General features: G+C 68.9%; 46 protein-coding genes and 4 pseudogenes (2 of these 50 cut by a window edge). 35 read left to right on the top strand and 15 right to left on the bottom strand.

What is annotated here, in order from left to right:
* Nucleotides 1-372, bottom strand: the start of a protein-coding gene (locus tag FB600_RS16145; protein WP_096752139.1) for an alpha/beta fold hydrolase. It extends 525 nt beyond the left edge of the window; only the first 372 of its 897 coding nucleotides appear in the window; its start codon is at nt 370-372; its stop codon lies beyond the left edge, outside the window.
* A 349-nt stretch (nt 373-721) separates the two neighbouring features.
* Here FB600_RS16145 and FB600_RS16140 point away from each other — a divergent pair, with 349 nt between their 5' ends.
* The 7 genes and pseudogenes from FB600_RS16140 to FB600_RS16110 all read left to right on the top strand — a co-directional run bounded on the left by FB600_RS16140 (nt 722) and on the right by FB600_RS16110 (nt 8,224).
* Nucleotides 722-1,054 (top strand): hypothetical protein, encoded by a 333-nt coding sequence (locus FB600_RS16140; RefSeq protein WP_013691729.1) that lies wholly within the window; start codon nt 722-724, stop codon nt 1,052-1,054.
* Nucleotides 1,055-1,243: 189 nt separating this feature from the next.
* Nucleotides 1,244-2,092 (top strand): presqualene diphosphate synthase HpnD, encoded by an 849-nt coding sequence (gene hpnD, locus FB600_RS16135; protein ID WP_036028459.1) that lies wholly within the window; start codon nt 1,244-1,246, stop codon nt 2,090-2,092.
* 330 nt (nt 2,093-2,422) lie between these two features.
* Complete coding sequence (shc, locus tag FB600_RS16130) at nt 2,423-4,723, top strand: squalene--hopene cyclase (protein ID WP_145756960.1); 2,301 nt, start codon at nt 2,423-2,425, stop codon at nt 4,721-4,723.
* Nucleotides 4,724-4,725: 2 nt separating this feature from the next.
* Entirely contained in the window at nt 4,726-5,427 is a 702-nt protein-coding gene (locus FB600_RS16125; protein WP_025100235.1) for a phosphorylase, read from the top strand.
* Between the two features lie 314 nt (nt 5,428-5,741).
* Nucleotides 5,742-6,140 (top strand): annotated as a pseudogene (locus tag FB600_RS16120) (carcinine hydrolase/isopenicillin-N N-acyltransferase family protein); the annotation flags it as partial.
* An 87-nt stretch (nt 6,141-6,227) separates the two neighbouring features.
* Nucleotides 6,228-7,568, top strand: coding sequence for an aspartate aminotransferase family protein (locus FB600_RS16115; protein WP_145756961.1), 1,341 nt, complete (start codon nt 6,228-6,230; stop codon nt 7,566-7,568).
* A 101-nt stretch (nt 7,569-7,669) separates the two neighbouring features.
* A complete protein-coding gene (locus FB600_RS16110; RefSeq protein ID WP_036055186.1) occupies nt 7,670-8,224 on the top strand; it encodes a carboxymuconolactone decarboxylase family protein in 555 nt (184 codons plus the stop codon).
* A 165-nt stretch (nt 8,225-8,389) separates the two neighbouring features.
* On the opposite strand, the gene FB600_RS16105 is transcribed toward FB600_RS16110, so the two are convergent.
* Both FB600_RS16105 and FB600_RS16100 read right to left on the bottom strand, forming a co-directional pair.
* Entirely contained in the window at nt 8,390-9,337 is a 948-nt protein-coding gene (locus tag FB600_RS16105; RefSeq protein ID WP_145756962.1) for a VacJ family lipoprotein, read from the bottom strand.
* Nucleotides 9,330-11,960: an MMPL family transporter gene (locus FB600_RS16100; protein WP_145756963.1), complete on the bottom strand. Its 2,631-nt coding sequence runs from the start codon at nt 11,958-11,960 to the stop codon at nt 9,330-9,332. Before FB600_RS16100 ends, FB600_RS16105 begins: the two co-directional genes overlap by 8 nt.
* A 295-nt stretch (nt 11,961-12,255) precedes the next feature.
* Between FB600_RS16100 and FB600_RS16095 the strand changes: the two genes are divergently transcribed.
* Both FB600_RS16095 and FB600_RS16090 read left to right on the top strand, forming a co-directional pair.
* Nucleotides 12,256-12,852: a phospholipid-binding protein MlaC gene (locus tag FB600_RS16095; RefSeq protein WP_145756964.1), complete on the top strand. Its 597-nt coding sequence runs from the start codon at nt 12,256-12,258 to the stop codon at nt 12,850-12,852.
* Nucleotides 12,853-13,130: 278 nt separating this feature from the next.
* On the top strand, nt 13,131-13,637 hold the full coding sequence (locus tag FB600_RS16090; protein WP_096752134.1) for a cupin domain-containing protein: 507 nt from the start codon (nt 13,131-13,133) through the stop codon (nt 13,635-13,637).
* 66 nt (nt 13,638-13,703) lie between these two features.
* Here the strand turns inward: FB600_RS16090 and FB600_RS16085 are convergent, their stop codons facing one another.
* Together FB600_RS16085 and FB600_RS16080 are read right to left on the bottom strand one after the other, a co-directional pair.
* On the bottom strand, nt 13,704-14,351 hold the full coding sequence (locus FB600_RS16085; RefSeq protein ID WP_145756965.1) for a response regulator: 648 nt from the start codon (nt 14,349-14,351) through the stop codon (nt 13,704-13,706).
* 6 nt (nt 14,352-14,357) lie between these two features.
* Nucleotides 14,358-15,752, bottom strand: coding sequence for a cache domain-containing protein (locus FB600_RS16080; protein WP_096752133.1), 1,395 nt, complete (start codon nt 15,750-15,752; stop codon nt 14,358-14,360).
* 242 nt (nt 15,753-15,994) lie between these two features.
* Here FB600_RS16080 and FB600_RS16075 point away from each other — a divergent pair, with 242 nt between their 5' ends.
* A complete protein-coding gene (locus FB600_RS16075; protein WP_013691716.1) occupies nt 15,995-16,684 on the top strand; it encodes a response regulator transcription factor in 690 nt (229 codons plus the stop codon).
* 162 nt (nt 16,685-16,846) lie between these two features.
* On the opposite strand, the gene FB600_RS16070 is transcribed toward FB600_RS16075, so the two are convergent.
* From FB600_RS16070 to FB600_RS16030, 9 genes are all read right to left on the bottom strand, one after another.
* Complete coding sequence (locus tag FB600_RS16070) at nt 16,847-17,893, bottom strand: glycosyltransferase family 2 protein (protein WP_036057058.1); 1,047 nt, start codon at nt 17,891-17,893, stop codon at nt 16,847-16,849.
* Between the two features lie 37 nt (nt 17,894-17,930).
* Nucleotides 17,931-18,947: a glycosyltransferase gene (locus tag FB600_RS16065; protein WP_145756966.1), complete on the bottom strand. Its 1,017-nt coding sequence runs from the start codon at nt 18,945-18,947 to the stop codon at nt 17,931-17,933.
* On the bottom strand, nt 18,944-19,159 hold the full coding sequence (locus tag FB600_RS16060) for a hypothetical protein (RefSeq protein WP_145756967.1): 216 nt from the start codon (nt 19,157-19,159) through the stop codon (nt 18,944-18,946). The genes FB600_RS16065 and FB600_RS16060 overlap by 4 nt, the downstream gene beginning before the upstream one ends.
* 219 nt (nt 19,160-19,378) lie before the next feature.
* Complete coding sequence (locus FB600_RS16055; protein WP_098151441.1) at nt 19,379-22,414, bottom strand: SpoIIE family protein phosphatase; 3,036 nt, start codon at nt 22,412-22,414, stop codon at nt 19,379-19,381.
* Entirely contained in the window at nt 22,411-23,313 is a 903-nt protein-coding gene (locus FB600_RS16050; RefSeq protein WP_145756968.1) for a substrate-binding periplasmic protein, read from the bottom strand. The genes FB600_RS16055 and FB600_RS16050 overlap by 4 nt, the downstream gene beginning before the upstream one ends.
* A 189-nt stretch (nt 23,314-23,502) precedes the next feature.
* Nucleotides 23,503-23,841 carry an STAS domain-containing protein gene (locus FB600_RS16045; protein WP_013691711.1) on the bottom strand — a complete coding sequence of 113 codons (339 nt, stop codon included), beginning with the start codon at nt 23,839-23,841 and terminating at the stop codon, nt 23,503-23,505.
* Between the two features lie 82 nt (nt 23,842-23,923).
* Nucleotides 23,924-24,319, bottom strand: coding sequence for a hypothetical protein (locus tag FB600_RS16040; protein WP_060001013.1), 396 nt, complete (start codon nt 24,317-24,319; stop codon nt 23,924-23,926).
* Nucleotides 24,291-24,701: a response regulator gene (locus FB600_RS16035; RefSeq protein WP_013691709.1), complete on the bottom strand. Its 411-nt coding sequence runs from the start codon at nt 24,699-24,701 to the stop codon at nt 24,291-24,293. The genes FB600_RS16040 and FB600_RS16035 overlap by 29 nt, the downstream gene beginning before the upstream one ends.
* A complete protein-coding gene (locus FB600_RS16030; RefSeq protein WP_098183266.1) occupies nt 24,698-26,527 on the bottom strand; it encodes an ATP-binding protein in 1,830 nt (609 codons plus the stop codon). Before FB600_RS16030 ends, FB600_RS16035 begins: the two co-directional genes overlap by 4 nt.
* Nucleotides 26,528-27,376: 849 nt before the next feature.
* Here FB600_RS16030 and FB600_RS16025 point away from each other — a divergent pair.
* From FB600_RS16025 to FB600_RS15920, 24 genes and pseudogenes are all read left to right on the top strand, one after another.
* A complete protein-coding gene (locus FB600_RS16025) occupies nt 27,377-28,072 on the top strand; it encodes an energy transducer TonB (RefSeq protein WP_025100483.1) in 696 nt (231 codons plus the stop codon).
* A gap of 93 nt (nt 28,073-28,165) precedes the next feature.
* Nucleotides 28,166-29,077: a MotA/TolQ/ExbB proton channel family protein gene (locus FB600_RS16020; protein ID WP_013691706.1), complete on the top strand. Its 912-nt coding sequence runs from the start codon at nt 28,166-28,168 to the stop codon at nt 29,075-29,077.
* A gap of 13 nt (nt 29,078-29,090) precedes the next feature.
* Nucleotides 29,091-29,513 carry an ExbD/TolR family protein gene (locus tag FB600_RS16015; protein ID WP_025100481.1) on the top strand — a complete coding sequence of 141 codons (423 nt, stop codon included), beginning with the start codon at nt 29,091-29,093 and terminating at the stop codon, nt 29,511-29,513.
* A gap of 9 nt (nt 29,514-29,522) precedes the next feature.
* Nucleotides 29,523-29,948, top strand: coding sequence for an ExbD/TolR family protein (locus FB600_RS16010; protein WP_013691704.1), 426 nt, complete (start codon nt 29,523-29,525; stop codon nt 29,946-29,948).
* A 16-nt stretch (nt 29,949-29,964) separates the two neighbouring features.
* On the top strand, nt 29,965-31,158 hold the full coding sequence (locus tag FB600_RS16005) for a tetratricopeptide repeat protein (RefSeq protein WP_096752128.1): 1,194 nt from the start codon (nt 29,965-29,967) through the stop codon (nt 31,156-31,158).
* Nucleotides 31,159-31,171: 13 nt separating this feature from the next.
* Complete coding sequence (locus FB600_RS16000; protein ID WP_013691702.1) at nt 31,172-31,747, top strand: helix-turn-helix domain-containing protein; 576 nt, start codon at nt 31,172-31,174, stop codon at nt 31,745-31,747.
* 383 nt (nt 31,748-32,130) lie between these two features.
* Nucleotides 32,131-34,911: a TonB-dependent receptor gene (locus FB600_RS15995; RefSeq protein ID WP_096752948.1), complete on the top strand. Its 2,781-nt coding sequence runs from the start codon at nt 32,131-32,133 to the stop codon at nt 34,909-34,911.
* A 151-nt stretch (nt 34,912-35,062) separates the two neighbouring features.
* Entirely contained in the window at nt 35,063-36,985 is a 1,923-nt protein-coding gene (locus FB600_RS15990; protein ID WP_145756969.1) for an extracellular solute-binding protein, read from the top strand.
* Nucleotides 36,986-36,989: 4 nt separating this feature from the next.
* Nucleotides 36,990-38,042: a microcin C ABC transporter permease YejB gene (locus FB600_RS15985; RefSeq protein ID WP_096752127.1), complete on the top strand. Its 1,053-nt coding sequence runs from the start codon at nt 36,990-36,992 to the stop codon at nt 38,040-38,042.
* Nucleotides 37,996-39,105, top strand: coding sequence for an ABC transporter permease (locus FB600_RS15980; protein WP_105820472.1), 1,110 nt, complete (start codon nt 37,996-37,998; stop codon nt 39,103-39,105). Before FB600_RS15985 ends, FB600_RS15980 begins: the two co-directional genes overlap by 47 nt.
* Before the next feature lies 1 nt (nt 39,106).
* On the top strand, nt 39,107-40,768 hold the full coding sequence (locus tag FB600_RS15975; protein WP_096752125.1) for an ABC transporter ATP-binding protein: 1,662 nt from the start codon (nt 39,107-39,109) through the stop codon (nt 40,766-40,768).
* Nucleotides 40,761-42,197, top strand: coding sequence for a TldD/PmbA family protein (locus FB600_RS15970; RefSeq protein WP_105820470.1), 1,437 nt, complete (start codon nt 40,761-40,763; stop codon nt 42,195-42,197). The genes FB600_RS15975 and FB600_RS15970 overlap by 8 nt, the downstream gene beginning before the upstream one ends.
* Nucleotides 42,197-43,561: a TldD/PmbA family protein gene (locus tag FB600_RS15965; protein WP_145756970.1), complete on the top strand. Its 1,365-nt coding sequence runs from the start codon at nt 42,197-42,199 to the stop codon at nt 43,559-43,561. The genes FB600_RS15970 and FB600_RS15965 overlap by 1 nt, the downstream gene beginning before the upstream one ends.
* Nucleotides 43,562-43,584: 23 nt before the next feature.
* Entirely contained in the window at nt 43,585-44,112 is a 528-nt protein-coding gene (locus FB600_RS15960) for a GNAT family N-acetyltransferase (protein ID WP_261383400.1), read from the top strand.
* Nucleotides 44,109-44,684 (top strand): GNAT family N-acetyltransferase, encoded by a 576-nt coding sequence (locus FB600_RS15955; protein ID WP_105820469.1) that lies wholly within the window; start codon nt 44,109-44,111, stop codon nt 44,682-44,684. Before FB600_RS15960 ends, FB600_RS15955 begins: the two co-directional genes overlap by 4 nt.
* Nucleotides 44,685-44,694: 10 nt before the next feature.
* Nucleotides 44,695-47,994 (top strand): multidrug efflux RND transporter permease subunit, encoded by a 3,300-nt coding sequence (locus FB600_RS15950; RefSeq protein ID WP_145756972.1) that lies wholly within the window; start codon nt 44,695-44,697, stop codon nt 47,992-47,994.
* Between the two features lie 92 nt (nt 47,995-48,086).
* Nucleotides 48,087-50,693 (top strand): penicillin-binding protein 1A, encoded by a 2,607-nt coding sequence (locus tag FB600_RS15945; protein ID WP_186467861.1) that lies wholly within the window; start codon nt 48,087-48,089, stop codon nt 50,691-50,693.
* A 233-nt stretch (nt 50,694-50,926) separates the two neighbouring features.
* A pseudogene (locus tag FB600_RS15940) lies at nt 50,927-51,505 on the top strand (filamentous hemagglutinin N-terminal domain-containing protein); the annotation flags it as partial.
* A pseudogene (locus tag FB600_RS37510) lies at nt 51,502-52,566 on the top strand (cell surface protein); the annotation flags it as partial. The pseudogenes FB600_RS15940 and FB600_RS37510, both read left to right, overlap by 4 nt.
* The gene (locus FB600_RS38170) at nt 52,546-52,872 is read left to right on the top strand and encodes a polymorphic toxin type 50 domain-containing protein (RefSeq protein WP_408580166.1); all 327 of its coding nucleotides are present in this window, start codon (nt 52,546-52,548) and stop codon (nt 52,870-52,872) included. The pseudogene FB600_RS37510 and the gene FB600_RS38170, both read left to right, overlap by 21 nt.
* The gene (locus FB600_RS15930) at nt 52,869-53,165 is read left to right on the top strand and encodes a hypothetical protein (RefSeq protein ID WP_098182320.1); all 297 of its coding nucleotides are present in this window, start codon (nt 52,869-52,871) and stop codon (nt 53,163-53,165) included. The genes FB600_RS38170 and FB600_RS15930 overlap by 4 nt, the downstream gene beginning before the upstream one ends.
* A gap of 176 nt (nt 53,166-53,341) precedes the next feature.
* The gene (locus FB600_RS38165; RefSeq protein WP_208453032.1) at nt 53,342-53,482 is read left to right on the top strand and encodes an HNH/endonuclease VII fold putative polymorphic toxin; all 141 of its coding nucleotides are present in this window, start codon (nt 53,342-53,344) and stop codon (nt 53,480-53,482) included.
* A 49-nt stretch (nt 53,483-53,531) separates the two neighbouring features.
* Nucleotides 53,532-54,098, top strand: coding sequence for a hypothetical protein (locus tag FB600_RS37225; protein ID WP_186029672.1), 567 nt, complete (start codon nt 53,532-53,534; stop codon nt 54,096-54,098).
* Between the two features lie 268 nt (nt 54,099-54,366).
* A pseudogene (locus tag FB600_RS15920) lies at nt 54,367-55,485 on the top strand (IS3 family transposase).
* Nucleotides 55,486-55,625: 140 nt separating this feature from the next.
* Here FB600_RS15920 and FB600_RS15915 read toward each other — a convergent pair.
* Nucleotides 55,626-56,474 carry a FadR/GntR family transcriptional regulator gene (locus FB600_RS15915; RefSeq protein ID WP_013691687.1) on the bottom strand — a complete coding sequence of 283 codons (849 nt, stop codon included), beginning with the start codon at nt 56,472-56,474 and terminating at the stop codon, nt 55,626-55,628.
* Between the two features lie 236 nt (nt 56,475-56,710).
* Here FB600_RS15915 and FB600_RS15910 point away from each other — a divergent pair, with 236 nt between their 5' ends.
* Nucleotides 56,711-57,671 carry the 5' portion of an ABC transporter substrate-binding protein gene (locus FB600_RS15910; RefSeq protein WP_145756973.1) on the top strand. Its footprint extends 248 nt past the window's final position, so only the first 961 of its 1,209 coding nucleotides appear in the window; the start codon lies at nt 56,711-56,713; its stop codon lies off the right edge, out of view.

The raw sequence follows: 57,671 nt of genomic DNA, 5'->3' as shown, positions 1-57,671 counted from the left end.
CCGCTCGGCCGCGGCCGTGATCGCCACGCCGCCCATGCTGTGGCCGACCAGCACCACGCGCGGGTGGCCGAGCGCGCAAGCGGCATCGATCGCGCGCAGCACCTGCCCGGTGTAATCGTCGAGCGTGGTGGCGGCGACCGGCGATGGCTCCTGGGCCAGCGCCTGCGCATCGCCCTGCCAGAACGCGGCCGGGTAGCGCGCGTTGATGCCATGCGCGGGCAGGTCGCACGCGACGCTCGCATGGCCGCGCGCCGCGAGCGCCGCGCCCAGGCGCTCGTAGGCCCAGGCGCCATGCCAGGCGCCGTGGACCAGCACGAAGGGCAGCGGCGCGGCGGCGTTGCGCGAATGGGTGTCGATGTCGGGATGGCTCACGGCTGTCTCCTGATCCGGTTTCTGTTGTTTTGCCCGGACGGCCTGCCCGGATGGGATGCACGGCGATGATCGCCGCGCAACGATGGTGCCAGAGAGCGGGCTGCTTTGTCGCGACACGCTCGCCTGGCGATGTGAGCGCCCGCTGACCCGCTCCGCGCCGATTTCAGACCAATCCGATATGCGACGCGGCGATCGGCCCTCCAACGCCGCTAAACGGGATGCTTCGCATGACAAACGGCTTTCATCGTGCGCAATCTGTTACGGCGGCGCCACAGCCGGAACCGTTCCCTATTCCATTCGACCGGGTTCTCGGGCTAATTTCCAGGATGCTCCTTCATGACCGCGCCTCATGAATACCGACTACCTGTTCTATCGCCGCCCCGCGACGCCCGGCCCCTACTCGCTCGACGACCTCGGTGACGTCGCGCCGTCGATCGCGCCGGGCGACACGATCCGCGACGCGATCGGCCGCGTGATCGACGGGTTGGCCTGGCGCGAATCCGAATTGGTGCCGGGTGCCTGGTTCGGTGAGGGCGGCGCGCTGTTCCAGTTCACCGTGGAGAGCGACGGCCAGGTCACCAGCTTCATGGGCTCGCGGCTGGACCGCCGCCAGGTGCTGCAACTGGCCCGCGCGATGGGGCTGATCGCCCTCGATCTGCAACGCGACGTGGTGTTCGCCTAGGCTGTCGCGCCTGCGGGGCCCGCGAGCGGCAGCGGGTGTCAAACATTGCTATACTTGCCGCCATTTCCGGCCAAGCATCGGCCAATCAAGCCTGTCTGCGCGTATCGTTCGCGCATCTCGCAAGCCTCTCCATCCCCGCCGGGCATGGCTGTTTTCATCGCCCGCGAGGGTGTCTTAGCGGAGCTCGTCTTGGCCGTTTCCAATCTAGTCGTGGACGACACCCAAACCGACGTCGCTGCCGTCTCATCGGGCAGTTCCTTCTATCGCGCGATGCGGATCCTGCCGGCGGCGCAGCGCGACGCGATGTTCCAGGTCTATGCGTTCTGCCGCGCCGTCGACGATATCGCCGATGACGGCGGCTCGCGCGAGGAACGCGCGGCCGGGCTCGACCGCTGGCGCGTCGACATCGACGCCTGCTACGCCGGCAAGCCGCGCGCCTCGCTGGTGCCGCTCACCGAGGAAATCCGCAAGTTCGGGCTCAAGCGCGAGGATTTCCACGACATGATCGACGGCATGGCGATGGATGCCGCCGAGGACATCTGCGCGCCCGACGACGCCACGCTCGATCTCTATTGCGATCGCGTGGCGAGCTCGGCGGGCCGCTTGTCGGTGCGGATCTTCGGCATGCAGGAAGCGCCCGGCATCGAGCTGGCGCATCACCTCGGCCGCGCGCTGCAGCTGACCAACATCCTGCGCGACATCGACGAGGACGCCGACATCAACCGCTGCTATCTGTCGCGCGAGTTGCTCGAACGCGAGGGCATTCCCGTGACCGATCCGCTCACGATCGCCGCGCATCCGGCGCTACCGGGCGTCTGCGCGACGCTGGCGGAGCGCGCGCTGGCGCATTTCGCGCGCGCCGACGCGATCATGGACGGCGCGCCGCGCGCGCAGGTCAAGGCGCCGCGCATCATGTCCGGCGCCTATCGCTGCATACTCGAGGCCGCGATGGCACGTGGCTTTGCCGCGCCGCGCGCGCCGCTGCGCAAGCCGCGCCTGCGGATGATGCTGATCGCATTGCGCTACGCGTTCTTCTGATCGAATGTCGATGCATGCCTGGGCGATCGGCGGATCGCCCGTCACGCCGCATGGCTGTCCGCCGTGCGCGTGCGCGGAGCACTGTGAGGTAAGTGCCCGCTATCACCGGATGTTGCGCCGTGCCGATGCCGCCGGCCACGCATCCGACGTTCCGACCGGCGGGCTGGCTGCCTTGGTGCGCGCCCTGCCGGAACCTGAAACGTTCGGCCCCGCCTTCGCGCCGGCCGGATTCGCTGTTCGCGGGCGCGCCGGCCGCCGCCCTGCCCGCGTCGATCGACGGGGCGTGCCTTCGGGTAACAACGCACGCGCCGCATGACAAGAGAGGGACCGATGAACGATCTCACCGACTCGACCACACCCGACGGCGCGACACCGAACGCCGCGCCGTCGCCTGCCGCCGGGGCGGCGAACCTGCCTGCCACGTCGGCCGTCACGGCTGCGCAGGACGCGACGCCGACCGTTGCCGATCATGCACCTGCGGCACCTGCAGCACCTGCAGCACCTGCAGCACCTGCAGCAACGGCAGCAACGGCAGCAACGGCAGCAACGGCAGCAACGGCAGCAACGGCAGCAACGGCAGCAACGGCAGCAACGGCAGCAACGGCAGCAACGCCTACGCCGGTCGCCGCCGAGGCAACCACGCAAGCCGCCGCAGCAACTCCCGTCGCGCCCGTCGCCGCCAAGCTTCCCTCCCCCGCCGAACTCGACGCCGCCGTCACGCGCGCGACCGACGCGCTGCTGGCCGCGCAGCAGGCCGATGGCCACTGGGTCTACGAGCTCGAGGCCGATGCGACGATCCCGGCCGAATACGTGTTGCTGGTCCACTACCTCGGCGAGACGCCGAACGCCGAACTCGAGCGCCGGATCGGCCGCTACCTGCGGCGCATCCAGCTGCCCGGCGGCGGCTGGCCGCTGTTCACGGACGGTGCGCCCGACGTCAGCGCGAGCGTGAAGGCCTACTTCGCGCTGAAGATGATCGGCGACGACGTCGAGGCCGAGCACATGGTGCGCGCGCGCCAGGCGATCCACGCGATGGGCGGCGCCGAGATGTCGAACGTCTTCACGCGGATCCAGCTCGCGCTGTTCGGCGTGGTGCCCTGGTTCGCGGTGCCGATGATGCCGGTCGAGATCATGCTGCTGCCGCAGTGGTTCCCGTTCCACCTGTCGAAGGTCTCGTACTGGGCGCGCACGGTGATCGTGCCGCTGCTGGTGCTGAACGCGAAACGCCCGCTGGCGAAGAACCCGCTGGGCGTGCGCGTCGACGAGCTGTTCGTCAATCCGCCCGTCAACACCGGGCTGCTGCCCAAGCAGGGCCACCAGAGCGCCGGCTGGTTCCTGCTGTTCCGCGGCGTCGACGGCCTGCTGCGCCTGACCGACGGGCTGTTTCCGCGCTACTCGCGCGAACGCGCGATCCGTCAGGCCGTGCAGTTCGTCGACGAGCGCCTGAACGGCGAGGATGGCCTCGGCGCGATCTACCCGGCGATGGCGAACTCCGTGATGATGTACGCCGCGCTCGGTTATCCCGAGGACCACCCGAATCGCGCGATCGCGCGCCGCTCGCTCGACAAGCTGCTGGTGATCAAGGACGACGAGAGCGACGAGGCCTATTGCCAGCCCTGCCTGTCACCGGTCTGGGACACCACGCTGGCCGCGCACGCCCTGCTCGAGACCGGCGAGCCGCGTGCCGAGGCAGCCGCGCTGCGCGGTCTCGAATGGCTGCGCCCGTTGCAGATCCTCGACGTGCGCGGCGACTGGATCTCGCGCCGCCCGCACGTGCGCCCCGGCGGCTGGGCCTTCCAGTACGCGAACCCGCATTACCCCGACGTCGACGACACCGCCGTGGTGGTGCTGGCGATGGACCGCGCGGCGCGCCTCACGCAATCGGACGTCGACCGCGACGCGATCGCGCGGGCCCGCGAATGGGTGGTCGGCATGCAGAGCAGCGATGGCGGCTGGGGTGCGTTCGAGCCCGAGAACACCCATCACTACCTGAACAACATTCCCTTCTCCGATCACGGCGCCCTGCTCGACCCGCCCACCGCCGACGTCTCGGGGCGCTGCCTGTCGATGCTCGCGCAGCTCGGCGAGACCGGCCTCAACAGCCAGCCCGCCCAGCGCGCGCTCGACTACCTGCTCGCCGAGCAGGAAGCCGACGGCAGCTGGTATGGCCGCTGGGGCATGAACTACATCTACGGCACCTGGAGCGCGCTCGGCGCGCTGAACGCGGCGGGCCTTGGCCATGACGATCCGCGCGTGAAGCGCGCCGCGCAGTGGCTGCTGTCGATCCAGAATCCCGACGGCGGCTGGGGCGAGGACGGCACCAGCTACAAGCTCGACTATCGCGGCTACGAGCCGGCCACCAGCACCGCCTCGCAGACCGCCTGGGCCCTGCTCGGCCTGATGGCGGCCGGCGAGGTCGATCACGCGGCGGTCGCGCGCGGCATCGACTGGCTGATCGCCGAACAGAAGACGCACGGGCTGTGGGACGAGACGCGCTTCACCGCGACCGGCTTCCCGCGCGTGTTCTACCTGCGCTACCACGGCTATCGCAAGTTCTTCCCGCTGTGGGCGCTGGCGCGCTATCGCGGCCTCAAGCGCGCCGGCACCACGCGCGTGACGGTCGGGATGTGAGGATGGCGACCCAGACCACCCTGGCGCCGGTGATCGCCGTCACCGGCATGGCCTTCGAGGCGAGGATCGCGCGTGGCGAAGGCGTCGAGACCGTCTACGCGGCGCGCGCCGACCGGCTCGAGCGCGCCTTGTCGGAAGCGGTCGAGGGCGGCTGCTCGGGCATCATCAGCTTCGGTACGGCGGGCGGCCTCGCGCCCGATCTGGCGCCAGGCGCGCTGGTCATCGCCGAGGCGATCGACGGCCCGTTCGGCGAGGTGCTCACCGATGCCGGCTGGAACCGCCGGCTGGTGGCCGCGTTGCGCGGCACGCCGGTGGTGCCGAACCTGCGGCTCGGGCGGATCGCGGCGGTCGGCGCGCCGGTCGTCGACGCGCAGCAGAAGGCCGCGCTGCACGCGCGCCACGGCGCGCTCGCCGTCGACATGGAATCGCATATCGCCGGCGCCTTCGCGGCGGCGCGCGGCGTGCCCTTCGCGGTGTGCCGGGCGATCGTCGATCCGTCCTGGCGCACCCTGCCGAGCGCGGCCACCGCCGGCCTGCGCGACGACGGCACCACCACCATCCTGCCGATCCTGCGCGAACTCGCGAAACAACCCTCGCAACTGGGCGCGCTGCTGAAGCTGGCCGGCGACGCGCGCGCGGCCAAGACCACGCTGATCCAGGCGCGTCACGCCTTCGAGCGCGAAGGCGCCTGGCGAGGCGTCTGAGTCGAGCCACGGCGATTCCTGCCGATAACGCCCTCGCCTTGCGAGGGCGTTTTTTCTTCCTCGCTCGTTCCCCTCTTCCGTATCGACACAGCCCGAGTGCCGGCGCCACGGCCGTGTTGTCGTCTCGTTCGTCGTGACAACATTTGTTGTTGATGCGTATAATTTCGGCCCATGTGTTGTCGATCTGTTGCATTGGCCCGCCCTCGCCTTCGATCGACATCCGCCCCCGAATTTCCAGCGACCGAAGCGCATCGATGAAAGCACTCCACCCCGTCGTGATCGCCGGCACGCCGCGCGAGATCGGCCGCCGGCTCGCCGGCGATGCCCGCATTGCCAGCGTCGAGACCAGCGCGGCCCGTACCTCGGTGACGAGCGTCGAGGCGCGCTACGGCCACGCCAACCACCTCGTGCGTCCCGGGCCGAACGCCGATGCCGACGCGCAGATCGTCACCGCTTCGTCGCGCGATCGGCAGGCGCGGCTCGACGCGTTGCTGCCCGCGCTTGCCGCGACGGACCTCGACGCGCTGGCCGGCGTGCTCGCCGATCGCGGTGGCGCGGGCCTGCCGATCTTCCGTGACGATCCGGCCGATCCCGACGACGAAAACACGCTCGCGACCGCCCTCTTCGAGATCGACCGGCACAGCGTCGATTGCTCGGTGAGACGCGATGGCGTGACGGGTTTCGCGCTGCGCGTGACGCGCGAGGCCGCCTGACCCGAACCGCGGCCGGCAACCGCATCGCGCGGCGCCGATGGCATTCACGAACCCGTCTTCCAGCAGCCAGCAGGAGCAAACACGATCATGACCAAGGTATTTCATCGCGCCCCGCGCGCGACCCTTCCCGTCGCGGTGGCCGGCGACGGCATCGAGCTCATCGACTCGACGGGCAAGCGCTACATCGACGCCTGCGGCGGCGCGGCCGTTTCCTGCCTCGGCCACAGCAACACGCGCGTGATCGAGGCGATCAAGCGGCAAGCCGAGCGTCTGCCTTACGCGCATAGCTCGTTCTTCACCACCGAGCCCGTCGAGGAACTGGCCGATCGCCTGATCGAGGCGGCACCGGCCGGGCTCGGCCACGTGTATTTCACGTCGGGCGGCTCGGAATCGATCGAGGCGGCGCTGAAGCTGGCGCGCCAGTATTTCGTCGAGATCGGCCAGCCGGCACGCCGCCACTTCATCGCGCGGCGCCAGAGCTATCACGGCAATACGCTCGGCGCGCTGGCGATCGGCGGCAACCCGTGGCGCCGTGAGCCCTTCCTGCCGCTGCTGATCGACGCGCATCACGTGAGCCCCTGCTACGCCTATCGCGAGCAGCGCGCCGACGAAAGCGAGGAAGCCTTCGCCCAGCGGCTCGCCGATGAACTCGAGAACCGGATCCTGGAACTGGGTTCGGATACGGTCGCGGCCTTCGTCGCGGAGACCGTGGTGGGCGCGACGGCCGGCGCGGTGCCGCCGGTGCGCGCATATTTCCGCAAGGTCCGCGCCGTCTGCGATAAATACGGTGTCCTGCTGATCCTCGACGAGATCATGTCGGGCATGGGCCGCACCGGGCATCTGTTCGCCTGCGAGGAGGACGGCATCGCGCCCGACATCCTGACCATCGCCAAGGGGCTCGGCGCCGGTTATCAGCCGATCGGCGCGACGCTCGCCAGCGACCGGATCTATGACGCGATCGTGGGCGGCACCGGGTTCTTCCAGCACGGGCACACCTATATCGGCCATGCCACCGCCTGCGCGGCCGCGCTCGAGGTGCAGCGCGTGATCGCCGAGGAAGGCCTGCTCGACAACGTGCGCGAGCGCGGCGAACAGTTGCGCGCGCAACTTCATGAGCGTTTCGCCGATCACGAAGCCGTCGGCGACGTGCGCGGGCGCGGCCTGTTCGTCGGCGTCGAATTCGTCGCCGATCGCGGCACCAGGCAGCCCTTCGATCCTTCCCTGCGCCTGCATGCGGCCCTGCGGCGCGAGGCGATGGCGCGCGGCTTGATGGTCTACCCGATGGGCGGCACGGTCGACGGCCGGCAGGGCGACCACGTGCTGCTGGCACCGCCCTTCATCTGCTCGGCCGAGCAAATCGATATCATCGTCGAGCGGCTGGCGCAGTCGCTCGACGCGGCGCTGGCATCGAGCGGCGCCGCGCGCTGAAGCGCCCCGGCGCTTCGAGGGCCGCCGGCAGGCGCCACGATCGACATCGATCGCTGCCTGCCCGCCGCGCCCCGCCTTCCACTCCAATCCGGACTTCCGACATGACGAACCGCCTTCCCCCGTTCGATACCGCGAGCGCCTCCGACGAACAGCGCGCCGTGCTCGACGAAATCCTGGCCGGCCCGCGCGGCAACCTCAACGGACCCTTCCTCGGCTGGATCCACAGCCCGGTGCTGGCCCAGCATGCGCAGCGGCTCGGCGCGTTCTGCCGCTACCAAACGGGCTTGCCGCTGCGCCTGTCCGAGCTGGCGATCCTGGCCACCGCCGCGCGCTGGCGCTCGCAGGCCGAGTGGCACATCCATCTGCCGATCGCCCTGGACGCCGGCGTGCCGGCGGCGGTGGCCGAAGCGATCCGGCGCGGCGAGACGCCCGTCTTCGACGACGCCGACGATGCGCTGGTCCACCGTTTCGCGACCGAGCTCTACGACACGCAGCGCGTGAGCGACGCGACCTACGACGCGGCGCTCGCGCGCTTCGGCCATGAGGTGGTGATCAACCTGGTGGGCTTGCTCGGCTATTACGCGCTGGTGGCGATGACGCTGAACGTGTTCGGGATGCGCGCGAACGGCCAGCAGACATTGCCGTTCGCGGAGTGAGGCGGAAAAACAGGGGAGATGAGACTGGCGCGCGTTCGGGTCGAAGGCGTTCGCCTGCCCGGGATGGCGAGGCTCGGTTGAGCGTCGCCGTGACCGCGTCGAGGCGTGGTCGCAGCGGCCGGCTCGATGCAGCCGGCCCGCTGCACGCTACTCAGTGCGGCACGCTCAACGAGCAGCCGGCGCGCTGGCCGGCGCCGCGGCAGGCACGGCCGGTGCCAGCGGCGAGGACGGCACCGCGGTAGCGGCCGCGCCCGATGCCGCCGCGGCACCCGCCGCCGCGCCCGATGCACCGGCGGCCGGTGCCGCCGTGTTCGCGCCCGGATCCTCGTAGTTCGGCAGGCCCGAGGGTTCGCCGCTCGCGCCGCCGCCGCTCGAGCCCGGATCATCATAGTTCGGCAGCCCGCTCGGCAGCGTGCCCTGCGAGGCCGCGCCCGCGCCGCCGTGATAGGTGGCCGAGCGGCGCTGCTGCGTGTAGGCGTCGCGCACGAACGAATACTTGTCGAGCGCGGCCTGCTGCAGCAGGTCCGAGGCGCCGAGCAGGTCGGCGCGCGCGCTGATGAACTGCGCGATGTACATCGGGTTGCGCACCGCCGGCTCGATGTAGTTGAGCAGGTTGAAGCGCACGTCCACCGCGCGGCCCACGCCGTCGCGGAACGAGCTGGGGCCGAACACCGGCAGCACCAGGTAGGGGCCCGCGGGCACGCCCCAGCGCGCCAGCGTCAGGCCGAAGTCCTGGTGATGCTTGGGCAGGCCGGCCACCGTGGCCACGTCGAACAGGCCCGCCACGCCGAACACCGAATTGATCACCACCCGCATCACGTCCTCGGTGGCGTCGGTCACGCGCAGTTGCAGCAGGTTGTTCGCGGCATTGCCGAGATCGCCGAGGTTCGAGAAGAAGCTGCTGATCGCGGTGCGCAGCGGGCTCGGCGTGATCTTCTGGTAGCCGCGCGCGATCGGCACGGCGATATGCGTGTCGACCGTGTCGTTGAAGGTGAAGATGGCACGGTTCATCGGCTCGAGCGGGTCGCCCGGGGTCCGGTTGGGGCCGGTCGCGCAGCCGCTCAGCAGCGCGCCGGCCAGCGTGGCCGCGGCAGTGATTCGGAGTTTATTCATCGATTTCGGGGGATTGGGGGGCGCGTGGCACGCGCGGTTTGCCCATCAGCACGGGCTGGAACACCACGGCGCCGATCAGCGTACAGGACAGCGCGAGCGCGAGCAGCTTGCCCATGCTCGCCGTCCCCGGATGATGCGATAACCACAGGCTGCCGAAGGCGGTGGCCGTGGTCGCGGCGCTGAACAGCACCGCGTGCGTGAGGCTCGAATGCAGCAGGCCGGTCTGGCCCGCGCGCCATGCCATCACGAAGTACACCTTGAAGGCCACGCCGACGCCCAGCATCAGCGGCAGCGCGATGATGTTGGCGAAGTTCAGCGACATGCCCAGCAGCACGCACAGCTCCAGCGTGACCACGCCCGACACCAGCAGCGGCACCAGCGTGCGCAGCACGTCGCCGAAGCGGCGCAGGGTGATCCACAGCAGGACCGTGATCGACAGGATCGACAGGCCCGCGGCCTGCAGGAAGGCCTTGATGATGGTGTCGGCCGAATGCAGGATCGAGATCGGGCCGCCGATGGTGGCCGGCTCGGCCTGCTTCACGGCCTGCGCGAAGTGGCGCAGCATCACGTCGTCGCCGGGATCGACGCCGGGCGGCACCTTCGGCGAGATCTGCACCAGCGCGCGGCCGTCGGGCGCGACCCAGTCGTTGACCATCTGCGGCGGCAGGTTGGCGCGCGTGATCTCGTAGGGCTGCAGCAGCGAGGCGAGCTGGCCGAGCGCGATCTTCAGCGTGCTGGAGAAGGCGAGTTCGGCGCGATCGCGCGCGGCCGGATCGGCGGCCGCCAGCTTGGCGAGCGATTCCGACAGATGCTTGGCCTCGGCCGCGCCGGGGCCCGGATGATCCTCCACCGCGTAGCCGAGCAGGGCCGAGGCGCGCTTGAGCGCGGCCACGCGCTGCGCGTCGCTGGCGGTCGGCGCGGGCTGCTGGCTCAGCGCCGGCAGCAGGGAATCGGCGGCGGTCTTGATGATGGCGAGCTTCTCGGGCTGCTCGGCGGGCAGGAACGACGACAGCGTGGTGGTGCGGCCCACCTCCGGCAGCTTGGCCAGGCGCGCCGCGGCGGCGTCGGCCGCGGCCAGCGTGGGCGCCAGCATGTGCACGTCGTTGACCGAGGCTTCCGGCGAATCCTTCAGCGCGATCAGGGTGGCCATCGACTCGCTGTGCGGATCCTTCAGGTGCAGCGGGTTGAAGTCGAAGTGCAGGCGCGTGAGCAGCGGCAGGGCGCCGATCACCACCACCAGGGTGCCGATCAGGATCGGCTTGCGGTGGCGGTCGAGGTAGTCGTCGACCGGCGCGAGGCGCGGGAAGCCCGGCGCCTTCGCCTCGCCGGGCGGGTGCATCAGCTTGAGCAGGGCCGGCAGCAGCGTCATGGTGGTGAACAGCGCGACGAACATGCCGACGCCGGCGATCAGGCCCAGCTCCGAGACGCCGCGATAGGCGGTCGGCAGGAACGAGAAGAAGCTCGCGGCCACCGCGGCGGTGGCCAGCGAGAGCGGCACGCCCATCGAATGCGCGGCGCCCAGCAGCGCGTGATCGAGGTTCGGGTCGCGATGGCGTTCCTCGCGGTACTTCACGCCGTACTGGATCGCGAAATCGACGCCGAGCCCGACGAACAGCACCATGAAGGCCACCGAGATCATGTTCAGCGAGCCGACCATCGCCAGGCCCAGCGCGGCCGTCACCACCAGGCCCACCACCAGCGTGATCAGCACCGCGCCGATCATGCGCTTGGAGCGCAGCGCCAGCCACAGGATGATCAGCACCACGATCAGCGTGCCGATGCCGTTGAGCGCCGCGCCGTCCTGCACCGAGGCGAATTCCTCGTCGGCCAGCGGTTGCTCGCCGGTGAGCCGGACCACCGCGCCGAAGCGCTTGTCGAGCTGCAGCGAGGCGGCCGTCTCGCGGATCGTGCGCTCGGTCTGCTCGCCGGCCTTCAGCGCGCCGTAGTTGACCATCGGCTCGACCGTCACGAACGCGAAGGCGGGCTGCCTGGCGGCATCGCTGTCGACCAGCGCGCGCCACGAGAAGGCGGCCGGCCGGCCGGCCAGCACGTCGTCCACCGAGGCGGCGGCGCGGCCGAGCAGGGTCTTCATGCCGGGCAGGGTGACCTGGCCGGTCAGGAGCGGCTGGCCGAGCGTGGTGGACAGCGTGGTGGCCAGGCCGGTGACGCTCGGGTCCTTGGCCAGCGTGTTGACCAGCGGGCGCGCGTCGGCGAGCTTGGAGGTGGTCTTGGCGAGCTCGGCGGGCGACAGGAACAGCAGCGCGTCGCGCTCGAACAGCGGGCCGCCGGCCGGCAGCGAGACCTGGCCGATGCGGCCGGCCCGGGTGTCCTTGTCGAGCGCGGCGGCCAGCGCGTCGGCGGCGGCCGAGGCGAATTCCGGCGCGGGCGCCTCGACCACGGCCAACAGCGTCTGGCTGCGCTGCGGGAAGGCGTCGTCGACGGCCTTTCCAAGTGCCGCCCATTGCGGTTCGTTGTCGATCAGCTTGCTGACATCGGTATTGATCTTGAAATGCTGGACGGTATAGACGCCGGCGAAGGCGGCGATCAGGAGCGACAGCACGACGACCAGGATCGGTCGCCGTACCGACCAGGCAACGAGTCGGACGAGTAGGGTTGTCAGCATTGGGCGGGCTGGCGGGGGCGGGCCTCGGGCAAAAGTGACCAAGTATACCGGCGCGGCGGTTTCGGAGGCGGCTAGGTCCGCGCCCCGTTTTCGACGGCCGGCGTGGTAGAAACGGTGCCGGACCAGATCGCGCCCGGCCGGAACAGGATGTCATCGGGCGGTGACAAACGTAAGCGTGGCGTAACGAAGCTTTCCGGCGCGGTCTCCGGGGGCGCCGCGCGCGGGATTGGCCGCTATACTGTTTCGATCCGGAGCCATTGGCGCCGGCTTCTTTTTTTCGAGAGCAAGAGAACGCATGAAACGTCATCTGATTGCATTCGTCGCGGCGGCGGCCGTCTCCGTCACGGTTTTCGCGCAGAGCGCGCCTGTCGACGTGGTCCGCTCCGCGGTCGAGGGGACCGTCAACGCCATGAAGGCGGATCCCGCCGCGCGCGGTGGCGACATGGCCAAGATCACGCAGGTCGTCGAGACGCGTTTCCTGCCGGTGGCGAACTTCGAGCGCACCACCCGGATCGCCGTCGGCAGCGCCTGGAGCCAGGCGAGCCCGGCGCAGCAGCAGGAGCTCTACAAGCAATTTCGGCTCCTGATGACGCGCACCTACGCGGCTTCGCTGGCCCAGCTCGGCAGCCAGGACGCGAAGTTCACCTTCAAGGCCGGCGGCGGCAACGCCACCGACGCGCTGGTCCAGTCCACCGTGAGCACGCCGGGCGATACGCAGAACGTCGGCTACCGGCTCGGCAAGGAAGGCAACGACTGGAAGATCTACGACATCGACATGTCCGGGGCCTGGCTGATCCAGGTCTACCAGGGGCAGTTCAAGTCGCAACTGGCCGCGGGCGGGATCGACGGCCTGATCAGCTTCCTGCAGAAGCACAACGCGCGCGTCAACTGAGCCGGCACGCGTTCGCGCGGCCGCCTTCGCCGGTTACGGCGGGGCGGCCGCGCCTGTCTCCTTCCTCATGCTTGTATCCGCAACGATGTTCTGCATCGTTGTGCGGATCGTGGCAAAACCGTGGCGAGACGCCTCTCGCTTCCTCCCATTTCGACAGCGTCGCGACCCGAGGTCCGGGAATGCGCATTGCTGCGCCTCGCCCCCGTGGGCGCTCGCGCACGGATCGGCCGCGTTGCGCTACGCTTGCGGGCACATCCCTTCTCCCAGGTGCCGATCCGATGACGCAAGCCACTTCCCGAGCCGCCGCCGAGCTGATCGAACGCTTCGCCCTCCAGCCGCATCCCGAGGGCGGCTATTTCCGCGAAACCTATCGCGCGCCGCTCGAGGTGGCGCGTTCGAGCGACGGCGCGGCGCGCAGCGCCTCGACCGCGATCTACTACCTGCTTTGTGACGGCGCGTACTCGACCTGGCATCGGATCCGCTCCGACGAGGTCTGGCATTTCTATGCCGGCGAACCGCTCGAGGTGCATGTACTCGACGAGCAGCAGGGCCACCTGGTCCATCGGCTCGGCAATCCGCTCACCCATCCCGGCACCGTGAGCCAGGCCGTGGTGCCGGCCGGGCGCTGGTTCGGCGCGGTCTGCGCGGAGCCGGGCGGGCTCGCCTTCGTGGGCTGCACGGTGGCGCCGGGTTTCGAGTTCAGCGAATTCGAACTGGGCGACGCCCAGGCGCTGGCGCGCGAATTCCCGCAACACGCCGAGGCGATCGCGCGACTGGCGCGCTGAAGGCCGCGCCAGCGGCCGCATGAGGGAAGTGCCGGGCGCGCGCCAGGCTGGGCGCCCTCGGCGTGCTCAGCGCCGCCGATGCTCGACCGCGAACTTGATCAGCTCGGCCTGCCCCTCGATGCCGAGCTTGCGCTTGAGATTGAGCCGGTGCGTCTCGACCGTGCGCACCGACAAGCCGTTCTGCAGGGCGATCTGCTTGCTCGACAGGCCCTCGGCCAGCGCGTCGAGGATATCGAGCTCGCGCGGCGTGAGGCGCTCGACCGGCCCGGTGCCCGCGCTGGCCTGGATCATGCGCGCGGCCAGCCCCTCGCTGAAGAAGGTCTGCCCGGCCAGCACCGCGCCGATGCCGCGCACGATGTCGCTGGCCGGCGAATCCTTGAGCAGGTAGCCGCTCGCGCCGGCGCGCACCGCCTGCGTCACGTACTCGACGTTGTCGTGCATCGACAGCATCACCACCCGGATCGCCGGGAATCGCTCGTGGAAGATGCCGGCCAGCGCGATGCCGTTCATGCCCTGCATGGTGACGTCCATCAGCGCGAGATCGGGCTCGAGGTACTCGGCCAGCGCCAGCGCGTCCTCGGCCTTGCCGGCCTCGCCGACCACCACGAAGCCGGGCACGGCCTCCAGGCGCATCTTGAGGCCGTCGCGGACCAGCGGATGATCGTCGACCAGCAGCAGCCGGGCGGCGGGCGGGGGGGAATCGGGATCGGTCATGGTCGGTCAGTTTCCGGTGTGGCGTTGCGCGGGCAGCGGCACGCGCGCGGCGATCACGGTGTGGCCGGGCTGCGAGCGGATCGTCAGGGTGCCGCCGAGCGCGTCGATGCGCTCGCGCATGTTGCGCAGCCCCACGCCGCCGTGCGGGTCGGCCTGGGTGCGCTCGACGTCGAAGCCGCGGCCGTTGTCGGCCACGCTCAGCGAGACGGCGTGCGAAGTCACTTCGAGCGAGAGCGAGCCGCGCGTGGCCTGCGCATGGCGGATCAGGTTGGTCAGCGCTTCCTGGGCGATCCGGAACAGCGCGGTGTTGACCGCGGCCGGCAGCGGCGGCGCGCCCGAATGGGCGATCTGCGTGTAGCCGACCTCGAAGCCGGTCTCGCTGCGCAGCTCGCGGATCAGCTGGTCGAGCGCGGCGGCCAGGCCCAGGTCGTCGAGCATGGCCGGGCGCAGCGCGTGCGAGATGCGGCGCACCTCGCGCAGCACGTCGCCGAGCCGGGCCGTGCTCTTGGCCAGCGCGCCCTCGGCCGCCGCGTCGCGCGCGGGGCCTTGCGCCAGCCGCTCGTGCACCGATTCGAGCATCAGCTTGACCGACACCATCATCTGGCTGATGCCGTCGTGCAGCTCGCGCGAGAGCCGCGCGCGCTCGTCCTCCTGGGATTCCACCACGCGCTGCGCGAGCGCCTTGAGCTTGGCGTCGGCCACCCGCGATTCGCTGACATTGAGCACCAGCGCGCACAGCGCGATCACCGCCGCGCCGCCCAGCGCGATCGCGGCCAGCCCCTTCATGGTGCCGTCGATCTCGGCCGAGGCGCGCGCATCGGTGCTCGCCAGCGCGCGGTCGACGTCGTCGAGATAGATGCCGGTGCCGAGCATCCAGCCCCAGTGCTCGAGCGCGACCACGTAGCCGAGCTTGGCCTCGACGCGGCCGGTGGAGGGCCGCTGCCACTGGTAGCGCACGTAGCCGTTGCCGGTGGTGGCGGCCTTGATCAGTTCCTGGATGGTGGCCGCACCCTGTGCGTCGCGCATCGACCAGAAGTTGCGGCCGACGCGCTCGGGCTCGCGCGGGTGCATCAGCGAATTGCCCTGCAGGTCGTAGACGAAGAAATAGCCGTCGGGGCCGAAGTCCATCTTGCGCAGGATCTCGAGCGCCTGGGCGCGCCGCGCCTCGTCGCCGGCCGCGCCGTCGCGCGAGGCCGCGTAGAGCGGGCCGATCGCGCTGGTCGCCAGTTCGACGTAATGGCGCAGCTCGACCTCCTTGCTGCCCAGGTAGGCGGATTCGATGGTCTCGTGCTGGGCGCGCGCCAGCGAGGTGGCCTGCTGGCGCACGCCGAAGCCGATGCCGGCGATCGCGACCAGGAATGGCACGATCGCGAGCAGGAATATCTTCGCCTTGAGTTTCATGGTCGATCGACGGGGAGGGCGCGCCTTGTCGGCAAGGGGCCGGGCGCACCGGCGCTATTGTCCGCGATTTCGGTGCCGCGCGACGCATGCGGCAGTGCAGCGCGAGCGGTTCGGGCGCCGCTTCCCGGGCTTCGCGGCGGCGCGGCTTGGCAGGCCCGGCGCGGGCTTCGATGCGAGAAGCCGATTTCCCAATCGCGCGAGGGGTGAGTAAGATGGGCCATTTTCTGGATGGAGTACCCGCAATGCTGACCGCCGTGCTGGAAGACGATGCCGACCAACGCGACCTGATCATGTTGTGGCTCGAACATGGCGGGCATCGCGTGCAGGGTTTCGAGACGGGCGCCGAGTTCACCGCGGCGCTGAGCAAGGAACGGTTCCAGTTGTTCGTGATCGACTGGATGCTGCCCGACGCGACGGGCGAGGAGATGATCAAGGCGGTGCGCGACACGCTCGGCTGGAACGTGCCGGTGATCGTGCTGACCGCGCGCGACGACGAGCAGACGGTGCTGACCGCGCTGCGCGCCGGCGCCGACGACTACCTCGTCAAGCCGGCGCGGGCCGCCGAGATGCTGGCGCGGATCGCGGCCGTGGCGCGGCGCTACGGGGTTGGCGGCAAGGCGCCGCTGACGCTGGGCGCCTACGAGATCGACATCCAGCGGGTGCGGATCGCCGTCAACGGCGCGCCGGTCGACCTGACGCAGAAGGAGTTCGACCTGGCGGTCTACATGTTCCAGAGCCCGGGCCAGTTGCTGTCGCGCGATCATCTGCTCAATCGCGTGTGGGGCGTGCATGCCGATGTCGATACGCGCACCGTCGACACCCACGTCAGCCGGCTGCGCAAGAAGCTGCACCTGGACGGCTCGAACGGCTGGAAGGTGATTCCGATCTACGGCTACGGGTATCGCTGCGTGCGGCTCGATACGCCCGAGTAAGGCGGCGGCCCGGTGGCGCGCCGGCGAGCGACGCGCCCGATCAGGCAGGCGCGCGTAAGACTGTGAACGCGGCGGCGCATTCGATGCCGTCCGGCTCTTCGATTTCCTGATTTCCCGTCGATATCGGCCGCCTGTCGCGGCCCAGGCGGCCCATGCCGGCGCTCAGCGCCACGGCCCCGGCGGCGAGGCGCGGCCGCCGTCGGTGGCGCGCCAGGCATCCTCGACCTGGGCGCGCCGCGTCAGCGCATCGCGATGCCCGGCGTCGGCGGCCGGCAGCGCGCCGCCGCAGCGATAGCCCCAACCCGCCAGCGTGAGCCAGGCCGATTCCACGCGGCTGGCGATCCAGGCCCCGGTCGATCCCTGGTGCTTGTGGTGATAGAGCAGGCGGCTGCGCATCTGCCAGCGCGCGTGGCGCGCCTCGGCCGCCGCGTCGCCGCGCGCCGCGCCGGGGCGGCCGGCGCGCAGGGCGCGCACGTCGGGCCAGTACATCACCGAAAAACCTTCCATCGCCACCCGCCGGCACAGGTCGATGTCCTCGCAGTACATGAAGAAGCGCGGGTCGAAGCCGCCCAGGAAGCGGAACAGGTCGTGGCGCATGATCGCGAACGCATCCGAGACCCAGTCGACGCGCCGCGCCGGCTCGCGCGGCTGCAGGTCGGGGTCGAGCGGCACGCGCCTGGCCGCCGCGCCGGGCCATACCGGGCCGCGCCAGGCGAAGGCGTCGCCCAGCGCGGACGGGAAGCGGTGCGAGGCCGGCACGTCCTGGCCCTCGGCGTCCACCAGCCGGCCGCCGGCGATGCCCACGCCGGGATTGACCAGCATGCGCGCGGCGGCGCGCGCGATCATCGCGGGCTGGGCGTGGGTATCGGGATGCGCCAGCAGCAGCAGGGCGCCGAGCGCCTCGCGCGCGGCGAGGTTGCAGGCGGCCGCGTAGCCGATGTTGACGGGCGAGCGGATCAAGAGCGCCCAGGGATGCCGGCTCTCGACCAGCTCGGCGGTGCCGTCGCTCGAGGCGTTGTCGACCACGATCACCTGCCAGTCGCGATAGCGCGCGGCCATCGCCAGCATCGCGAGCTGGGCGTCGATGTGCTCGGCCGAATCGTGCGCGACGATCAGGATCGACAACGCCCGTCGGGCCAGCACATGTTCGTGCGGGGACGGGCGCGGCTCGGGCGAGGCGATCGGCTCGGCGTCGTGCAGGCCGATCATGGTGGGCTCCGGCGACGCTGCGCGGCCGGAATGGTTATCATGGCGCGCCCCCGGATAGCTGGCGGGGCGCTCGCCGCGGACGAGCGGTGGCATGACGGCGGCGGTAGGCGAGTTGGCCATAGAGAATCGGCAATTGTTGCAGGTGCGCATGCAGCGCATAAAGCGTCGCGAGGCGCCAGTCGCCGGCGCTGGGCCGGGCGCGCAGGGTGGTGTGCAGCAGCGCCGCGCCGAACAGCGCGAGCAGGCTCCAGGCGATGCCGGGCGCGGTGGCGAGCATCGCCGCGAACACCAGGGCGGCCACGCCGAGCGCGGCGCCCCAGGCGCGGTTGCGCTGCGGCGCGTAGCCGTGCGGGAAGGCGGCGCGGCCGGCGCAGCGCGCGTCGGCGGCGGCATAGGCCTCGCCGATGCGCACCGCGCGGCGCCAGTAATCGTGGAAACGGGCCAGCACGTCGTCGTGGCGCGTCATCGGGATCGCCAGCTCGACGATGCGCCAGCGGCGCGCCGCCAGGCGGCGGCACAGGTCGGCGGCCTCGCCGTCGGCCAGGTTGGCGTCGAAGCCGCCCACGTCGAGCAGCGCCTCGCGGCTGAACAGGGCGTCGCCCACGCAGTCGAGCGCGTCGCCGAACGGCATCACGCCGTCCAGGTCGACCACCGCGGCGTAATGCGACTGATGCGGCAGCGCCTCGCGGCACTGGCCGCGCACTGCCGCGCATTGCGCGTCCAGGCGCGCCAGCGCGGCTTGCGGGAAGTGCCGGTCGAGCAGGGTGTCGGCGCCCAGGAACAGCACCGTGTCGGCATGCGTGGCGTGCCAGCCGGCGTTGCGGATCGCCGCGCGCGTGGTGGGCTGGCCGATGGCGCGCGTGTCGGCCGCGATCACCCGCGCGCCGTCGAGGGCGGCCAACCGGGCATCGTCGCCCAGCGGTTCGTCGGTCGCGTACAGGACCTCGACCGGCAGCTCGCCCCAATCGGCGCCGCGCACGCTGCGCAGGCAGCGCGACAGCGAACCGTCACGGTCGCGCCCGCTCACCACCACGGCGACCTGGTGCGCGTTCAAAACTCTTCCTCCAGCGGCGCGCGCAACGCGCTGCCGACCCAGCAGGGCCCGAAGGCGCGGCGCAGCGGCGCGGCGGCCACGCGCGCGCGGCGCCAGGCGCGGGCCGTCTGCTGGCGACGTCGCGCGCGTCCCGGCTGCAGACGAACGTCGGCCTGCTTGCCGCCCGATTGGCGGCTGCAACGTTGTTGTGCGTCCAAAGAGATTGCGATCATCGCGTGGCCCTCCAGCGTGGATGGGCTCAATTTCATCGCGAATCGGGTCCGGAATCGTGACAGAACTGCAAACGTCGGGCCTCGCCCAAGGGTCGGATGCCGCGCCGGGCGCGGCTTCTGGCGCGCGCGCGGGTTTCGTCGGGCGGCGCGGGACGCGATCCTCGGTTATGCCGTCGATCGGCGCGCGCCACGCCAATCGTCTGAGGAGAGCCTCCCGGCTCAGGCCGCCTGGGTGTGGCGGCGCTTGATCAGGGTGACGCGATTGATGCCGTTGACGTGGTCGTGGCTGACGGTGTCGCAGCTCTCGCGGATGATGAACAGGCCGAAGCCGCCTTCCGATTCGCCCGAGAAATCGGGCTTCAGCTCCGGCGGCGGCGTGAAGGGCCGGCCGTCGTAGACGAACTCGAGCGTGGCCAGCTCCGGGCCGGTGGTGCAGACCACCTCGATCGGGCCGTCGCCGGGGCGCGAATCGTGGCGCACCACGTTGCTGGCGAGCTCGACGGCGGCCAGCGCGAGCGAGGCCGCGTCGTCGTCGCCGAGGCCCGCTGCCGCGTGCATCGCCACGAAGTTGCGCAGCGTCTGCAACTGCGAGAGCGTGCGCGGCATGTCGAGCCGTTCGCGGCGCGTGTTCGGTTCGCCGTCGGGCAGTTGCAGCACCAGCATCGTCATGTCGTCCGGAATCCGCGCGCGGTTGGTGAACGCCTCGACGGCCGCGCGCATGCCGCGCACGATCGTGCCGGGCCGTCGATGGGTCGGCACCAGCGCGCGCAGCGTGGCCGCCAGCCGGTCCAGGCCGAAGCGCTCGCCGGTGTCGTCGACGGCGTCGGTCAGGCCGTCGGAGTAGAGCACCACGGTGTCGCCGGGGCCGAGCCGCACGCTGTCCTCGAAGATCTCGGCCTCCTCGATCACGCCGAGCGGCGGATGCTGGTTGCGCAGGAATTCGGGCGGCGCGTTGCCGCGGAACAGCATGGTTTCCTCGTGCCCGCAGCCGACCCAGGTGGCGGTGCCGCGCACGCGGTCGATGCGCAGGTAGCAGAGCGTGACGAAGCTGTCGAGCGCCTGCAGGCGCGCGTGCATGGCGCGCTGCGAATGCGCCACGATGCGCGCCGGCGAGGGCCGCTCGGCACCCGGCTCGCCATGCGCGACCAGCTCGGCGATCGAGCGCGAGAACTGCATCTTCAGCGCGGCGCCCAGCAGCGCGGCCGGCACGCCCTTGCCCATCGCGTCGCCCACCAGCAGGTCGAAGCAGCCGTCGTCGAATTCGAACAGGTCGAAGAAATCGCCGTTGATGCCGCGCGAGGCCAGGTTGAAGCTGGCGAGCAGGCAGCCGTGCACGGCCGGCGGCAGGTCGCCGATCAGCAGGCCGCGCTGGATCCCCGCGCCGAGTTCGAGCTCGGCGCGATGCGCCGCCTTCAGCTCGCGCTCGCCGGCCACCTGCAGGCTGATGTCGGTCTGGATCAGGAAGGCGTGCTTGGTGTCGTGCGAGGTGTTCATGATCGGCACCAGCGTGGACGCGGTCCAGAACAGCGAGCCGTCGCGGCGCCGGTGCACGAGCTGGCCGCTCCAGGGCGCGCCCTCGCGGATCAGCTCGGGCAGCCGGTCCACCACCAGGCCACCCGAGGCGTCGTCGGGGCGCAGCAGCCGGTAGGACTGGCCGACCAGTTCGTCGCTCGGGTAGCCGCTGACCGAGGCCAGCATCGAGTTGGCATAGAGGATGGTCCCGTCCGGTGACAGGATGCTGACGATCGCGTGCTCGTCGAGCGCGTTCTTCAGGCCGCGCAGGTCCGAGGAGGAATCGCGGTACTTGGCCAGCAGCTGGGCGCGCTCGTGCGCGACGCGCTTGGCCTCGGACAGGTCGCGCACGGTGCAGAAGTAGTACAGCTCGCCGTCCACGTCCACCGGCGCCACCGAGATCTCGGCCGGGAACACGCGGCCGTTGGCGCGCCGCGCGTTCAGCTCGAGCCGGCGGCGCGGCGTGGCCGAGCGGTCGTCCTCGCCGGGCAGGCGGCGGTCGCGCATCAGCTCGTGGATCTCGTCGGGCAGCAGCGCCTCGCCGGGCTGGCCGATCAGGTTCTCGGCGCGATAGCCGAAGATGCGCTCGGCCTCGCGGTTGAATTCCACCACGTGCCCGAGCGCGTCGAGCGTGACCATGCCGTCCATCGCGCTGGTCAGCACCGCCGTGTTGCGCGCCTCGCTGCTGGCGATCTCGCGCATCAGCTGGCCCAGCGCGGCGATGGTCAGCGCGTTCTGGCGCAGGCTGCGCGAGGCGGCGGTGCAGAACACGCCCCACAGCAGCAGCGCGGCGCCGCTGCCGAGCGTGACCCAGTGCGCGACCACGGTCCAGGTGGCGAGCGCGCTCTCGGCCGGGGTGGCCACCACCGTCACCAGCGGCCAGCGCCGCGCGGTGCGCCAGGCGCCGATGCTGGAGGTGCCGTCGAAATCGAGCGCCGCGAAGCTGCCGCTCTCGGCACGCGGCAGCAGGTTGCGGAACAGCGCATGCGCGCCCAGCGCGCCGGCCTTGTCGAGCGGCACGCCGGTGGTCACCACCGGCGTGCCGTCGAGCGTGTAGAGCCCGGCCGAGCGCGAGGCGTCGCCCAGCAGCATCTGGAAGCTGGTCTTGAGGTAGTCGGGATTGAGCGCGACCACGATGCGGATCACGTCGCCGTTGGGCGTCACGCTGGCCCGCGCGAGCGGCAGGAAGTGCAGCGGCAGGGCATTGCCGGCGCCGGCCCGCGCGCCGCGCAGCAGCGAGGAATCGGCGAGATCGCGGCCCGCCACCGGACGGCCGATCGCGAGATCGCCGTCGGCGACCGGCACGCGCGGGCCCGGCAGCCGCGCCAGGTCGAGATGCGCGCCGAGGTTGGCCGGGTTCGAGCTGGCGAACACCTCGCCCTCGCTGTCGACCAGCGAGACGCTGCGCAGCATCGGCGTGCCGGCGATGCTGCGCGCCAGCATCAGGTTGGCGAAGGACGTGCCGCGCAGGTCGCGCGTCTGCAGCGTGCTGTCGATCGAGCGCGCGATCGAATTGGCGGTGCTGGCGGCGCGCGCGCCCTGGTCGTCGAGCGCGCGCGCCAGCATCTCGGCGCTGCCGCGCTCGTCGTCGATCGCGCTGCGATGCTCCCACCACGCGAAGCTGCCGGCCGCGCCGATCAGCAGCGCGCCGACGAGCGCGCCGCCGACCAGCACCGAGCGGCTGTTGAGCCAGGCGGGGAGCTGCGCGGTGTGATGGCCGATGATCGCTTCGATTCGTTTCACTGGAGCAGCATGATGTCGGTCAGGTGATGGCGGCGGGCCGCCTCGGCGAGCCGGCCGTCGCGCTGGATGCGCGCGACGAAGGCGTCGACCGTCTGCAGCCAGGCGTCGTCGCCGGGGCGCACGGCATAGGCATAGGGCATCGGATGGAACGGCCGCGGCGGCGCCACCAGGCGGGCCCAGTCGGCATTCTCCAGCAGGCGGCGCGCATACGGAAGCCCCGCCACCAGCACGTCGAGCCGCCCTGCCTGCAACTCGTCCTCGCGGTTCACGCGCGCGTCGAGCACCACCAGGGTGGCGCGCTTGAGGGTGGCGCGCAGCAGCGGCTCGATCTGCGAGCCCTGCTGCACGCCGACACGCACGCCGGGCCGGTCGAGATCGCCCCAGCCCGGCACCACCTCGCTGCCGCGCGAGGCCACCCCGACGATGCCGCTCGACAGGTAGGGACGGCTGAAGCGCAGCATCTCGCGGCGCGCCGCGGTGGCCGCCACGGCGAGCATCGCGACGTCGCAGCGGTCGGCCAGCAGGTCGTCGGCGAAGCGGTCGAAGGAGGTGTCGACCATCACGATCTGGGCGCCGAGATCGCCGGCGAAGGCGGCCGCCAGGTCGACGTCGATGCCGCGCGGCTCGCCGGTGCGCGGATCGCGGTAGGTGATGCCGGCATCGTTCTGCGACAGGCACACGCGCAGCGTGCGGGTGGCATGCACGCGATCGAGCACGGCGCCCGCGCTGGCGTCACCGCAGGCGGCCATCATCAGCAGCGCCGCCGATCCCGCCGCCGCCCGGCGCAGCGTGGCCGAGGCAGGCCGGGCCTCGCGCGTGCCGCCCCGGCGGCTGCCGGCCGCGCCGGGGTGACCGGAGAACCGGTTCCTCATACTGCGCAGATCGGGCCAGCGAACCATCGTGTCGTTCCTTGCGCGGCGCGCGGGTGACGGGTGCCGGGCCGCGCGTTCGCGACGGCCGGCGAGGACGGATCGTGATATCCGGAAGATTGCAGCATGGGCATCGGCGGAAAGTGTGGCGGGATCGTGAACCGCCCCGGCGGGCGACGCGACGCGCCCGGCGCCGCCTCCCGCCGCGGGCCGGAGCGCTCAGGCGAAGGCGGCCAGCGCGTCATCGGTCGAGCCGTGCACGCTGAACACGCGATGCATGCGCATCAGCTCGAACAGCGCGTTGACCGGCTTGGTCATCGCGCACAGCTTGAAGTCGCCGCCGCGCCGGTGCGTCTCGCGCAGGCAGGCGATCAGCGCGCCGAGCCCGGAGCTGTCGACGAAGCTCAGCGAGGACATGTCGAACACGATGCGCGCCTCCTGGGCGAGCAGCGGCGCGATGGCGTCCTTGAAGGCCTGCACGTTGCCGGCATCGAGGTGCGCATCGGTCGGGCGGACCAGCAGCGGGCCGCCAGGGGCGGGGGTGGTCAACAATTCCATCGTGGGATCCTCGTGGGATGCAGGCGCGCCGGGGCTCGGGGAGCCGGGCGGCGCGTCCGGTCGGCGGCCTGGGGCCGTCTCGTCACTGGGCCGCGGGCGGCGGCTCGGCGGGCGGCCCCGCCGGGGGCACGCCCGAGGCGGCCGAGTAGGCGTCGCTGAGATCGGCGATCAGCGCGGCGAAGCTCATCGCCAGCCCCTCGGGCCGCGCGCCGTCGGCGGTGATGCGTCCCTCCAGCGTGCGGGCGTCCTGGCCGAGCGCCTCGTAGCCGTAGGAGAGCGCCGCGCCCGCCAGCCGGTGCAGGGCGATGGCCAGCACCGCGCGCGGCCGGTCGCCGTCGGCGCTGGCCGCCAGGCTGTTCCATTCGCTCCAGGCATTGACCAGTTCGTCCCGGCGCGCCACCAGGCCGGCCGTGAAACGCGCGCGCAGCAGGGCAAGCTGGCGTTCGAAATCAGGAGGATTGTCCGGCGCGTTTATCACGGGCGTAGTCCCAGTAGATCTTTAGGTGTTCGGGCAGGGTCATGGGGTCGAACGGTTTCACGATCACGCCGGTGGCACCGTGCTCGAGCAGCGCCTCGATCTCGTCGGGCAGCGCGCGCGCCGACATCAGCACGATCGGCGTGTCGCGCAGCGCCGGTTTCTCGCGCAGTGCGCGCATCGTGTCGGGGCCGCTCAGGGTCGGCATCATCACGTCGAGCAGGATCAGGTCCGGCGCGAAGGCGTCGACCTCGGCCAGCGCGTCGGTGCCGTCCGGGCACAGCCGGACCTCGTAGCCGCCGACCGCGCCGAGGCTGAATTCCAGGATCGCCCGGATGTCCGGGTCGTCCTCGGCACAGAGCACCTTGTGCAGCGTGGAGCTCATCGATGGGGTCCTCCGTCGGGATGGGCGATGCGCCGCGCGGCACGCAGCAACGCATCGTCGTCGGTGCCGCGCTTGGGCAGCCGGTCGGCCGCGAGCGCCGGCGCGGCGGCCGAAACGTCGTCAGTGTAGAGCAGGATCGGTGCCGGGCCGGCGATTTCTCGCAGCCGCCGCGCCAGCGCTTCCGGCGCGTCGCGCCCGCGCGACGGATCGGCGACCAGCAGCGCCGGCGCGGTCACGGCGGCGGCGCCGAGTTCCTCGGCGCTGGCCGCGGCGAGCGTGGCGAATCGGGGCGCGAGCGCGGCGGCGATGCGCGCGCGCCAGGCCGGGTCCGGATCGATCACCAGCGCCACCGGCCGCGCCGGCGGCAGCACGGCCGCGGCGTCGCCGGTCGGCAGGTCGACATGGAATTCGGCGCCGTGGCCTGGCGTCGAGACCAGCCCGACCGTGCCGTGCATGCGCTCGACCAGCACCTGGGTGATGTGCAGCCCGAGCCCGGTGCCGGTGCCCACCCGCCGGTCGCGTTCGTCGGCCTGCGAGAACTTCTCGAAGATGCGCGCGCGGAAGGCCTCCGGGATGCCGCCGCCGTGGTCGCGCACGGCGATTCGCGCGCGCGTGCCGTCGGTGGCGCCGCGGATCTCCACGGCGCTGCCGGCCGGCGAATTCTTGATCGCGTTCGACAGCAGGTTCGCCATCACCTGCAGGAAGCGGTCTGGATCGACCCAGACCTCGCAGCCGAACGGCGCGCCCACCCGCGTGAGCGTGACGCCGACGCGGCGCGCGTAGTCGAGGTTGGCGGCGAGCGCCTCGTCCACCAGCGTGTCGAGTGCGCAGGCGCGGCGCTGCAGGGTCATGCGATCGGCCTCGAGCTTGGCCACGTCGAGCACGTCGTCGATCAGGCGACCGAGCCGTTCGCCGTTGCGGCGCGCGATGTCGACCAGCTTCTGTGCGGGCGCCGGCAGCTCGCCCGCCGCGCCGCCGGCGAGCAGGTCGACCGCGCCCTTCACCGAGGTCAGTGGGGTGCGCAGCTCGTGGCTGACGGTGCTGAGGAAATCGTCCTTGAGGCGGTCGAGCCGGCGCTGCTCGGTCAGGTCGCGGATCACCAGCGAGACGCGCGGCCGCGCGCTGGTACGCCAGCGACTGATGCGGATGTCGGCCGGGAAGGTGTCGCCCGCGGGGCCGCGCACCAGTGCCTGGCAGGCGGCGGGCGGTGTGTCGGCGCGCAGCCGCTCGGCCAGCTCGGCGGGCAGCAGCGCGTCGAGCGGCGCGCCCTGGTCGGGCAGCGCGTCGAGCCCGAGCAGGGCGTAGCCGGCCGCGTTCGCGTCGCAGATGCGCAGGCCGTCCTCGATGGTCAGCACGGCGTCGCCGACATGGTCGAACAGCTCGCGATTGTGCGCGGCGAGATTCGCCACGCGCGCCTGCAGTTCGAGCACGTGGCCGATGTTGCGGATCTTCGCGGCCAGCAGCGCGCCGTCGACGGGTTTCACCAGGTAGTCGTCGGCGCCTTCCTCGACCGCGCGCACGAAGTGTTCGGCGCCGTGCAGCGATGACATCACCACGATCGGCAGCCAGGCGCGCTCGCGCATCGCGCGCAGGCGGCGGGTGGCCTCGAAGCCGTCCATGTCGGGCATCAGCAGGTCGAGCAGGACCAGGTCGACGTCGGTGGTCTCGACGATGCGCAGCGCGGCGGCGCCGCTGTCGGCCTCGAGCACGTGATGGCCGGAGGCGCGCACCTGCGAGGCGGTTTCCGCGCGGCTCGCGCCGATATCGTCGACGACGAGCACGCGCAGCGGATTGTCGGGGGCGGGAAGCGTGATCGGATCGGTCATCGTGACGGCGGGCACCGGCGCGCGGCGCACCGCGATGCTGTGGGAGCGAATCGATTATGCCACCGCGCGATGACGGGCGCGGCGCGGCCGGCCGGGAGGCTTCGGAAATCGATCAGGAATTCTGACGATGATCGTTTCGAGGCGTGACCAAGCGTTCGGAATCTTGATGATCAGTAATGCGAATGAACAGGTTGGAGCGAAGCAGGAAATGAAACTTGGCGGAGCGCATCGGACGCGATTGCCGTGCTTCATGCCGAATTCGGAATGGTGCGTATAAAGCAATGGGAATTCGGGTAAATACGATGTCAGCCAATTTGTAATCCAATGGAAATTGCCGCGCTGCAGTGCAGTCCAAATTGGTGCATCGCACGATTATCGTGCATATCTATTTCTCGAAAACAGATTTGTAATCTGCTTTACAAATAGATTAACGGGATTCGTGGGAAGCCTTGTCGGAAGGGGCTCGCCGAGGAATTCGAATAAACCCTCCAAATTTAGTGTGGGGTCATCAAATAAAGTTTGACGAGCGTTTTTTTTCTGCGATATCTTCTGCACCCAAGTCATGTCGCAAACCGGCGGCGAATCGCTGGACGGTCGATCACCGCCAGCCTGAGCGCCGCGCAGAAGCACCGAACGATGCTGCGATGGCGTCGATTCCGGCGCGCGACGGGCGACACCACACAGAGGTTCTGGCTTTTTGATCATTCGGGCAGCAGGGACCGGCGCTATCGATTTGGAATCCAAACGATATTGCGCAGGATCCGCTCCCCGCTTACGAGACGTCGGTTGCACCCGATCCGGGTGCAACCGGTTACCGGGCGCATCCCGTCCGGGGGGATTGATTTGACAATGAAGATTGAAGAGGGCCTCGCCGCGTCGAACAGCGGGCTGGCGCAACTCGGCCGTCCCCGCCAGTACGATGCCTCGCGCAAGCAGCCGGTCCGGCGCTACGCGGGAATCGCCATCGTGCTGCTGCTGCACGTCGTGCTGATCTACGCGCTGCTCAACGGCCTTGCCACCAAGGTCGTGCAGGTCATCCAGCACCCGATCGAAACCCGCATCATCGAGCCGGTCAAGCCGCCGCCTCCGCCGCCGATGCCGGTCGTCAAGCTGCCGCCGCCGAAATTCGCTCCGCCGCCGCCGCCGTTCGTGCCGCCCCCCGAGGTGCCGGTGCAGGCGCCGGTGCAGACGCCGATCGTCCACCAGGCCGCACCCGTGGTATCCGCGCCCGTCACGGCGCCGCCGCCGGTGGCCGCGCCTGCGCCCAAGCCCGTCAGCCATGAAGTCGGCGTGGTGTGCCCGAACTCGGACCAGATCCGCGGCTCGATCCGCTATCCGCAGGCCGCGCAGGAAAACAACATCACCGGCGACGTGCTGATCGAATTCACGGTCGACGCGGACGGCAAGATCACCAACGAGCGGGTCGCGCAGTCGGCCGATTCCGATCTCGATCGCGCCGCCTTCAACGCGGTCAAGCAGTTCAAGTGCGTCGGGCAGGGTCAGCCGGTGCGCGTGCAGGTTCCTTTCTCGTTCAACCTGAACTGAGTTCATCAATCTGAAGCGGTGCCGGCGGGGCCGGCACCGGGCGGCGAAGCACATGACGTGTTCGTCAGTACAACGAATCGACAGGAGTTGGGTATGGCCAAGCGTTCGATCGCCGCGCTCGCGGCAAGCATGATGATTTCCGCCACCGGGCTGCTTGCCCCCGTCGCCTTGCTGGCGCCGCAGGCTGCCTATGCGCAGTCGAGCGATGCCGCGGCCAGCTCGGCGCCGGCGGCCGCACAGACGGCACCCGCCACCGAAGCCGCGCCGGCCGACGCGGTGCCGCCGCCGGCACCGGCCGCCACCGAGGCGGTCAGCAATCCCTACGGGCTGGGCGCGCTGTGGAAGGGCGGCGATTTCGTGGCGCGCTTCGTGCTGGTGCTGCTGGTCATCATGTCGATGGGCAGCTGGTACATCATGATCACCAAGTTCCTCGAGCAACTGCGCGCCAACCGCCGCGCCAAGCACGCCGACGAACAGCTGTGGACCGCGCCGAGCCTGGCCGAGGGCGTCAAGCTGCTCGATGAGGCCTCGCCGTTCCGCTTCCTGACCGAAACCGCCATCGAGGCGGGCGAGCATCACCAGGAGGCGCTGCTCGAGGCGGTCGACCGCAATACCTGGATCGACGCCTCGGTCGAGCGCGGCATCACCAATGTCTCGAACCGCATGCAGGACGGCCTGGCCTTCCTGGCCACGGTCGGTTCGACCGCCCCGTTCGTCGGCCTGTTCGGCACGGTGTGGGGGATCTACCACGCGCTGACGGCGATCGGTATCGCCGGCCAGGCCTCGATCGACAAGGTCGCCGGCCCGGTGGGCGAGGCGCTGATCATGACCGCGATCGGCCTGGCGGTGGCGGTGCCGGCGGTGCTCGGCTACAACTTCCTGGTCCGCCGCAACAAGTCGGTGATGGAGCGCGTGCGCAACTTCGGCGCCCAGCTGCACACCGTGGTGCTGGCAGGCGGCGGCAAGCGCGCGGTGCGCGCGCCGGCCGCCTCGCTCGGCCGCTGAGCGGAGATTCGCCATGGCCATGAGTGTCGGGCAGGAGGAAGGCGACGACGAGGTGATCGCCAATATCAACACCACGCCGCTGGTGGACGTGATGCTGGTGCTGCTGATCATCTTCCTGATCACGATCCCGGTGGTCACGCACACGATCCCGCTGCAGTTGCCCAAGGAAACCGTGCAGCCGCTGCAGACCAAGCCCAAGAGCATCGAGATCGCCGTGAACCGCGAAGGGCAGTATTTCTGGGGCGAGAAGCTGGTCGACAGCCCGACCCTGCTCGCCAAGCTGAAGGACGTATCGCAGATGAACCCGCAGCCCGACGTGCACGTGCGCGGCGACCAGGACACCCGCTACGAATTCATCGGGCGCCTGATCACCGACTGCGAGCGGGCGGGGATCGCGAAAGTGTCCTTCATTACCGAGCCGCCGGCTCGCGGCTAGGAGCAGACGATGGGAATGAACGTTTCGCGCGGTGGCGGCGAGCCGGAAGTGATGGTGGACATCAACACCACGCCGCTGATCGACGTGATGCTGGTGCTGCTGATCATGCTGATCATCACCATCCCGATCCAGATGCACTCGGTGAAGATGGACCTGCCGGTCGGCAATCCGCCGCCGCCGGCCACGCCGCCGGAAGTGGTGCAGATCGACATCGACTTCGACGGCACCACCACCTGGAACGGCACCCTGGTGCCGAACCGCGCCGCGCTCGAGCAGAAGCTCTCGCAGGCCGCGGCCGAGCCGGTGCAGCCGGAGATCCATCTGCGGCCGAACAAGCTGGTGCCGTATCGCGACGTGGCGGGCGTGCTGGCCGCCGCGCAGCGCGTGGGCGCCACCAAGATCGGCCTGATCGGCAACGAACAGTACATGCAGTAACCAACCGGGTACCTCGATGATCGACCAACGGATGAAGCGCGCCGCGCTCGCGGCCGCGCTGGGGGTTCTTTTCGCCTGCGCATCGGGCATCTCGCACGCGGCCGACTCGCTGCGCCCCGAGATCGCCAAGCCGCTCGCGGCCGCGCAGGACCTCTATCGCGCCCACAAGTATCGCGACGCGCTCGGCAAGATCGCGCAGGCGCAGGCCGTGCCGAACAAGACGCCCTACGAGGCCGTGACGGTCGACGAGATGCGCGGCGCGGCCGCCATCGCCGCCGGCGACACCGGCACCGCGCAGCAGGCCTACGAGGCGGTGCTGGCCTCGGGCCACGCGGGCGCGGCCGACGAGCAGCGCACCGCCGCCACGCTGGCGGGCCTCTATTTCCAGCAGAAGAACTACGCCGCGGCGATCCGCACCGCGCAGCGCTACCAGAAGGCCGGCGGCAACGATCCGGACATGCGCACCCTGTTGCTGCAGTCCTACTACCTCTCGAACGACTGCAAGCAGGTGGTGGCCACCCTCAAGCCGGCGGTGGACGCCGACACGCGCGCCGGGCGCGTCACCGACGAAGGCTCGCTGCAGATGCTGGCCACCTGCGCGCAGCACGCCAACGACAGCGCGACCTATCTCTCGGCGCTGGAATCGCTGGCCATCCATCACCCGAACCCGGCCTATCAGTCCCAGTTGTTCAACGCGATCCGCACGCGGCCGGGCTACCTGTCCTCGCTGGACCTCGATATCTACCGGCTGCGCCGCGCCACCAACAGCCTGACGAGCGTCGACGACTACATGGAGATGACCCAGCTCGCGATCGTGGTCGGCTCGACCGCCGAGGGCAAGCAGGTGATCGACCAGGGCTTCGCCTCCGGCGTGCTGGGCCACGACGCCCAGGCCGACCGCGAGAAGCGCCTGCAGGCGCTGGCCGCCAAGCGACTGACCGCGCCGCCCGACCCCGACAATCCGGTCAACCCGGTCGACGCCGGCCTGAACCTGGTGTTCGCCGGCAAGGGCGCCGAGGGCATCGCGCAGATCCGCCAGGCGATCGCCAAGGGCGGCCTGGCGCATCCGGATCTCGCGCAGCTGCGGCTCGGCGAGGCGTATTACGTGGCGGGCGACAAGGCCCATGCGGTGCAGGCGTTCCGTGCCGTCAACGGGAACGACGGAACAGCCGAGCTGGCGCGGCTGTGGACTCTCGTCGTGGCGAAATGAACAGCGATCTAACATGGTTCCGATCCTCGATGAATCGATGTCCGCGTCGGCGGCGATCGGCGGCCGGATCCGCGCGCTGCGGCAGCGGCTGAAGCTGACGCTGGACGAGGTGGCGGTAATGGCGGGCATCTCCAAGCCGTTCCTCTCCCAGGTCGAGCGCGGCCGCGCGACGCCCTCGCTGCAATCGCTGGTCGGCATCGCCCGCGCGCTCGGCGTGAGCATGCAGTACTTCGTCGAGGCGCCCACCGAGGCCAAGTCGGTCCGGCGCGCCGAGACCTTGCAGTTCTTCAGCTTCGCGGATTCGGCCAATTCGTTCGCGCGGCTGACCAGCCAGATGGACAGTCGCCAGCTCGACGCGGTACTGGTGAAGATGCCGGTGGACCATGCCCAGTCCGCCGTGGCGTCGAATACGGGCGAGCAGTTCCTGTACGTGATACGCGGCGAGATCGCGCTGACCCTCGACGGGCGCACCTTCACGCTGAAGCAGGGAGATACCGCGCACTACGAGGCCAATGTCACGCACGCATGGCGCAACGTGTCGACCGAGGAGTCGTGGATCGTCTGGGTCGGGACACCGAGATTGTTCTGATCCGAACTGGCGGCGAGCAGGTGGCCGACAGGGGGAAGCAGTAGGCGGCAAATGAAACAGCGGGCCCGTGCCACGGCCCGCGAACAAGGCAGGCGGCACCGCGGAGGGCGCGGGGTCGCGACGACCCGGTCGATCGAGCCGGTCGCGAAGCAGGCAGCTGTCGCTCAGGCAGTATCGTTCGCAGGACTAACAACTTGTAAGGATGCCGTCATGGATGCATCCGCTGCGGGCGACGCGGTAACACGCACTACACAGCAGGGAACCGGCAATAAAACAGGGTTTGGCAATCGGTGCCGAAACGCGATGCCGCGTCGGCGGTGAACGAAATTCATGAGATTTCGCGCGCGACGGGTGGGGTCTATTTGTTCAGCGAGAGGGGCAAGATGAAACAGAGAGTGTTGGCGATGGCCGTGAGGCAGATCGTCTGGGCGGAAATCGCATTGGCGGCGACGCTGGCAGTGCCGGCGTTCGCGCAAAGCCAGCCGGCGGCGGGGCCGGCCGCAGTGGCGGATGCCCTGGCATCCGGTCCGGCCATCAAGGTGGCGCAGGCGGATACGCCGTCCAGCGTGGGGGCCGCCACGGCCGACGCGCCGGCGGGTGCCTCGGGCGCGACCACGACGGCCGCGCCCGGCGGCGGCAACAAGGTGCAGCAGATCAAGCGCTTCGAGGTGACGGGTTCGCTGATCCGCAGCTCGGACAAGGTCGGCTTCAACCAGGTGCAGACCATCACGCCGAAGGAAATCACCAGCAGCGGCGCGACCACGGTGGCCGACTTCCTGCGCAATACCACCGCCAACTCGGCGAACAGCTGGAGCGAAGGCCAGAGCAGCAGCTTCGCGGCCGGCGCGGCCGGCATCGCGCTGCGCGGCCTGCCCGAGAAGTACACGCTGGTGCTGGTCGACGGCCAGCGCGTCGCGCCGTTCGCGTTCTTCTCGAACGCCGACGACTCCTTCTTCGACCTCAACACCCTGCCGCTCAACGCGATCGAGCGGATCGAAATCGTCAAGACCGGCGCCGTGTCGCAATACGGCTCGGACGCGATCGGCGGCGTGGTCAACATCATCACCAAGCACGACTTCCGCGGCGTGCAGCTCGACGGCAGCCTGGGCTCGGCGATCAATTCCGGCAACGGCGACGGCACCACCAAGTTCGGCATCCTGGCCGGCTTCGGCGACCTGAACGCCGACCGCTTCAACATCACGGCGGCGGCCAGCTACTACAAGTCCAACGGCTTCACGCTGGCGGACCGCGATTCGACCCGCAACCAGGACTTCACCGGCTTCCCGGGCGGCCTGTCGGTGCTGGCGCCCTCGTACTGGAACCTGCCGGGCGGCAACGCGCAGGCGCTCGCCGGCTGCCCCGGCGGCAGCACCGTGCGTCCGGCCGGCACCAACTCGCTGGCGGCCACCAACGGCCTGGGCGGCACGGTCTGCGGCCTGAATACCGCCGAGAGCATGTCGATTCTGCCGATGACGGAACGCCTGAACGCGAAGTTGCACGGCGACTTCAAGGTGGACGACAAGACCACCGCGTTCGGCGACTTCATGATCAGCAGCATCTCGTCGACCTCGAACCAGGGCACCCACACCGTCGGCAACCCGCAGGGCCCGTCGCTGGTCTGGAACCCGGTCACGCAGCAGCTCTCGCCGTTCAACACCATCGTGCCGGCCAGCAACCCGTTCAATACCACGGGCGTGCCGTCGCAACTGACCTACTCGTTCCCGGAAGCGGTCGCGGAGAAGACCACCTCGACGTTCTGGCGCGCATCGACCGGCATCAAGGGCTCGTTCGGCCTGCCGATCGGCGGTGACTGGGATTGGGCGACCTCGCTGAGCCACTCGCAGAGCACGGTGTCCAACTCGTTCTCGAACGAGCTGAACGTCAATGCGCTGAACAACATCTACCAGAACGGCACGCTGAACTTCGCGAACCCGGGTTCGACGCCGAACGGGCTGAACGGCCTGTTCCAGGACGCCAGCACCTTCGGGATCTCGAAGCTCGACACGATCGACGCGACGCTGTCCACGCCGACGCTGTTCCACCTGCCCACCGGTGATGTCGGCCTGGGTCTCGGCGCACAGTTCACGCACCAGAGCGAATTCCTCGCGCCGGGCTCGGAATTCGCCGACGGTCTCGTGACGTCGCCGAACCTTCAGACGGTGAACGGCCAGCGCAACGTCGCGGCGGTCTACTACCAGTTGAACGTGCCGATCCTGAAGAACCTGACCTTCAGCCAATCGGGCCGTTACGACCATTACTCGGACGTCGGCGGCGCGTTCTCGCCGCGCTTCGCCCTGCGCTACCAGCCGGCGCAGCAGTTGACCCTGTACACGTCGTATAGCCGCGGCTTCCGCGCACCGACCTTCGTCGAGGATAGCGCCTCGCGCACCATCGGCAGCCAGGTCGATGCCGCGAGCGGCCAGAACTACACGTCGATCACGGTGGGCAACCCGAACATCTCGCCGGAGCACACCCGCAACCTGAACATCGGCTTCCAGCTCTCGCCGAGCCGCTACACCGATTTCAGCCTCGACTGGTACAAGATCCGCGTCGACAACGTGATCGGCCAGGGTGCGCCGACGCAGATCGTCAACGATCCGAACACCGGCGCGCTGCTCTACAAGATCACGCCGTACACCAACCTGGGCTACCTCGACACCAACGGCTTCGAGTCGACCTTCCGCCAGGCGCTGCCGCTCAAGAGCTTCGGCACGCTGACGCTGTCGGGCGATTGGGCCTACGTGAAGAGCTTCAAGATCGGCCAGCCGGGCGCGGCCCCGGTGGACGGCGCGGGCAACAACTTCACGCTGACCCAGCCGTTCGGTGGCAGCTTCCCGCGCTGGCGCGGCAATACCACGCTGGACTGGAGCTACCATCGTTGGGATGCGGCGCTCACGTGGCTGTTCACCGGCCCGTACGCGCAGAACCTGATTCCGGCCCCGGCACCGGCGAAGGTCGGCTCGTACAGCCAGTTCAACCTGATGGTGACCTACACCGGCTTCAAGAACTGGACCATCTACGGCGGTATCGACAACATCTTCAACCGCACGCCGCCGTATGACCCGATCTTCGCGAACGGTACGCTGAGCCAGACCGGTTACGACCAGTCGATCTACACGTACATCGGCCGCTTCGCCCAGATCGGCGCGACCTACAAGTTCTGAGGTCCAGCCTGACGCCCCGGGCTCGCGGCGGGCCGCCGCCTTCCGGTTGATACGGGAGGCGGCGGCCGCGCGGTGGCCGCCAGCCCGGTTTCCCCTCTCCACCGTTGTTCGCGCCGGCCCGCGTCCGGCGCCTTCCACCAGCAGGATGACGATGAACCTTGTCACGTGGCGTCGGCCGCGCGGCGCCGGCCGGCGTCTTGCCGGCCGTCTCGCGCAGGCCCTCGCGTTCGCATGCGCCGCGTCGGCCGCCTGTCTCGCGCTGCCGTCCGTCGCGCTCGCCGTGCCGGCCATCGCGCAATACGATTCGCCGAAATACCCGCCCGACTTCACGCACTTCGACTACGCGGACCCGAACGCGCCGAACGACGGCACGCTCAACTTCGACAACTACGACGAAGCGCAGAGCTACGACTCGCTCAATCCGTTCCTGGTGCGCGGCTCGCCCGCACCGGACATGAAGAACCTGATGTTCGACACGCTGATGCAGCGCAGCTGGGACGAACTCGCCTCCGAGTACCCGCTGATCGCCGACGACGTGGAGATCGCGCCCGATGGCCTGTCGGCGACGTTCCACATCAACCCGGCCGCGCGCTTCTCCAACGGCGATCCGATCACCGCCGCCGACGTCAAGTATTCCTACGACACGCTGGCGAGCCCCCAGGCCTCGCCGCTGTTCAACGCGCAGTTCGAGATCATCAAGCGCGCCGAGGTGGTGGACGCGCACACGGTGCGCTTCGACTTCAAGCGCGCCGAGCGCTCGGCGCCGCTGATCGCGGGCGACCTGCCGGTGTTCTCGCCGAAGTGGGGCATGCGCGCCGACGGCACGCGCCCGCCCTTCGACCAGATCGTCGACGTGCCGCCGATCGGCAGCGGCGCCTACCGGATCGCCGCGCGCAAGAACGACCGCTCGATCGTCTACGAGCGCGACCCGCACTACTGGGCCGCCAACCTGCCGTCGCGACGCGGCATGTACCGCTTCCGCCAGGTGACGTTCAAGCTCTACCTCGACCAGTACACCATGCTCGAGGCCTTCAAGGCCGGCGATATCGACGCGCGCATGGAATACAGCTCGACGCAGTGGGCGCGCCGCTACATCGGCAAGAACTTCGACAACGGCCTGCTCAAGAAGGGCGAGTTCCCGGACGGCCCGGCGCAGATGCAGGGCTTCCTGATCAACCTGCGCAAGCCGATGTTCCAGGACGTGCGGGTGCGCCATGCGCTGGCGCTCGCCTTCGACTACGACTGGATGAACCGGATGATGTTCTACGGCCAGTACCGCCGTACCAACAGCTTCTGGGCCGCCAGCCCGTTCGCCGCGAGCGGCATGCCGAGCCAGAAGGAACTGGCCCTGCTGGAGCCGTTCCGCAAGGACCTGCCGCCCGAGGTGTTCGGCCCGATGGTCCAGCAGCCGACCACGATCCCGCCGAACTCGCTGCGCGACAACCTCAAGGAGGCGCGCGCGCTGCTCGAGCAGGCCGGCTGGCACTACCGGGACGGCGCGCTGCGCGACGCCAACGGCAACCCGATGACGATCGAGATCATCGACGACCAGCCCGGCATGGACCGGCTGATCCTGCCGTATTCGCAGGCGCTCTCGCTGCTGGGCATCCACGCCTGGCTGCACGAACTCGACAGCGCGGTGTACCAGAAGCGGCTCGACAGCTTCGAGTACGACATGACGACCTACATCTACGCGCCCGTGACGATCCCGGGCGCGGAGCTGACGCGCCGCTTCGGCAGCGCGGCCGCCTCGCAGGTCGGCTCGGAGAACTACCCGGGCGTCAAGTCGAAGGCGGTCGACGCGCTGATCCGCGCGGCGCTGGCCGCCAATACGCTGGACGACCTGGAGACGGCCACCCACGCGCTCGATCGCGTGCTGATCAATCTCTACATCCTGGTGCCGCAGTACTACCTGCCGAACGCGCGTATCGGCTACAAGGTCACGCTGGGCCATCCCAAGACGATTCCGCTGTCCTACCTGTACGAGGACTGGATCATCGACTACTGGTACCGCAAGGCGCCGGCAGCCGGCAACACGACCCCCGCCGCGGCCGCGGCGGGCGGCAAGGAGTAAACCGATGCTCGCCTACATCCTGAGACGCCTGCTGCTGATGATCCCGACCATCATCGGCGTGGTGACGATCACCTTCGTGGTCACCCAGTTCGTGCCGGGCGGCCCGGTCGAGCAGGTGCTGACGCAACTGCGCCACGGCAGCACGCGCGGCGGCGAGGCCGGCGGCGGTGGCGGCGGCTATCACGGCAGCCAGGGCGTCGACCCGCAGCAGATCGAGCAGATCAAGAAGCAGTTCGGCTTCGACAAGCCGCCGCTCACGCGCTATTTCCTGATGCTGCGCAGCTACGCCAGCTTCGATCTCGGCCAGTCCTACTTCGCGCATCGTAGCGTGTGGGCGGTGATCCGCTCGAAGCTGCCGGTGTCGATCACGCTCGGCCTCTGGACCGTGCTGCTCACCTACCTGATCTCGGTGCCGCTGGGCATCGCCAAGGCGGTGCGCAACGGCTCGCGCTTCGACGCCGTGACCTCGGTGATGGTGCTGGCCGGCTACGCGATTCCCGGCTTCGTGCTGGGCGTGCTCCTGCTGATGCTGTTCGGCGGCGGCACCTTCTGGCAACTGTTCCCGATGCGCGGCATCACCTCGGACAACTTCGACGAGCTGAGCGCGATCGGCAAGCTGCTCGATTATCTGTGGCACATCGTGCTGCCCGTCACGGCGGCCGTGATCGGCAACTTCGCGATCGTCACGATCCTGACCAAGAACACCTTCCTGGAGGAAATCGGCCGGCAATACGTGCTGACCGCCCGCGCCAAGGGCGCGCCCGAGCGCGACGTGCTGTGGAAGCACGTGCTGCGCAACGCCGCGATCCCGCTCGTCACGGGCCTGCCCGCCGCCTTCGTGGGCGCCTTCCTGAACGGCAACCTGCTGATCGAGACGCTGTTCTCGCTCGACGGCATGGGCCAGCTCTCCTACGACTCGGTGATCCGCCGCGATTACCCGGTCGTGCTCGGCTCGCTGTTCCTGTTCACGCTGATCGGCCTCATCACCAAACTCATCGCTGACGTCTGCTATGTCCTCGTCGACCCCCGCATCCAATTCTCCCGCCTGGACCACTGATCCGACGGCCGGCCTGCAGGCGTCGCCGTCGCCGTGGCGGCGCACCTGGCTGCGCTTCCGGCGCCAGCCGCTCGGCTACTGGAGCTTCGTGATCTTCACGGCGCTGTTCGTGATCAGCCTGTTCGCCGACGTGCTCTCGAACGACCGACCGCTGGTGGTGCGCTACGACGGGCACTACTACTTCCCGATCGTGAAGGACTATCCCGAGACGCTGTTCGGCGGCGATTTCCCCGCCAAGACCAACTATCTCGATCCGTACATCCAGAAGCGCCTCGAGGGCAACGGCAACTTCGTGATCTATCCGCCCAGCCGCTACCGCTACGACACGATCGACTATTTCGCGAAGAACCCGTATCCGGCCAAGCCCTCGTCGAGCAACTGGCTGGGCACCGACCAGTTCGGCCGCGACGTGCTCGCGCGCCTGTTGTACGGCTTCCGGCTCTCGGTGCTGATGGCCTTCGCGTTGACCATCTCGGGCGTGGTGGTGGGGGTCTTCGCGGGCGCGGTGCAGGGTTTCTACGGCGGGCGCACCGACCTGATCGGCCAGCGCCTGATCGAGATCTGGAGCTCGATGCCCGACCTCTACCTGCTGATCATCTTCGCCTCGATCTTCAACCCCTCGCTGTGGCTGCTGTTCATCCTGCTCTCGATGTTCGGCTGGCTGGTGCTGTCCGACTACGTGCGCGCCGAGTTCCTGCGCAACCGCGCGCTCGACTACGTGAAGGCCGCGCGCACCATGGGCCTGACCAATGCGCAGATCATCTGGCGCCACGTGCTGCCCAACAGCCTGACGCCGGTGATCACCTTCCTGCCGTTCCGCATGAGCGCGGCGATCCTCTCGCTCACCAGCCTGGACTTCCTCGGCCTGGGCGTGCCGCCGCCCACGCCGAGCCTGGGCGAGCTGCTGCAGGAGGGCAAGAACAACCTCGACGCCTGGTGGATCTCGATCTCGGCCTTCGCGGCCCTGGTGGTCACCCTGCTGCTGCTGACCTTCATGGGTGACGCGCTGCGCAACGCGCTCGACACGCGCGCCCGCGGCTCGGCCTTCGGCGGGGGCAAGTGAGATGACGCCAATCCAGTCCAAGCAGTCCCACGAAAGGCCGCTGCTGAGCATCGAGGATTTTTCCGCCAGCTTCGGCGGCCGCGCCGCGGTGCAGAAGCTGTCCCTGTCGATCGCGCGCGGCGAACGCGTCGCGCTGGTCGGCGAATCGGGCTCGGGCAAGAGCGTGACCGCGCTGTCGATCCTGCGCCTGGTGCGCGACGCCGAGCTGTCGGGCCGCATGCTGTTCGACGGCGAGGACCTGCTGGCCAAGAGCGAGCAGCAGATGCGCGGGATCCGCGGCGCCGACATCGCGATGGTGTTCCAGGAGCCGATGACGGCGCTCAACCCGCTCTACACGGTCGGCAAGCAGATCGCCGAGAGCTTGCGGCTGCACGAGGGCTTGCGGCCCGGCGCGGCGCGCGAGCGCGGCATCGAACTGCTGCGCCGCACCGGGATTCCCGAGCCGGAACGGCGCATCGACAGCTTCCCGCACCAGCTTTCAGGCGGCCAGCGCCAGCGCGCCATGATCGCCATGGCGCTGGCTTGCCGGCCGCGCCTGCTGCTGGCCGACGAGCCCACCACCGCGCTCGACGTGACGGTGCGCCAGCAGATCGTCGACCTGCTGATCGAGCTGCAGGAGCAGGAGGCGGCCACGCGCGGCATGGCGGTGCTGTTGATCACCCACGACCTGAACCTGGTGCGCCGCTTCGCGCAGCGCGTGGCGGTGATGGAGAAGGGCGTGCTGGTCGAGACCAACGAGACCGCCGCGCTGTTCGCCAACCCGCAACACCCCTATACGCAGCGGCTGCTCGACAGCGAGCCGGTGCGCGAGGTCGAGCCGGTGCCGGCCGACGCGCGGCCGATCCTCGAGGTGCGCGACGTGGCGGTCGACTACCGCACCGCCGCCAAGGGGCTGCGCTCGCTGTTCGGCAAGACTCGCTTTCGCGCCGTGCACGAGGTGGCGCTGACGCTGCGCCGCGGCGAGACGATCGGCATCGTCGGCGAATCGGGCTCCGGCAAGTCGACCCTGGCGGCCACCGTGCTCGGCCTGCAGCAGCCGGCGGCCGGCGCCATCGAGATCGACGGGCTGCCGCTCGCCGAGGTGCGCGGCTCGCGCGGCAAGCGCGAACTCTACGGCCGCATGCAAGTGGTATTCCAGGACCCGTTCGGCTCGCTGTCGCCGCGCATGACGGTCGAGCAGATCGTCGGCGAGGGGCTGGCCCTGCACCGGCCGGACATGACGGCGAGCGCAAGGCGTGGCAGAATTGCCGCGCTGCTCGACGAGGTCGGCCTGCCGGCCGAGGCGATGCTACGGTATCCGCACGAATTCTCCGGCGGGCAGCGGCAGCGGATCGCGATCGCCCGTGCCCTGGCGGTCGAGCCCGAGTTGCTGGTGCTCGACGAGCCGACCAGCGCGCTCGACGTGTCGATCCAGAAGCAGGTACTGAAGCTGTTGACGAATCTGCAGAAGAAGTACCGGTTGAGCTATCTGTTCATCACCCACGACCTGGCCGTGATGCGCGCGATGGCGCACCGGGTGATCGTGATGAAGGCGGGACGCGTGGTGGAATCGGGCGATGCGCTCGATGTGCTGAACGCGCCGTCGCACGCTTATACACAAGCGCTGCTCGCGTCGTCGATGCTCTCGACGGCCGCGGCGGCCGAAGAGAGAGCCAATGATTGACGAACGCTGGGCCGAGGCCGCCCGCGGCCTGCGCGGCGATGCCGATTTCTGGTCGCTGCGCATCGTCGACGAGCGGACCGACGAGCATGAGGTCCGCAACGACGTCGCCCAACCGCTCAAGCGCACGCTGGATCGCGGTGCGATGCTGACCGCCTGGTGCGGCGCCGGTGCCGGCTACGCGGCCACGCCGGACCTGTCGCCGACGGGCCTGCAGGCCGCGCTCGACGCCGCCATCGCACGCGCGAAGGCCGCCGCGCGCTGGTCCCTGATCGATCATCGCGAAGTGGCGCGGCCGGCCCGCGGCGGCAGCTTCGTCTCGCCCGGCGTGGGCGCGGCGCTGCCCACGCGCGCCGACTGGCTGGCACGGCTCGCCCACGAATGCGCGGCCGCCGCGATCGACCCCCGCATCGTCGAGCGCACCGCCAGCGTGATGCTGATCGAAACCGACCAGCTCTACCTGACCAGCGACGGCATCCGTATCGACCAGCGTTTCGCCTTCGTCACTCCCGAACTGACCGCGGTCGCGCATGCCGACGGCGAGACCGAGACGCGTTCGCTCGGCGGCGGCCGCGGGATGCTCTCGCAGGGTGGCCTGGCGGTGTTCGAGGCCAGCGGCTTCGCCGGCGCCGGCGCGCGCGTGGCCGACGAGGCGCTGCAACTGCTGGCCGCGCCGAACTGCCCGTCCGGGCCGCGCGACCTGCTGCTGATGCCCGACCAGATGATGCTGCAGATCCACGAATCGATCGGCCATCCGCTCGAGCTCGACCGGATCCTCGGCGACGAGCGCAATTTCGCGGGCTGGAGCTTCGTCAAGCCCGAGATGTTCGGCAGCTACCAATACGGCTCGGCCCTGCTCAACGTCAGCTTCGACCCGGAACTGCCCGGCGAGGCCGCCTCCTACGCCTACGACGACGACGGCACGCCCGCCGCCAAGGCCTACCTGATCCGCCAGGGCATCCTCGAGCGCCCGCTGGGCGGCGCGCTCTCGGCGCAGCGCGCCGGGCTGCCCGGCGTCGCCAACAGCCGCGCCTCGAACTGGAACCGCGCGCCGATCGACCGGATGGCGAACCTCAACATCGAGCCCGGCGACGCCTCGCTCGAGCAACTGATCGCCGGCACCGAGCGCGGCATCCTGATGCGCACCAATACCTCCTGGTCGATCGACGATCATCGCAACAAATTCCAGTTCGGCTGCGAGTTCGGCCAACTGATCGAGAACGGCAAGCTCACCCAGGTGGTGCGCAAGCCGAACTATCGTGGGATCTCGGCGAACTTCTGGCGCAGCCTGCGCGCCGTGGGCGACGCCAGCACCTTCCGCGTGCACGGCACGCCGTATTGCGGCAAGGGCGAGCCGGCCCAGGTGATCCGTGTCGGCCACGCCTCGCCGGCTTGCGTGTTCGCCGACGTCGACGTGTTCGGAGGCGCGTGATGACCGGGTTCGCCACCGCTTCCACGTCCGCCACCATCGACTGGCGGACGCATTTCGACCGGCTCGCCGACGAGGCCGACGCGCTGCGCGCGCCCGGCGAGACCATCCTGCTGTGGTTCGCCGCCGAGCATTCCGATTTCGTGCGCTTCAACACGGGCCGCATCCGCCAGACCGGCCGCGTGCTGCAGGGCAAGCTGAGCCTGCGGCTGGTGCAGGGCGCTCGCCAGGCTTCGGTCGAGCAGACCGCCAGCGGCGACTGGGCGAGCGACCGCGCCGCGCTGGCCGACTCGCTGGTCGCGCTGCGCGAGGCCCTGCGCGATGCGCCCGACGATCCGCACCTGCTGTTCGATACCAGCAGCTGGACGCGTACCACGCGACGCAGCGGCCGCGTGCCCGACGCCGACGCGCTGGCCGCGCGCGTGGCCGAGGCCGCACGGGGGCTCGACTTCGTCGGCGCCCATGCCGGCGGCACGATCGCGCGTGGTTTCGCCTCGTCGACGGGCAGCCGCGGCTGGCACGAGGTCGAGAACTTCAATTTCAGCTGGTCGCTGTATGACAAGAGCGGGCGCGCCATCAAGTCGGTCTATGCCGGCGACGACTGGCGCGACGAGGTGTTCGCCGCCAAGGTCGAGGAAGCGGCCGCGCGCCTGCCGGTGATCGCGCGTACGCCGAAGACGCTGGCGCCGGGACGCTATCGCACCTGGTTCGAGCCCTCGGCCGTCAGCGAAATGGTCGAGCTGGCCGCTGGCTGGGCAGGCTTCTCGGCCCGCGCGCAACGCAGCGCGCGCGGTGCGCTGCAGCGGCTCTACGAGGGCGAGGTCGCGCTCGACCCGCGCGTCTCGATCACCGAGGACTTCTCGCTCGGCCTGGCGCCGGCCTTCAGCGCCGACGGCTACCTTCGCGAGAGCGTGCCGCTGGTGGCGGCCGGGCGCGGCGTCGGCCAACTGGTCGACGCGCGGACCGCTCGCGAATACGGGTTGGTGCCGAACGGCGCCTCGTCCTCCGAGGTGCCCGAGTCGCTGTCGATCGCCGGCGGCGACCTGGCCGATGCCGAGGTGCTCGCCGCGCTCGGCACCGGCCTGTATGTCGGCAACCTCTGGTATCTCAACTTCTCGGATCGCAGCCACTGCCGGATGACCGGCATGACGCGCTTCGCCACCTTCTGGGTGGAGGATGGCGAGATCGTCGCGCCGGTCGAGGCGATGCGCTTCGACGACAGCTTCTACAGCCTGTTCGGCAGCGAGCTGGAGCGCCTCGGCGCCCAGCCGCAGACGCTGCTCAACAACAGCACCTGGGGCGAACGCGCCACCGGCGGCCTCAGCGTGCCGGGCATGCTGGTGCGCAGCTTCGCGCTGACGTTGTGACGCTCGCCGCGATCGAGCACGCCATGACGACCGTGCGCGCCCTGCAAGCCGAGGATGCCGAGGCGCTGCACGCGCTGCTGTCGCGGCCGGGCGTGGCCACCTGGCGCCTGGAAGCGCCGCATCGCACGCTGGAATGGCGGCGCGACTGGCTCGGCAAGCTGGTGGCGCAGCGGCATGGTTTCGGCGCCTGGGCCGACGGCGCGCTGGTCGGCTTCGGCGAACTGGCACCGCAGCGGCTGCGCCGCAATCACGTGGGCATCCTCGACCTTTCGGTGCACGACGCGCTGCCAGGCGACGCGGTCGGCCGCGCGCTGGTCGAGGCGATGCTGAACTTCGCCGATCGCTGGCTCGGCCTGCGGCGGCTCGAGATCGACCTGCATGCCGATCACGCCGCCGCGCTCGCGCTGCGCGGCCATTACGGCTTCGAGACCGAAGGCTTCCGGCGCGGCGCCGCCTTGCGCGAGGGCATGCTGGTCGACCTGCGGATGATGGCGCGGCTGGTGGATGCCTTGCCGGTGGCCGCGCCCTTCAATCCGGCGGAGCAGCCATGAGCGGGTCGAACCTCGTCAAGCCGGCCGCCGCGCCGGCAAGTCCCGCCGAGGCCGTGATCCTGCGCCCCTACGAACCGGCCGACGCGGCCGCGGTCGCGACGATCCACCAGCAGCCGGTCTCGCTGCGCTACACGCTCGCCATGCCTTGCCGGCCGGCCGAGGTGGTCAGCAACTGGCACGCGCCGCTGGTGAGCGGCGCCGGCCAGGGTTTCGCGCTGTGCGCGGTGATCGACGGCAAGGTGGTCGGCCATCTCGCGCTGTTCGTGCATCCGCCGCCGCGCTCGCACGGCGCCAGCTTCGGCATCGCCGTGCACGACGCCTACGCGGGCCGCGGCATCGGCGCCCGGCTGATGCAGGCGATGCTCGACACCGCCGATCGCGAACTCGGCCTGCGCCGCATCGAGCTGAACGTGTTCGCCGACAACACGCGCGCGATCGCGCTCTACGAGCGTTTCGGCTTCGTCACCGAGGCGTTCTCGCGCGCCCACGCGATCCGCGACGGCGAGCTGGCCGACGGGCTGCTGATGGCGCGCCTGGTGGCGGCACCGGCGCTCGCGCCGCCGGGCGGCTGAGGGGAGGTCGATGCCGTCGTTCTTCATCGATCGTCCCGTGTTCGCCTGGATCGTCGCGCTGGCGATCGTGGTGGCCGGGCTGCTGGCGATCCCGCAGCTGCCGGTCGCGCAGTACCCGCGCCTGGCGCCGCCGCGCGTGGTGGTATCGGCCATCTATCCCGGCGCGGCGCCGGAAACCGTCGACGAGGACGTGGCCAGCGTCATCGAGGAGAGCCTCGACGGCATCGACAATCTCCAGTTCTACGAAACCAACAGCGACAACCACGGCAACCTCGAGATCGACGTCACCTTCGCGCCGGGCACCAATCCCGACATCGCCGTGGTCGACGTGCAGAACCGCCTCAAGCAGGTCGAGCCGCGTCTGCCGCAGCAGGTGGTGCAGCAGGGCATCAGCGTGTTCAAGTCGGCCAACACCTTCCTGATGCTGGTCACGCTGGCCTCGAAGGATGGCCAGCAGGATTCCACCTCGCTGGGCGACTTCCTCACCCGCAACCTGCTGCGCGAGATCAAGCGCGTGCCCGGCGTCGGATCGGCCCAGCTGTGGGACGCGGACGTGGCGCTGCGGATCTGGCTCGACCCCGACAAGCTGCGTGAGTTCGGGCTCGGCGCCGACGACGTGATCAGCGCGGTGGGCGCACAGAACGTGGCGGTGACGGCCGGCGCGATCGGCGATGCGCCCTTCGAGCCCGGCCAGCAGATGACTGCCTCGGTGATCGTGAAGGGGCAACTGGCCTCGCCGGCCGAGTTCGGCAGGATCGTGCTGAAGGCCAAGCCCGACGGCTCGGCGGTGCGCCTGGCCGATGTCGCGCGCATCGAGATCGGCCGCGACGACTATTCCTACTGGTCGCGCCTGAACGGCAAGCCGGCCGCGGCGGTCGGCGTGCAGCTCGGGCCGCGCGGCAATGCGTTGGACACTTCGAACGCGATTCGCGAGCGGATCGGCGAGCTGTCGCGGCGCCTGCCGGTCGGCGCGCAGATCCGCGTGCCCTTCGACGGCGCCCACTTCGTGCGGATCGCCATCGACGAGGTGGTGCTGACCCTCGCCGAGGCGGTGGTGCTGGTGTTCTTGGTGATGTGGGTGTTCCTGCGCGGGCTGCGCTACACGCTGGTGCCCACCGTGGTGATCCCGGTCACGCTGATGGGCGCCTTCGTGGCGATGTGGATCTTCGGCCTGTCGATCAACGTGTTCACCATGTTCGGCCTGGTGCTGGCGATCGGCATCCTGGTCGACGACGCGATCGTGGTGGTGGAGAGCGTGCACCGCATCATGGAGGACGAGGGGCTGTCGCCGCGCGAGGCCACGCGCCGCGCCATGAAGCGCATCAGCGGCGCGATCGTCGGCGTGACCGCGGTGCTGACCGCCGTGTTCGTGCCGATGGCCTTCTTTCCCGGCGGCGTGGGCGGCATCTACCGGCAGTTCTCGATCGCGATGATCGCCTCGATGGGCGTGTCCTCCTTCGTCGCGCTGTCGCTCACGCCGGCGCTCTGCGCGAGCCTGCTCAAGCCGATCGGGCCGGGGCAGGGCGCCGCCGCCGCCGCGCGTGCGCGGCGCGTGCCGGCGCTCGCCACGCGCGCCGCCGACGCGTTCGCGCGCCTGTTCGACCGGCTCGGCGAGCGCTATCGCCGGGTGGTGGCCTTCACCATCGACCGGCCGCGCCCGATGCTGCTGCTGTACGCGGCGCTGGTGGCGCTGTGCGCGCTGATGGCCTGGGCCATCCCGGGCGGCTTCCTGCCTGCCGAGGATCGCGGGCAATTGCAGGTGATGATCCAGCTGCCTGCCGGTGCCACCCAGTCGCGCACGCTGGCCGTGGTCGAGCGCGTCGAGGCGGTGCTGGCGCGCGAGCACGCGGTGGCCAACGTGACCAGCGTGATCGGCTGGAGCTTCACCGGCAGCGGCCAGAACATCGCGATGGGCTTCGTCGAGCTGGCCGACTGGGCGCATCGCGATGTCGACGCGATGGCCTTGCGCGACCGCCTCAACGGCGAGTTCTCGAAGATCATCGAGGCCGACATCGACGTCTCGCTGCCGCCCTCGGTGCCGGGCCTGGGCCATGGCGACGGCTTCACCTTCCGGCTCGAGGATCGCGGCGGCGTGGGGCTCGACGCGCTGAAGGCGGCGCGCACGCAACTGATTGAGGCGGCGCGCGCCGATCCGCGGCTCGCCTCGATCCGCACCGAGGACCAGCCCGACGGCCCGCGCGTCGAGCTCGATATCGACCGCGCCAAGGCCTACGCGCTGGGGGTGCCCTTCGAGCGGCTGTCCAGCCTGCTGGGCGGTACCTTCGGCTCGAACTACGTCAACGACTTCCCGGCCAATGGCCGGATGCGCCGCGTGATCGTCGAGGCCGACTCGAGCGCGCGGATGTCCGACGATGCGCTGATGTCGCTGATGGTGCCCAATACGACGGGCCAGATGGTGCCGCTCTCGGCGATCGCCTCGCGGCGCTGGAGCCTGGGCCCGGTCTCGCTGTCGCGCTTCAACGGGTATCCCTCGCTCGACGTGAGCGGGCGTTCGGCGCCGGGCGTGAGCTCGGGCGCGGCAATGGCCGAGATGGAGCGGCTGGCCGCGGCGCTGCCGAGCGGGATCGGCTACGACTGGGTGGACGCGGCGCGCGAGGAGCGCATCGCCGCGCGGCAGACGCCGCTCTTGATCGGCCTGTCGGTGCTGGCCGTGTTCATGGTGCTGGCCGCGCTCTACGAGAGCTGGACCGTGCCGTTCGCGGTGCTGACCATCCTGCCGCTGGGGGCGGCCGGCGCGCTGGCCGCGGCGCTCGCGCGCGGGCTGCCCAACGACGTCTATTTCAAGGTCGGGCTGATCACCGTGATCGGGCTGGCCGCCAAGAACGCGATCCTGATCGTGCAGTTCGCGCGCGATGCCTACCGGCGCGGCGCCAGCCTGCGCGAGGCGGTGCTCGACGCGGCAGCGCTGCGCTTCCGGCCGATCGTGATGACCTCGATGGCCTTCCTGCTTGGCGTGGTGCCGCTGGTGATCGCCACCGGCGCGGGCGCCGAGAGCCGCCGCTCGATCGGCACCGGCGCGTTCGGCGGGGTGCTGGCGGCGACGCTGTTCGGGCTGATGTTCGCGCCGCTCGCGTACCGGCTGGTGGCCGTGCTCGGCAGCGAGCGGCGGCGCGCGGGCGGAGCGGCCGAGGGCGCCGCGGATGGGGAGGAGCGCGTCTCCGGCGATGCCGCCGAGCGGCGCGGGAATAGTGAAGCGGCGCCGTCGCCGGGCAGCCAGGCCGGCGAGGCGCCGCGCGACGGCCGCGATCTGCCGCCGCCCGGCGCCCAGCCTTACGGGCCGACGCGCTAGCGGGCTCGGGTGCGGCCCGCTCGGGCCTCTCCCGCCGGTCCGGCGCGCCGGCTTTGATACGATGCACGCTTTCGCCTCTTCGGATGTCCCGCGTGAGCCGTCGTTTCCTGTCCAGCCTGCTTTCCCGTCTCGCCGCCTGGCGGGCCGCCGCCCGGCCCGTGCTGGCCTCGGCCCTGGCCCGCGCGCGGCCGCCCGTCTCGCGCGCGCTGGCCCTGCTCTGGCACCACCTGCGGCATCCCACGCGCCGCGGCGTGCTGATCGCCGTGGCGGCCGTCCCGGTGCTGTTCCTGCTCTACGTGCTGGTGCTGATCCCGTTCACGCCCAGCATCGGCGACATCCGCAAGGCCCGCGTCGACGCGCCGGCCCAGGTGATGTCCTCGGACGGCAAGCTGCTGGCCGAATTCAAGCCCTCGAACCGCGAGTGGGTGGCGCTGGCCGATATCTCGCCGCACATGGTGGACGCGCTGATCGCCACCGAGGACCATCGCTTCTACGAGCATCACGGGCTCGACTGGCGGCGCACCGCCGGCGCTGCGCTGCACACCTTCTCGGGCGACCGCCAGGGCGGCTCGACCATCACCCAGCAGCTTGCCCGCAACCTCTATCCGGACCAGATCGGCCGCGCACCCACGCTCACGCGCAAGCTCAAGGAGGCGATCACCGCGCTGAAGATCGAGGCCGTCTACAGCAAGCCGCAGATCCTCGAGACCTACCTGAACACGGTGCCCTTCCTCTACAACGCCTATGGCGTGGAGATGGCCGCGCGCACCTATTTCGACAAGTCGGCCGACCAGCTCGACGTGCTCGACAGCGCCACCCTGGTGGGCATGCTCAAGGGCAACAGCTACTACAACCCGGTGATCAATCCCGAGCGTGCGCTGCAGCGGCGCAACACGGTGCTCGGACAGATGGTCAAGTACGGCAAGCTGACGCCGGCGCAGTTCGCGGTGCTGCAGAAGAAGCCCCTGCGCATCGATTTCGAGCGGCAGAAGGAGCCGCCTGGCCCGGCGCCGCATTTCGCGCAGCAGTTGCGCAAATGGCTGATCGGCTGGGCCGACCGCAACGACTACAACATCTACTCGGATGGCTTGATCGTCAGGACCACGATCGATTCGCGCATGCAGTCGATGGCCACCGCGGCGCTCAAGCTGCAGGCCAACCAGTTGCAGGGCATCGCCAACGGCGCCTGGAATTCGGGCAGCGGCTGCGCGTTCGGCAGCCCGCTGTTCCAGACCTTCATCCGCGAGACGCCCGAGTACAAGGCCGCGCGCGACGGCGGCGCCGACGATGCCGCCGCGCTGAAGGCGTTCGGCAAGCAGCGCGAGTTCCTGCGCGATCTCTGCAAGGCCAAGGCCGACGTGCAGGCCGGCTTCATGGCGATCGATCCGCGCGACGGCGCGATCCGCGCCTGGGTCGGCAGCCGTGATTTCAGCACCGAGCCCTTCGACCATGTGCAGCAGGCTCGCCGGCAGCCGGGTTCGACCTTCAAGGCCTTCGTCTACGGCGCCGCTTTCGCCGACGGCGCCAAGCCCACCGATACCTTCATCGACCAGCCGGTCGAGATCCCGCTCAAGGGTGGCGAGATCTGGCGCCCCGACGACGCCGAGCCGCCTACCGGCAAGCCGATGACGCTGGCCGACGCGCTGGCCTATTCGCGCAACCGCATCACCGCGCAGCTGATGCAGCAGGTCGGGCCGGTCAAGGTGGCGCGGCTCGCGCGCGAGATGGGCGTGCGCGACAGCACGCTGGAGGCGGTGCCCTCGCTGGCGCTGGGCACCAGCCCCGTCACGCTCAAGGAGATGGTGTCGGCCTACGCGACCATCGCCAACCTCGGCAGCTATGTGGAGCCGCGCATGGTGACCCGCATCGAGGATCGCGACGGCAACGTGCTGGCCGAGTTCATGCCGGCGCCGCCGGAACGCACGCTGTCCACCTCGGCCTCGCGCACGCTGGTGGAGGCGCTGCGCGGCGTGATCAATCGCGGCACCGGCTCGGCGATCCGCTCGCGCTTCGGGATCCGCGCCGACGTGGCCGGCAAGACCGGCACCACCCAGGGCAATACCGACGGCTGGTTCATCCTGATGCAGCCGCAACTGGTGGCGGGCGCCTGGGTCGGCTTCGACGACGGCCGCGTCACGCTCGGCGATACCTGGGGGCAGGGCGCGCGCAGCGCCTTGCCGATGGTCGGCGATTTCTACCAGCGCGTGTTCCGCGCGAAGCTGATCGACGCGCGGGTGAAATTCGATACCGAGGCGCCGCCGGGTTTCTTCGATACCTTGCGCGGCAAGCTCGACGATTGGATCGCCTATCTGTTCCCGTCCAAGCCGGAGAAGCCGGCCGTGCCGCAGAAGCCGCGCACGCCGGCACCGGCGCTGGCGCCGAGCGAGGCGGAACAGGCGGCCAGCGCCGCGAGCGCCGCCTCGGCCGCCGCCGCGGCCGAGGCGGCTTCGGATCCGCTCGGCGCGTTCCTGAAGGGCGGCGGCGTGGTGGGCGGCCATGCCGCGTCGGGCGTGGATACCTTCAGCGCCTCGGCGCCGCCGTTGCTGCCTTCGGCGCCGGCCGGCGGCGGTAATCACGGCAGTGGCAATGGCGGCGCGAGCGGCGGCGGGCAGGACAACGGCCTGCCGAGCGAGCCGCCGGCCGAATCGCCGACGCCCACGCCGGATACGCCGTCGACTGGCAACGGAAACGGGCAATAAGCGAATGCCGCGAATGGCTTCCCCGTCACGATGAACCGACGGCCTGGTCGCGGCCTGACTGGCTTTGGAAAAGCGATCAGAGAGTCCGGGCCCTAATCAATCAGACGTATCCAAATTTCATGATTTGAGTCGTTTGGGTCAACAACTTGGTAGTTGTTGACAGCTATCTTTCATTGCTTCGATAAGCTCGCGTCCCATAACTAACGAAATGGACGCAGGCCACGTCGAAGAGAATGAACAAGAATGCGCATCGCCTGGTGTATTCCAGGCTTCGGGGTATGGTGATGGCCGTCGCCGAGACGACCACGGCCGAGGGCAAATCCGCAAGCGGCGAGGCGCGGCGGGTCAAGCGATCGTCAGGCATGCGTGCTGCCGCGGTACTGGCCACTTCGGCGGTGGCCGGTGCTCTGTCGACGGCGGTCCAGGCGCAAATCGTTGGGGCGGGGCCGAGCGCGCCGGTGGTGATTCAGACGCCGAACGGGCTGCCGCAAGTCAATATCAACAAGCCAGGCGGCAGCGGTGTGTCGGTCAACACCTACAATCAGTTCGACGTGCAGAAGGCCGGCGCGATCCTCAACAACTCGGCCACGATGGTCCAGACCCAGCTTGGCGGATGGATCAACGGCAACCCGAACTTCGGGCCGAACGATGTGGCGCGCATCATCGTCAACCAGGTCAACAGCCCGAACCCCTCCCAGATCCGCGGTGCGCTGGAGATCGCAGGCGCCCGCGCGGAGCTTGTGCTGGCGAATCCCTCGGGTATCTATCTCGATGGCGCGGGCTTCATCAATACCAGCCGCGCGACCCTGACGGCGGATTGCAGGTAGCGCCACCGGTCGCGCTCAGCGCGTCGGGCGATGCCAATTCGACCACGAAGAGCGGTATCAGCGGTGGGGCCATTACGATCGCCGATGGTGCGAAACAGCAGCAATTGACGGGGCAGACGGCTGCTGAAGCGGTCTCAAGCATCAATCGCGATACGTCAAATACCGGGAGTGCACTTGCGCTGATCTTCGACAAGGACAAGATTCAGGCCGGCTTCGACATTACGAGCCAGTTCATCAATCAGACCGGGACATTCATCGCGAATCGCGCGGCCGAAGCGGACGCTGCGAAAGCCGCGGCGAACAACTCGAATCTGACGCCGGAACAGCGCGCAGCGGCCCAGCAGCGCGCCGACGAGCTGAGCGCGAACTGGGGACCCAACGGCACGTATCGTCAGGTGCTGACGGCCCTGTCGGTTGCCGCGGGCGGCAATGTGACGGGTGGCCTCGGCCAATTCGCGCAGAACGCCACAGTGGCCTACCTGCAAGAGCTGGGCACGAACCAGGTGAAGCAGATTGCCGACAACCTCGGCAGCGAAGAAGCGCGTGCGGCACTTCACGCGATTGTTGGATGTGCGGGGGCTGCTGCCAGCAGCCAGAGCTGCGGTGCGGGCGCGATGGGCGCGGCGACCAGCTCCGTGCTCGGCAGTCTGCTTGCGCCGTCGGCGAACTTGTCCGCATCCGAACGCGAAGCGCGCGACAATATGGTGGCCAGCTTGGTTGCCGGCGTCGCGGCGGTGTCGGGCCAGAATGTGGCAACGGCGACCGGTGCGGGCAAAATCGAGGCGGAGAACAATCAGGTCTCGCCGATGGCGCCGGCGCCGGGCTGGCTCGCTGGATTCAAGCTACCGGGGTACAAGGGCGAGCAGTCTGGTAAGGGCGACGGGGTGATCGCTGATCCCGCCACGGCGCTTGATTCAACGATCAAACCGACCGGATCGTTGATCTATCCGATGCCGAACGCGAAAACGGTGGGCGACTGGATTACGGCGATCATTCCGGATCAGGCGAAGGGGTTGGTAGACTACATCACGACGGCGGTCAAGGGTGGGGATACGCCAGTAATTGACGATGGCAAGCAGGGCAAGCATCAGCCGGATCACAATAATTTCATTCCGGGCCGAAGCGAATTGTCATACCCTGATCCTCAAAAGCTTGTGGACGACTATGCAGGAACTGGGCAGCCCGCAAATAATGTCGCGCCTGGCCAGCCAGGCTATCGAGAGCGCGTGAACTTCGGGAAAGTTATTGGAAACTACGTTGATCCGGTTACAGGCGAAAAGCTGCCTACAACGAACGGTATTATTCACTACAGTAAGGACGGGGTTCATATTGTTCCCGGGAGGGCCCAATGATTAACGAGTTTCGAATTCGACTGTTGCTGGCACTGCAATCAGCTCTACTCGGATACGTCAGCGCAAATATTCGAGCCGTGAGCTGTGCCGCTGAAGGTGAAAATATAACGGTCCAAGTGGTGTTTGATGGACCGATAGCCGATAGCGATCGGGATGCGATGGATGAGGTTGGATCTGAGTTGGCATCGCACTTTGAGCATGGATTGGTCGATATGCAATGTATTCGGATCGATGTGCCGCAGCCGTTTCGCGATAGTTCGTTAGAACTACATGTCTATCAGCGGAAGGAGTGATTCATAGTCGAGAACGATCGGCTTGCGCCGCAAAAAATGCACCGATTCCTCCTGGATAAAGTCGCCGAGTAATGAAGCCAAACGTGCGGCCGGTATTCCTGTGAGTCAACAACCAAGCTCTGTCTATCCGAACACTGACAAGCGAGGTAACCCGCAGCCGGGGTACCAGTACGAATATGCAATCCCGGCCGCCTGGCGGCGGTACACAAACGGTTATCATCCGTGATGATGCGGACGGGCACTACTTCGGCGAAGGCAACACACAAAATCGCGGACCATATTTTAACGATCCGGCAGGGAGTCATTACGACTATTAAGTTGGATGTGCAGTCTAGAAAGGATGCGTTTTCTGGCGGACCACTTGTCATGTTGCGACGGGATGTGTTTTCAAGTGCCATTCATCTGGCAACGGCTGAATGGACCGTGGCGCGCAATTCAGGTGTTGAGCCATTCCGGCAAGTCCTGAATTCGGTGTTTTCCCAGATCACAGCGCGGCTGCCGACCCATGAAATATGGTTGCTTATCGGCGACACGGCTTGGCAACCAGACACGAGAATCGTGCGTTATCGGACGCTAAAAGCGCAAGGCATAGCTTTTGACGCTATCGCTGACCGCCTCGAATACGCAATCGAGGGCGAAGGAAAGTTGAAGTCTTTCGGGGCTGTCCGTCTTGATGAATCGGTCTTGACGATCGTGCCGCTCACGATGCCACCGCGCGCATGCACCTATGTCGTCGCTCAACCGAAAGGCGTCGAGAAGCCATTCGCGCGGCCGTTTGGATGGACCGGACAATGGAATGATGATGCAGATCTTATCGAAATGATCGCGCAGTGTGGCGGCATCGCGTTTCAACGCATTGGATTTTTTGATGATCCCGAGGTTGGTTTGTTAGCGGTCGGAAACCCCGACGCGCTCGCGCGAATTTTGTCTTGATGGATCTGTCGCATCGCCTATTTGCAAGCGGTCCTTGATGTCTATCCGAGCGCACTCAGAGCGAGGGGCATAATTATCTCGACAATGCCGCGATGGAGAGCGTCTTCGGCGCGTTGAAGTTTGAGCTTTTCTACCTGGAGAAATTCAATGGTATAGATAAGCTGAAAGCAGGCATTGATAACTAAATTCGGCACTGCGATTGACCTGCCCGGTGATTTTCGGACCAGTTGAAACTTGAGAGAATGGCTTCCAACGGAGAAAGGAAGTCATGAAGAAGAGCCGGTTCACCGAAGAGCAAATGGTCACGATCCTGCGCGAGGCAGACAAGGCGCCGGTCGCCGAAATGCTGACAGGTGTCGAAGAAGCACGGGATCAGCGAGCAGACGATCTATAACTGGCGTCAGCATTTCGGCGGGATGGACGCCGCTGATGTGAAGCGCCTGAAGCAGCTCGAGCAGGAAAACGCGCGACTGAAGAAGATGCTGGCCGAGCGTGATCTCGAACTTGATGTGATGAAGGAGATCAACGCAAAAAAATGGTGAGCGCCCGCTCGCCGTCAGCAGGTTGCCTACGCGAAAGCGCGTGGTCTGTCGGAGCGGCGAGCGTGCGCGCTGATGTCGGTCGCGAGGTCGGCCCTGAATTACGAGTCGAGGCTGGCTGGGCGTGATGCGCCGGTGCTGGCGGCGATGTGTGTTTTATCGGCACAATATCCGCGCTACGGTTACCGCCGCATCCAGATTTTTCTGGATCGGCAAGGCCATCCGATGAGCGCCGACCGGGCTTGGCGACTGTGGCGGCTCGCGGGCTTGCAAGTGCCTCGCAAACGCCCACGCCGGCGAGTATCAGTGCATCGCCCGCGGCCTCAGCCTGCCACGACGGCCCGGCATGTCTGGGCCTATGACTTTGTGTTCGATGCTGCGCCAACGGCCGGCAGTTGAAGTGTCTGACGGTGATCGACGAATACACGCGCGAATGCCTGGCCATCGATGTGGCGGGGTCGATTCGCTCGGGGCGGGTGATCGAAGTGTTGTCACGGCTGGTCAGCTTGCACGGTGCGCCACGTTACCTGCGTTCGGACAACGGCCCGGAGTTCGTATCGCGGGCCATCCTGAAGTGGGCGGCACAAAACGGCATGGACATGGCGCTCAGCGATCCCGGCAAACCTTGGCAGAACGGCGCGGACGAGAGCTTCAACGGCAAGTTCCGAGATGAATGCCTGAGCCTTGAATGGTTTCGAACGCGCACGGAAGCGAAGGTTGTGATCGAGCAGTGGCGGCGTCACTACAATGCCATCCGGCCGCATTCGAGCCTGGCCTATCTGACGCCCAACGAGTTCAAGCAGCGGTATTGTTCAACTGAAGCAACCGAGGCCGTTCTCCAAGATTGAAATGGCCCGAAGAAATCAGGCAGGTCACAGGCCCCGGTTCGATCCATTCACATGCCAAGTGCACCATCCAAAAAAACGCCGTTCAGCGAAGCGACTGAACGGCATCAAGACATCTATTTTTCACCACCAACCCACCCGCCTCAGCCTTCCCCCTCACCTTCCCCCACCGGCACAGCCATCCGCGCCCTCACGCGCTTGCGGATCTCCGAATCGAGGATCAGCCGCCCGCGCAGCTTGCCCTTCATGCGCTTCACATGCTTGGGCGCCTCGGTCATGTGCTCCACCATCAGCGCGCGCACCTTCTCCACATCACGCGCCCGCGCCGCCTCGGTGATGGCGCGATGGATCGACACGTTGGCCTCGCCGAAACGCTTGTGCTCGGCCAGCGGCGTGTCGTTCCGGAATTCGATCAACTGCCGGATCATTTCGTTGATCAGCTCGCAGGTGAAGCGCAGGAACGGGTTCGGGTTGGCCGACGCGAGGATGTCGTGGAAGGTCATGTCCTCCTGCCGCTGGCGCACCAGGTTGCCGCGATCGTGCGGCCCGGCCGCGCCGTCGCAGCAGGCGATGTTGGCTTCCAGCGCGGCGAAGTCGCGCTCGGTCAGGTGCGGCACCGCGCCGGCCGCCAGCTCCGGCTCCAGCAGCTTGCGCACCGTGTAGATATCGTCGATCGACACGTCCTTGAAGAACAGGTAGTTCTGCAGCAGCTGCAGGGTGCGGTCCAGCGGCACCTCCACCACCATCCCGCCGCCGCCGGGGCCGGTGGTCACCTTGATGAGCCCCTGCACCTCGAGCGACTTCAGCGCCTCGCGCACGGTGCTCTTGCTGACCGAATAGAGCTGCTGCAGCTCGGCTTCGCGCGGCAGCCGATCGCCCGGCTTCAGGTCCTTCTCGGTGATCAGCCGCTTGATTTCCTCGGCGACCAGATCCGCGCGCTTCTGCTGCTTGATCTCGACCGCGACAGCCGCTTTCGCTCGCTCCATGCCCATCTTCCTGACTCCCTTCCTGTTCTGGCGGCGCCTGCCGGCCGCGTTGCGCGCGGTGGCGGTGGCCGGTTCGCGGTAGCGAATTTTGCCTGATTGACAGTGGATTTTGACATACCTAGGATCATGTTCATCCTATTTATCATGATAAATAGGATGAACCGATGGCCGCCCGAGCGAGGCGGCCCGAGCGATCGGCAGCCGGCCGGCTCGCGAGCGTCCATCCCCGAAGGAGCATCGACTTGAATCGCCGTGAACTGTTGAAACTGGCCGCCGCGTCGGCCATGCCGGGTGCGCTCGGCGCCCTTGCCTCCCGTGCCGCGTTCGCCGCCGGCGCGCCGCTCGAGCTGGCCTGCCCGGTGCCGATGTCGGGCCCGTTCGCGGCCAACGGCAAGTACGCCGACCTCGGCATGAAGCTGGCCGTGCAGCAATACGGCCAGGTGCTCGGCTCGCCGCTGTCCTACGTCACGCTCGACACCGAGGGCAAGCCGGCCACGGCGGTGCGCCGGGTGCAGGAAGTCGCGCAGCAGAAGGGCGTGCGCTACTTCGCGGGCGGCATCCTGTCCTCCGAATCGCTGGCGATGGGCAAGGAAGTGGAGAAGGCCGGCGGCGTGTTCATCACCACCGCGGGCGCCGACGAGATCACCGGCAAGGACTGCAACAGCGCCACCTTCCGCTGGTCGGTGCCGACCTTCGGGGCGATCGAGCAGACCGTGCGCCCGCTGATCAAGATGCTGCCGAACGCGAAGCGCTGGTACACCATCACGCCGCAATACGTGTTCGGCGACGGCTTGCTGTCGGCCGCCAAGGCGGTGTTCCAGGAAGCCGGCATCCAGCACGTCGGCAACAGCTATCACTCGCTGGCCGAGAAGGAATTCAGCGGCTACCTGACCAACGCCGTCGCCGCCAAGCCCGACGTGCTGCTGATCCTGAACTTCGGCTCGCAGTCCTCGGACACGCTGCGCCAGGCGGTCAGCTTCGGCATGAAGCGCAACTGCACGGTCCTGATGGCCTGGGCCTCGGGCCTGGAGCAGTTCGAGACGCTCGGCGCGGATCTCTGCGACGGCGTGTATTTCGGCGCGCAGTATTGGCACGGCATCGATTCGCCGCTCAATCGCGATCTCGTCAAACGCGCCAACGCGACCTTCCACGCCAACCCGAACTACAGCCTGGCGGGCTCCTACATCTGCACCAAGATCCTGC

The sequence above is a fragment of the Burkholderia sp. SJZ089 genome (assembly GCF_007828315.1).
GTDB classification, from domain to species: Bacteria; Pseudomonadota; Gammaproteobacteria; order Burkholderiales; family Burkholderiaceae; genus Burkholderia; species Burkholderia gladioli.
The sequence above is the reverse complement of the archived record's forward strand: the minus strand, read 5'-3'. Positions and strand labels throughout refer to the sequence as shown.

Excerpts from the sequence above, each read along its gene's own strand:
- FB600_RS16140 (WP_013691729.1), top strand. The coding sequence starts at position 722 with ATGAATACCGACTACCTGTTCTATCGCCGCCCCGCGACGCCCGGCCCC.
- shc (WP_145756960.1), top strand. The coding sequence starts at position 2,423 with ATGAACGATCTCACCGACTCGACCACACCCGACGGCGCGACACCGAAC.
- FB600_RS16125 (WP_025100235.1), top strand. The coding sequence starts at position 4,726 with ATGGCGACCCAGACCACCCTGGCGCCGGTGATCGCCGTCACCGGCATG.
- FB600_RS16115 (WP_145756961.1), top strand. The coding sequence starts at position 6,228 with ATGACCAAGGTATTTCATCGCGCCCCGCGCGCGACCCTTCCCGTCGCG.
- FB600_RS16110 (WP_036055186.1), top strand. The coding sequence starts at position 7,670 with ATGACGAACCGCCTTCCCCCGTTCGATACCGCGAGCGCCTCCGACGAA.
- FB600_RS16105 (WP_145756962.1), bottom strand. The coding sequence starts at position 9,337 with ATGAATAAACTCCGAATCACTGCCGCGGCCACGCTGGCCGGCGCGCTG.
- FB600_RS16100 (WP_145756963.1), bottom strand. The coding sequence starts at position 11,960 with ATGCTGACAACCCTACTCGTCCGACTCGTTGCCTGGTCGGTACGGCGA.
- FB600_RS16095 (WP_145756964.1), top strand. The coding sequence starts at position 12,256 with ATGAAACGTCATCTGATTGCATTCGTCGCGGCGGCGGCCGTCTCCGTC.
- FB600_RS16090 (WP_096752134.1), top strand. The coding sequence starts at position 13,131 with ATGACGCAAGCCACTTCCCGAGCCGCCGCCGAGCTGATCGAACGCTTC.
- FB600_RS16085 (WP_145756965.1), bottom strand. The coding sequence starts at position 14,351 with ATGACCGATCCCGATTCCCCCCCGCCCGCCGCCCGGCTGCTGCTGGTC.
- FB600_RS16080 (WP_096752133.1), bottom strand. The coding sequence starts at position 15,752 with ATGAAACTCAAGGCGAAGATATTCCTGCTCGCGATCGTGCCATTCCTG.
- FB600_RS16075 (WP_013691716.1), top strand. The coding sequence starts at position 15,995 with ATGCTGACCGCCGTGCTGGAAGACGATGCCGACCAACGCGACCTGATC.
- FB600_RS16070 (WP_036057058.1), bottom strand. The coding sequence starts at position 17,893 with ATGATCGGCCTGCACGACGCCGAGCCGATCGCCTCGCCCGAGCCGCGC.
- FB600_RS16060 (WP_145756967.1), bottom strand. The coding sequence starts at position 19,159 with ATGATCGCAATCTCTTTGGACGCACAACAACGTTGCAGCCGCCAATCG.
- FB600_RS16050 (WP_145756968.1), bottom strand. The coding sequence starts at position 23,313 with ATGGTTCGCTGGCCCGATCTGCGCAGTATGAGGAACCGGTTCTCCGGT.
- FB600_RS16045 (WP_013691711.1), bottom strand. The coding sequence starts at position 23,841 with ATGGAATTGTTGACCACCCCCGCCCCTGGCGGCCCGCTGCTGGTCCGC.
- FB600_RS16035 (WP_013691709.1), bottom strand. The coding sequence starts at position 24,701 with ATGAGCTCCACGCTGCACAAGGTGCTCTGTGCCGAGGACGACCCGGAC.
- FB600_RS16030 (WP_098183266.1), bottom strand. The coding sequence starts at position 26,527 with ATGACCGATCCGATCACGCTTCCCGCCCCCGACAATCCGCTGCGCGTG.
- FB600_RS16025 (WP_025100483.1), top strand. The coding sequence starts at position 27,377 with ATGAAGATTGAAGAGGGCCTCGCCGCGTCGAACAGCGGGCTGGCGCAA.
- FB600_RS16020 (WP_013691706.1), top strand. The coding sequence starts at position 28,166 with ATGGCCAAGCGTTCGATCGCCGCGCTCGCGGCAAGCATGATGATTTCC.
- FB600_RS16015 (WP_025100481.1), top strand. The coding sequence starts at position 29,091 with ATGGCCATGAGTGTCGGGCAGGAGGAAGGCGACGACGAGGTGATCGCC.
- FB600_RS16010 (WP_013691704.1), top strand. The coding sequence starts at position 29,523 with ATGGGAATGAACGTTTCGCGCGGTGGCGGCGAGCCGGAAGTGATGGTG.
- FB600_RS16005 (WP_096752128.1), top strand. The coding sequence starts at position 29,965 with ATGATCGACCAACGGATGAAGCGCGCCGCGCTCGCGGCCGCGCTGGGG.
- FB600_RS16000 (WP_013691702.1), top strand. The coding sequence starts at position 31,172 with ATGGTTCCGATCCTCGATGAATCGATGTCCGCGTCGGCGGCGATCGGC.
- FB600_RS15995 (WP_096752948.1), top strand. The coding sequence starts at position 32,131 with ATGAAACAGAGAGTGTTGGCGATGGCCGTGAGGCAGATCGTCTGGGCG.
- FB600_RS15990 (WP_145756969.1), top strand. The coding sequence starts at position 35,063 with ATGAACCTTGTCACGTGGCGTCGGCCGCGCGGCGCCGGCCGGCGTCTT.
- FB600_RS15985 (WP_096752127.1), top strand. The coding sequence starts at position 36,990 with ATGCTCGCCTACATCCTGAGACGCCTGCTGCTGATGATCCCGACCATC.
- FB600_RS15980 (WP_105820472.1), top strand. The coding sequence starts at position 37,996 with ATGTCCTCGTCGACCCCCGCATCCAATTCTCCCGCCTGGACCACTGAT.
- FB600_RS15975 (WP_096752125.1), top strand. The coding sequence starts at position 39,107 with ATGACGCCAATCCAGTCCAAGCAGTCCCACGAAAGGCCGCTGCTGAGC.
- FB600_RS15970 (WP_105820470.1), top strand. The coding sequence starts at position 40,761 with ATGATTGACGAACGCTGGGCCGAGGCCGCCCGCGGCCTGCGCGGCGAT.
- FB600_RS15965 (WP_145756970.1), top strand. The coding sequence starts at position 42,197 with ATGACCGGGTTCGCCACCGCTTCCACGTCCGCCACCATCGACTGGCGG.
- FB600_RS15960 (WP_261383400.1), top strand. The coding sequence starts at position 43,585 with ATGACGACCGTGCGCGCCCTGCAAGCCGAGGATGCCGAGGCGCTGCAC.
- FB600_RS15955 (WP_105820469.1), top strand. The coding sequence starts at position 44,109 with ATGAGCGGGTCGAACCTCGTCAAGCCGGCCGCCGCGCCGGCAAGTCCC.
- FB600_RS15950 (WP_145756972.1), top strand. The coding sequence starts at position 44,695 with ATGCCGTCGTTCTTCATCGATCGTCCCGTGTTCGCCTGGATCGTCGCG.
- FB600_RS15930 (WP_098182320.1), top strand. The coding sequence starts at position 52,869 with ATGATTAACGAGTTTCGAATTCGACTGTTGCTGGCACTGCAATCAGCT.
- FB600_RS38165 (WP_208453032.1), top strand. The coding sequence starts at position 53,342 with ATGCAATCCCGGCCGCCTGGCGGCGGTACACAAACGGTTATCATCCGT.
- FB600_RS37225 (WP_186029672.1), top strand. The coding sequence starts at position 53,532 with ATGTTGCGACGGGATGTGTTTTCAAGTGCCATTCATCTGGCAACGGCT.
- FB600_RS15915 (WP_013691687.1), bottom strand. The coding sequence starts at position 56,474 with ATGGGCATGGAGCGAGCGAAAGCGGCTGTCGCGGTCGAGATCAAGCAG.